The sequence below is a fragment of the Mammaliicoccus sp. P-M59 genome, from assembly GCF_022386135.1.
Lineage (GTDB): Bacteria > Bacillota > Bacilli > Staphylococcales > Staphylococcaceae > Mammaliicoccus > Mammaliicoccus sciuri_A.
In genome coordinates this window covers 230687-288357 of the sequence record NZ_JAJNJJ010000001.1, presented here as the reverse complement: position 1 = coordinate 288357, position 57671 = coordinate 230687, and the positions used below count along the sequence as shown (strand labels likewise).

The following is a 57671-nucleotide window of genomic DNA, read 5'->3' as shown; positions in this document are numbered from 1 at the left end:
TTTCTTGATTCAAAAAGTCAATTTCGTCTTCTTTTAAATTCGCATCTTGTAATTCATCTCGTTGGAATTTTATTAAATCTAATCTTTGTAATAATGCTTGGTCTTGAGATTCTAACTTTTCAAGTTCTTGTTTCTTTAAGCGATAAGATTGAAAGGTCTCGTCGTATTGATCAATTTCAGCTTGATAAGTACCATCAGCATAATCATCTAACAATGATAAATGATATTTAGGTTTAAGTAATATTTGTGTTTCATGTTGCCCATGAATATCAAGTAATTCTTGCATGACAATTTTTAAATCAGATAGCGTTACATTCTGATTGTTTAATTTACATATGCTTTTCCCTGAAGCAAAGATTTCTCTTTTTACAAACAAGAAATCTTCGTCAAAGTCGATATCTAACTCACTTAAGATCTTATTGACGTTAGGTACATTATCAATATCAAATACGCCTTCAATTATCGCCTTCTGTTCGCCATGTCTCACGAAACTTTGTGAGGCTCTTGCACCTACTAACTGACCAATAGCATCTATAATAATAGATTTACCAGCACCAGTTTCACCGCTTAAAACAGTTAGTCCACCTGAAAAATTAATTTCTAAAGATTCAATTATAGCGAATTGTTTAATTGTAAGTGCTTGTAACATTGTATATTAAATCTCCTTTAAAGCATATTAAAAATTCTATCCGTAATCACTTCAGCTGCTTCAGTATCTTTACAAATAATTAAGCATGTGTCATCACCGCATATCGTCCCAATTACTTCTGTCCAATCGATTTGGTCAATAATTGCACCAATTGATTGCGCATTACCTGGTAATGTTTTAAGGACTAATAAATTATCTGCTCCGTCAATTTTTACAAATGAATCCATTAAATATCTACCTAATTTATCAATCGGGTGATATTTACGGTCTCTAGGTAAACTATAGATATACTGACCAGAAGGTGCTGGAACTTTAATTAATTGAAGTTCTTTAATATCACGAGATATAGTAGCTTGTGTGATATTCAAATCATATTCATTTAGTCTTTTGACTAATTCTTCTTGTGTTTCAATTTGTTCGTTAGAAATTATTTCTCTTATCTTAATCTGACGCATTGTTTTGTTCGCCATTACATACACCTCTGTTAATGAATATTTATACACTTATAATAGCATAAAATTGAAAAAAATAGTAATGTAAGCGCTATAAACATTTAAATGACGCTTTAGATATACTAAAGCGTCTTTTTCAACATAAATATTCATATATTTCTCTTAACTACTTAATTAAAGATTTGACGGTAGATATAATATTTGATTTAGAGATACCAATATCTTCTAATAATAAACCTACATCACCGTGCTCAATGTACGTGTCATTTATGCCTATTCTACGCATAGTATTATGATAATCATTGTCATTCATAAAAGTAGCAATTTGACTTCCTAAACCACCAGTCAACATAGCTTCTTCAACTGTCAGGATCGGTTTAGACGCTTTACCGAGATTATGAAGCATGTCATAGTCCATAGGTTTTATAAACCGAGCATTAACAATATTGATATGGATGTCTTCTTTTAATAGTTCGTCTGCTACATCTTTTACAAGTGATACTGTTGGCCCATAACTTATAATTGTTAAATCATCACCATTTCTTTCAACATTCCAAGATCCTATTTTTAGTCGTTCACTATTTTTATAATCATCAAGTAATGGCGCATTCCCTCTTGGATATCTGATCGCCATTGGACCATGGTCAGTTTCAAATGCAGTTTTGATCATATTTTTCGCTTCATTACCGTCTTTAGGCATCATGATTGTAAAATTAGGAAATTGACTTAAAAAGCCAACATCAAATACACCTTGGTGTGTCTCTCCATCAGCTCCAACAAGTCCTGCTCGATCAACGCCAAATAATACGTTTAAGTTTTGACGATCTACATCATGTAACAACTGATCGTAAGCACGTTGCATAAAAGTTGAATAGATTGCGACATATGGTTTCATGCCTTGTGTTGCTAGTCCTGCTGCCATCGTAACAGCATGCTGTTCAGCAATACCTACATCAAAAAATTGTTCGGGTAACATTTGTTGAAATTTAGTTAATTTTGATCCAACAGGCATTGCTGGCGTAATTGCAACAATTCGTTTATCTTGTTGCGCATAAGCTAATACTTCATCACTCATTAAAGCACTCCATGCAGGACCTTCAGCATTTCCTTTTATCACTTCACCAGTTTCAAGCTTATATGGTCCTAAACCATGCCAAGTCCCAATTATATCTTTCTCAGCAGGTTTATAACCTTTCCCTTTCTTAGTCACAACGTGTATGAGAACAGGTTTGTCCATTTGTTTAGAAACGGTGATCGCTTCATCTAATGCTTTAAAATTATGTCCATCTACAGGACCAATATATTTAATGCCGAGTTCTTCAAAGAAAATGCCATCTACGACTAAATATTTTAAACTGTCTTTAATTTTATCCGCAGAGTCTTTTAACAAATCTCCACCAGGCAATCTGTTAATCAAACTTTCAGCATCAAATTTAAAGCGATTATAATTTTGGTTTGATCGTATTCTTGCAAACATATTGTGCATTGCACCGACATTTGGTGCGATACTCATTTCGTTATCATTTAAAATAATCGTTAAATTTGTTTTGTCATGGCCTATGTGGTTTAACGCTTCTAGTGCCATACCACCTGTTAAAGCACCATCACCAATTACAGGTACAACATGATGATCTTGTCCTAATATATCTCTTGCTTTTGCCATCCCCACAGCAGCAGATAAAGAAGTTGAACTATGTCCAGCTTCCCACACATCATGTTCGGATTCTTTCATTTTAGGAAAACCACATAATCCTTTATATTGTCGCAAAGAATTAAATTCGTGGCCTCTTCCGGTTAATATTTTATGAATGTATGTTTGATGTCCAACATCCCATAATATCTTATCTACAGGGCTATTAAAATGTTTATGTAGACTCAATGTTAATTCAACCACACCTAAATTTGCCCCAATATGTCCACCAGTTACTGAACAAGTTTCTATTAAAAATTTTCTAATGTCACTGCTCAGTTGTTCAAGTTCTTGATGAGATAAACCTTTGAGGAAGGATGGGTTTTTTATTTTTGAAACATCCATTTTTTAACCACCTTTAGCCCGATTCTTGTGACCAGTCATCTAAATTATTAGATAGATTAATTTTCTCTATTTGCAAATAATTTTGTGAGAGACTTGAGTTCTTCAGTGTTATATTGATCTTCTAATTGTTCAAGTAAATATAACGCTTGATTCACATGTTGTTCTAATGCAACTTTAGTATTCGTCTTACCTAATAAAGACACATAAGTACTCTTATGATTCGCAACGTCACTACCAACTGACTTACCTATTTTATCGAAATCCCCTTCAATATCTAGCAAGTCATCTTTAATTTGGAATATTAATCCTAATTCTTGGCTAAATGAATCAAGTAATAAGAATGTCTTACTATTAACTTTAGAAATTGTGCAAGCTGCAACAACAGAAAAACGGATCAGTGCACCAGTTTTATATCTATGGATTTTTCGTAATGTATCTAGTGAAATTTCTTTGTTTTCACTTTCCATATCTAACACTTGTCCACCTACCATACCTTGATGGCCGGCTGATTCAGAAAGCAATCTGATCAATTTCACTTTGTCATCAGCTTCTATATATGTATCTTTGGTAATCAGTTCAAAAGCCTTTGTTAATAATGCATCACCAGCTAAGATTGCAGTCGCATCACCATAAATTTTATGATTCGTTTTCATTCCTCGTCTGTAATCATCGTTATCCATAGCTGGTAAATCATCATGTATAAGGGAATATGTATGTATCATTTCAAGTGCTTTTGCAGTTTCCATTCCTTTATTAATATCTGTCTTTAACATCGATAAAGTCATTAATAATAGTACAGGACGAATACGTTTACCACCTGCTAATAAAGAATAGCGCATACTTTCTTCTAATTGTGTATTTACAACTGAATCTAGTTTCGTTTGATTAAGTGATTCAGTGAACTTGTCTACATAACTATTCATGATTTGACTCATCTGAATCACCTTCTTTTTGAACAAGTTTATTTACTTTATCTTCAGCTGCTTTAAGTTTCGTTTCACATTTACTACTTAATTCAATACCTCTTTGATAAAGTTCAATTGATTCCTCAAGAGAAATATTTTCTTCGTCTAATTTACCGACGACTTTTTCTAATTCTTCCATCATTTCTTCAAAAGTTTGTTCTTTAGCCACATTTGTCACCTAATTTCCTTAACATTAGCATTTATTTTACCATCTTTTAAATTGATTGTAATATCATCGTCAATTTTTAAATCATTTTTGCTTGTAATGATTTTATCATCTTTTTCGATGATTGAATAACCTCTTAACATGATTTGAGTCGGACTCAACGCATCTAGTTGCGCTAACTTGCTTGTCAGTGCTTGTCTTTTTTGACTTATAATTCGATTAACGAGCTGTGTTTGAAGCATATTTAAACGATCAAAATCTTGTCTAAATTGAAAAGTCTTATTATAAATTGGTGTGATTCGCAATTTATTTTGTAAGATATCTAGTTTATGATTATTACGCGTAACAGTTTGTTCTAAATTTCGAGATAATTGTTTTTGTAATTCATCTAACTTCTGAGTTTCTTGATCATATAGCAACGAAGGCGTCTTCAATTTATAATATGATGAAAGTTGTTTTAATTTATGTTTATCTTGCTGTATAGATTGCGTGATATGTTTTGTTAAATACTGTCTAGCATTTGAAATCAGTTGATACAGCGCATTAATATCTGGTGTCGCAATAACTGCAGCTTGAGTTGGCGTTGCAGCTCTTACATCACTGACAAAATCACTTAATGTCGTATCCGTTTCATGACCAACTGCTGAAATAACAGGCGTCTTACAATGATAAATGGCTTCTACAACTTCTCTTTCATTGAAGCTCCATAAATCTTCAATAGATCCACCACCACGACCAACGATAATAACATCAACACCCATGGAATCAGCTTCTTTGATGTTGTTAATGATATTATCCTTAGCTCCTTTACCTTGAACTAAAGTGCTCATTAACACTTGTTCCGCAAGTGGATATCGCTTATCTAAAGTAGAACATATATCTCTTATTGCAGCGCCAGTCGATGCTGTCAACACAGCGATTTTCTTAGGATATTTAGGTATACTTAATTTATGCTCTTGGTCAAAGTAACCTTTTTCTGCTAATTCTTTTTTGAGTGCTTCAAATTTCTCATATAGAAGACCAACACCATCTAATTGCATAGATTGAACATAAATTTGGTAAGCACCTCTTGATTCATAAACCCCAATTCTACCTTCAACAAGTACTTGGTCACCTTCTTTAGGATTAAATGACAATTGATTCGCACTCGATTTAAACATCATTGCACTGAGTACACCTTTATCGTCTTTTAAGGCAAAGTAAAGATGACCACTTGAATGTCTTTTAAAGTTTGATATTTCACCTTTAATAAAGACATTAAGTAGATGTGGATCTTGATCAAATTTATATTTGATATATTTAGTTATTGCTGTAACTGATAAATACTTATCCATTTATATCACTCTTTAACTTTTTGATAAACTGCTTAATACACCATTAATAAATTTATAGTGATCATCATCACTGTATACTTTCGCAATTTCTACTGCTTCATTAAATATAACTTTCTCTGGTGTATCTGTATATTTCAATTCATAAGTTGCCATTCTTAAAATAATTCTATCTGTTTTAAGTAAACGGTCTAATGTCCAGTTTTTTAAATGTGGACTTACAATTTCATCTAATTCGTCTTTTTTCTCTATCACTTCTTTAACAAAGTTTTTCACGTATAAATATTGTTCACCTTTAAAATCTTCTACTAAATATTGAATCGCTTCTTCTACTGTTAAATCAGTTTTGTTATTTTCTAATTGATATAGTGATTTAAAGACAATCTCTCTTAGTTCTGTTCTTTTCATATTCTTCTCCTTCAAAGAATAAGAGGATGCACGCATCCTCTTAATTAATCATTTTATTATTGGAAATGTATATTAACGATATGTACATTAACTTCTTTTGGTGTTAATGCCGTCATCGTATTTAATGCTTGTTTAATTTCTGATTGTACTTTACGTGCTGTTTCAGAAATTTTTGTACCGTAGTCAAATGTACAGTAGACATTAATGTAGATGCCGTCTTCTTTAATATCGACTTTAATACCTTTACCAAAATTCTTTTTCCCGAATTTTTCTAAGGAATTCTTATTAAAAACGGATTGCATATGAGATACACCTTTAATGTCAGTAGTCGCAATGCTCGCAATGACCTCAATAACTTCTGGCGCAATCTCTATTTTACCTAAAGAAGGCTTTTTATTTTCAATTGTTTTAGCCATTTGAATCCCTCCCTATTTGTCTTCATTATTTATAATATCATGAATCTCTAGGAAATTGGTATTAAAATCACCTGATTCAAATACATCATTTTCTAACAATCTTAAATGGAATGGGATCGTTGTATCTATGCCAGCAACTAAAAATTCTGATAAAGCTCTTTTACCGATTTGAATCGCATCTGTTCTATCTTTACCGTGAACAATAAGCTTCGCAACCATTGAATCATAATAAGGTGGAATCGTATAACCTGTATAACATGCTGAATCAATACGCACGCCAAATCCACCTGGTGTTAAATATTGATTAATTTTCCCTGGTGATGGCATGAAATTCTTAAATGGACTTTCTGCGTTGATTCTGAATTCAATCGCGTGTCCACTCAAGTCAACTTCTTCTTGTGTAACTGGTAACGTTTCACCACTCGCCACTTTAAGTTGAAGTTTAACTAAATCCATTCCAGTAACCATCTCAGTAACAGGATGTTCTACTTGAATACGCGTATTCATTTCCATGAAATAGAATGTTTCAGCATCTAAATCATAAATAAATTCAATTGTACCAGCATTTTCATAATTAACGGCTTTAGCTGCTCTAATAGCCGCTTCACCCATTTCTTTACGCATTTCTTCAGAAAGGACTGGTGATGGCGATTCTTCTACTAATTTTTGCATACGTCTTTGGATCGTACAATCACGTTCACCAAGATGTATAACATTACCTTCTGAATCACCCATTACTTGAATTTCAATATGTCTAAAGTTTTCGATGAACTTTTCTAAATATAAACCTTTATTACCGAATGCTGTTTCAGCTTCTTGTTGTGTCATTCTAAAGCCTGTTACAAGTTCTTCTTCATTACGTGCAATTCGGATACCTTTACCACCACCACCGGCAGTAGCTTTAATAATAACGGGATATCCAATTTTCTTCGCACATTTCTTTGCAATTCTTACTGTATCTACTAAACCATCACTACCAGGCACAACAGGAACGTTCGCTTTGATCATTTCTTCTTTCGCAACGTCTTTAATACCCATCTTCTGGATAGACTGATAACTAGGTCCAATAAATTTAATTTGGCATGCTTCACACATTTCAGCAAAGTCACTATTTTCGGCTAAGAAACCATATCCAGGATGGATACCGTCACAACCTGTTGATTTTGCGATTGAAATAATATTAGGAACGTTAAGGTATGAATCTTTAGATTGTGTCGGTCCAACACAATAAGCTTCATCTGCTATTTGAGTATGTAATGCATCTTTATCAGCTTCTGAATAAATTGCGACCGTTTGTATGTCTAATTCTCTACAAGCTCTAATGATTCTTACTGCAATTTCCCCTCTATTTGCAATTAATACTTTTTTCATATTACTTCACCTTGAATAACGGTTGGCCATACTCTACCATTTGCCCGTCTTCAACTAATATTTCAGTGATTTCACCAGAAACTTCTGCTTGAATTTCATTAAATAATTTCATTGCTTCTAAAATACATACAGTTGTATCAGCTTCTACACGTGAACCTACTTGAACGTATGGACCTTCATCAGGAGATGGTGATTTATAGAATGTACCAACCATTGGCGCATTAATTGTTAAACCACTTGGTGCTTCTTGTTCAACATTTTGTTGTGGTGCAGCTTGAGTTGCTTGTTGTGGTTGTTCAGCTACAACATTTGTTGCCCCTTGGCTATAAATGACTTCTTGTTTAATATCTTTTTTTAAAGTTAGTTTAAAATCTTTATCATTAATATCAATTTCAGTTAAAGAAGAATTATCTAACACATCAACTAGTTCTTTAATTTGTTTTAAGTTCATTTGAAAAACTCCTTTTAAATTCTAATACGTTACACTTCATACATTTTACTTTAGTGGTCATACCAATTCAAGAGATTTTAATATTTAATTATAAATGTAAAAAAGATACATTCCTAATTTAACTAAAATGATTGAGGCCAGGACACAAGTTACTGTCCCGGCCTCATTTTAATGTTTAATATTAACCTCTTGATACGTAGCTTCCGTCAGTAGTGTTAATGACAAGTAAATCACCTTCATTAACAAATAACGGTACGTTTAAACTATAACCTGTTTCAACTGTAGCTTGTTTAGTTGCACCAGTTGCTGTATCACCTTTAATACCAGGTTCAGTTTCTGTTACTTGAAGTGTAACTGTATTTGGTAATTCAATACCAATTGTTTCACCTTCGTAAGATTGGATTTGAACTTCCATATTTTCTTTAATAAATTTAAGTTCATATTCTAGTTTATCACCAGGTAATTCTAGTTGATCGTAAGTTTCGTTATCCATGAACACATGGCTATCACCATTAGCATATAGATATTGCATACGACGATTATCGATTTGAGCTTTTTCAACTTTTTCACCGGCTCTAAAAGTTTTTTCTTGGATTGCACCAGTTCTTAAGTTTCTTAATTTAGAACGAACGAATGCCGCACCTTTACCTGGTTTTACATGTTGGAAGTCCATAACTTTCCAAATACCATTATCAACTTTAATTGTTAAACCTGTTTTAAAATCATTAACTGAAATCATTCATTTTCCTCCTATTTATACCTTCTTATAAAATAATAAGGTCTTTTGAAGATTTAGTAAAGCGCTGTAAGCCATTTTTTGTAACTAATACGTCATCTTCTATTCTAACGCCACCTAAACCATCTACATAAATACCTGGTTCTAATGTGATACACATATTTTCTTCAAGTACGATATCGGATTTTTGAGATAGTGCTGGACCTTCATGTACTTCTAACCCAATACCATGTCCTAATGAATGACCAAATTGTTCACCGTAGCCATAACTTTTAATAACATCTCTTGCAATTGTATCTGCTTCTTTACCTGTCATACCCGGTTTAATTTGTTCTAAAGCTGCTAATTGTGCTTCTAAAACAATATTATAGATTTTCTTCATTTCTTCTTTAGGTTCACCAATAGCAAATGTTCTCGTAACATCACTAACGTATCCTTCATATAGTGCACCGAAGTCTAATGTAATCATGTCTCCTTCTTCGATAACTTTATTACTTGCTACACCATGCGGTAATGCACCACGGTGGCCAGAAGCAACAATCGTATCAAATGAAGAACATGTTGCACCTTTACTTCTCATGAACATTTCCATTTCATTATTCACTTCATTTTCAGTCATGCCTGGTTTAACCCATTTTAAAATGTGTTCATATGTTTCATCTACAATGTCAGCTGCTTTTTGAATTTGTTTAATTTCAAATTCGTCTTTAATCATTCTGATTGTTTCAATAACACCTTCAATAGAAGAAAGTTCAACTGCATCTGTATTTAATGCTTGATATTCATTAAAAGTAATTAAATGTGTTTCAACGCCAACTTTTTTATATTGACCTTCTTTAATCAGTTCATTAATCTTACCTAACATTGGTCCTTCTTGATTAATAACTTCAAAACCTTGAGCTTGATCATTCGCTTGTTGAATGTATCTAAAGTCTGTAATTAAAAGGGATTTATCTTGTGTAATTAGTAGACTACCACTTGTCCCTGTAAATCCAGAAAGATATCTTCTGTTATACGGTGATAGAATTAAAACTGCTTCAAGACCTTTTTCATTCATGACTTCTCTTAATTTATTAATTTTCATAATTATCCCCTTTCTATTTGTACAATAAATCTATATACATTAAAATAATATCATACATATCGAAATTTTTTCACAGTAAAACATTGGGAGTAAATAAACATGAGAAAAACAATTATAACAATCATGGCAAGTTCAGTTGTCTTATCTGCGTGTGGAAATGATAAAGTTCAACAACTTGAAGAAAAGAAGTCTTCATTAAAAAGTGATAATCGAAAATTAAAACAAGAAGTATTAGACTTAGAAGATAAAAACAAAACATATAAACAAAAAGAAAATAGTGTTAAAAGCAAAATTAAAAAAAATGAACAAGAGTCGTCTAGCCAGTTTACAACTCAATATTTAAAGTCATCTACAAAATTTGTAAATGAAACGAAAACGAATATAGCGAGTTATAACAAAATTAAGAAAAATGTAACTTCAAAATTCGACGATGAACACACTAAAAATGAATTAGAAAATATTTATCATAATCAAGAAAATATTACTGATAGATATAAAGATGAAATGAAAGGTAAATCTATTCCTAAAGATTATAAATCTTTACATAAAAGTATGTTAAAGCTATCAACAAGCTTTGAAAAAGTGTTTAAAGATTTAAATGATGCATACAATAAAAAGGATAAAAAAGATGTTCAAAAAGCAATTGATGAACTTCATGGATTAGACAAAGAGATAGGTCAAATTGAGTGAGATTATACATAAAATGTGCTATATTAAATAGACTAATAATTTAAGGTGAGATTTTATGAAAAATGTTTTATTCTATTTAATTATTGCTATAGCAGTTTTTGGATTAATTATGAATCTTGATTTCTTTATCATGGGATTCATTCGTATGATTGTCTCATTTATCATATTCGGATTAATCATCTATCTAATTTACTATTTCTTCTTTTTAACGCCAGATCAACGAAAATATAAAAAAGCCATGCGCAAACAAAAGCGTAGAAATAGATAAAAAAAGAGACTATTGAAGTCTCTTTTTTTGTTGCCACAGTCTTAGACTTTGGCAGTATTTTTTATGCGCATGCTTTCCGCGGGAGTCAGCGCTAAAAATACTACAGTTAAATATTTACTTTCTATAAGTCCAATCTTCTGATTTATATTTTTCTTCTAATTGTTTAATTTCAGCAAGTTGTTCTTCAGTAAATTCAAGTGGTTTATATTCAATATCTAAACCTTTCTTGAATCCTTCAAAAAATGCTGTTTCCATTTCTTCTAAAGTGATGTATTTATCTGATAAATCATTGATAGCAACTGCTTTATCTGTAAATGCAGCTTTCATTTTATCTTTTAGTCGATCGTTTCTATATATAAACATATCGAACAATTCATCAACATCTATATCTTGTAAAATTGAACCGTGTTGCAAGATAACGCCTTTTTGACGTGTTTGGGCACTGCCTGCTATTTTTCTATCTTCTACAACAAGTTCATACCAACTTGGCGCATCAAAACAAACTGAACTACGTGGTGTCTTAAGTTTATCTCTTTCTTCTTTTGTCTTTGGAATTGAAAAGTATGCATCAAACCCTAACGACTTGAATCCTTCTAACAATCCTTCTGAAATGACTCTATAAGCCTCAGTTACCGTTTTAGGCATATTGGGATGCGATTCTGGAACGATGACGCTATAAGTTAACTCTTTATCGTGTAAGACACCTCTACCTCCTGTAGCACGTCTTACAAGTCCAAAACCTTTTTCTTTTACTTTTTCAATATCAATTTCTTTAGTTAGTTTTTGAAAATATCCAATTGATAACGTAGCTGGATCCCATGTGTAAAATCTAATAACCGGATCGATTTCTCCTCTACTCACAAAATTCATAAGTGCTTCATCAACTGCCATATTATAATATGGATTATTTGATTTCGTGTTTATAAAGTGCCAAGTTTCTTTCACAATTAAAACTCCTATTCAATTAATTCTTATGTACTTTTCTATTTTAGCAAAAAAATTTTGATAAATCTCACAAGAAATCTTATAATAAGGGTATCGACTTGAATTGGGAGGAATCAGACCATGAATTATTGGTATATCGCGCTCATAGTCCTAGTCTTGATTATCATTTATATGGCAATTAACTATTCATTAAATAAGCGCGCAGTAAAAGAATTAGATCAAAATGAATTCCATAAGGGATTAAGAAAGGCACAAGTTATAGACTTGCGTGAAAAGGCTGATTTTGACTATGGTCATATTATCGGGGCAAGAAATATACCGATGAGTGTATTTCGTACAAGATATCAAGGTTTACGTAAAGACCAACCTATATATTTTTGTGACGCAAATGGCGTAGCAAGTTATAGAGCTGCTAGAATGATGAAGAAAAAAGGTTACACTGAATTATTCATGCTTAAAGGCGGCTATAAAAAATGGACTGGTAAAGTTAAATCTAAATAAAATTAAAGCGTCTTGATCGTTTAATGCGACCAAGACGCTTTTTATTATGCTTTTTCTTCTTTTAGTAATTCAAATTTAAGTACTGGTTTTCTTGCTGCTTGTGTTTCATCTAATCGACCAATGACAGTTGTATGTGGTGCTTCTAATACAACTTCTGGTGTTTCTTCTGCTTCTTTAGCAATTTGAATAAGCGTATCACAGAATGCATCTAAAGTTTCTTTAGATTCTGTTTCTGTTGGCTCAATCATCATACATTCTTCCACATTGATTGGGAAGTAAATTGTTGGTGGATGGAAGTTAAAGTCTAAGAGACGTTTAGCAATATCCAATGTTCTTACACCAAGTTTTTTCTGTCTTGAACCACTGATTACGAATTCGTGTTTACAGTGTTGTGTATATGGTGTATCAAAGTGATCTTGTAGTCTTCTCAACATGTAATTAGCGTTTAATACAGCTGTTTCTGAAACTGCTTTTAATCCATCTGGTCCCATCGTTCTAATATAAGTATAAGCTCTTAAATAGATACCGAAGTTACCGAAGAATGGTTTAACTCTTCCGATAGATTGTGGCATATCATGTTCGAATTTAAATGTATCATTTTCTTTAACTACTGTTGGTTTAGGTAAAAATGGTACTAAATCTGCTTTAACACCAACTGGTCCTGAACCTGGTCCACCGCCTCCATGAGGTCCTGTGAATGTTTTGTGTAAGTTTAAGTGAACAGCGTCAAATCCCATATCACCAGGTCTAACTTTACTCATAATTGCATTTAAGTTAGCACCATCGTAATACAGTTTACCACCTGCTTGGTGTACGATTTCTCTGATTTCTAAAATATCTTCTTCGAATAAACCTAATGTGTTAGGGTTTGTTAACATGATAGCAGCTGTGTCATCCCCAACTACACGTTTCAAGTCTTCGATATCAACTAATCCTTTTTCATTAGATTTTACAGTTACTGTATCGAATCCTGCTACTTTTGCAGAAGCTGGGTTCGTACCGTGAGCTGAGTCTGGAACGATAACTTTCGTTCTATTGAAATCGCCATTTGCTTCGTGGAAAGCTTTAATCATTAATAATGCTGTCCATTCACCGTGCGCACCTGCTGCAGGTTGAAGTGTTACTTCATCCATACCCGTAATTTCTTTTAAATGTTCTTGTAAATCATAAATGATTTCTAATGAACCTTGTATAGTTGAAACATCTTGTAATGGATGTGCGTTTGCGAAGCCAGACATTCTAGCGACTTTTTCATTAATTTTAGGATTGTATTTCATCGTACATGAACCTAAAGGATAGAATCCAGTATCTACACCATGGTTTTTATTAGATAATTCAGTGTAGTGGCGCATTAAATCTAATTCACTAACTTCTGGTAATTCTGCTTTTTGTTTTCTTGTAAATTTATCTCCTAAAAGATCTTGAACATCTTGTGTTTCAACATCTTTTTCAGGTAAAGAATATGCAAATCTATCTTTTCTAGATCTTTCAAATATTAATTCGCTTGATGGTTTACGCACTGTATTCACCTACTTTTTTGATAAATGTGTCGATTTCTTCTTTTGTTCTTAATTCTGTTACTGCTATTAACATATGATTGTTGAATGCTTCGTCGATGAAACCTAAGTCAAATCCACCAATAATACCTTCTTCAAGTAATTCAGCGTTGATTTCACTTATCGGTTTGTTAAATTTAACAACAAATTCGTTGAATGAAATACCTTCTAACACATCAAATTCAGCTTCTTGCATTTTTTGCTTCATGTAAGTTGTTTTTTCCATGTTAAGTTTAGCCATTTCAAACACACCATTCTTACCTAATGCACTCATGCAAACTGATGCTGCTAATGCATTTAGAGCTTGGTTAGAACAAATATTTGATGTCGCTTTATCTCTTCTAATATGTTGTTCACGTGCTTGTAGCGTAAGAACAAAGCCTCTATTGCCATCTTCATCTTGCGTTTGACCAACTAAACGTCCTGGTAGTTTTCTCATAAGTTTCTTAGTAGATGCAAAATAACCACAATGAGGTCCACCATATTGTGCTGGAATACCGAACACTTGTGCATCACCAACAACAATATCAGCACCGAACTCTCCAGGAGGTGTAATTAAACCAAGTGATAAAGGATTGCTTGATACGATAAATAAAGCTTTTTTATCTTCAATTAATTGTTTAATTGCCTCTAAGTCTTCTAAAGAACCAAAGAAGTTAGGATATTGAACACATACTGCTGCTGTATCGTCATCGATAACTGATTTCAACTTTTCTAAGTCTGTTACAGTACCGTCTAAATCAACTTCAACTACTTCAATATCTTGTGCTTTAGTATATGTTTTAAGTACTTCTATAGATTGATAATGTACAGATTTAGATACAATTACTTTTGACTTCTTAGTATGACCTGCTGCAAGAACAGCAGCCTCAGCAAAAGCAGTTCCACCATCATACATAGATGAATTGGCTACATCCATACCAGTTAATTCGCAAATTAAAGTTTGAAATTCAAAAATAGCTTGTAATTCACCTTGTGAAATTTCTGGTTGATAAGGTGTATAAGCAGTATAAAATTCTGAACGAGATATAACATGATCGACAACAGTTGGAATATAGTGATCATATACGCCAGCGCCTAAAAATGAAGCATGTGTTTCACTTGTGATATTTTTATTCGCAATATGAGATAGTTCACGTAATAAAGGCGTTTCAGCTTTCTTTTCTTTAATATTTAACGGTTTATTAAACCTTACAGATTCAGGTATATCCATAAATAATTCGTCTACGGATTTAATACCAATGACATCCAACATTTCAGATTTATCTTTTTCAGTTAAAGGTATATAGCGGTGACCCATTTTATTCACTCCTATGATTTAAATGATGATTTTTTAACAATTTTAGCTTTTACTTGTCTTTTTCTAACTTGTATTAAAATTTCTTTATCTAATTCAAATGCACCCTTCTCAATTAATCCCATAGCAATTGATTTGCCAGTTGATGGAGACTGAGTTCCAGAAGTTACATAACCAATTTCATTACCATCAGTATCTAGAATTGCATAATCTGTTCTTGGTATGCCTTTATCAATCATTTCTATACCGATTGATTTTCTTGGCGCACCATTTTCTTTTTGAGCTTTTAATACATCTTTGCCAATAAAGTCATCTTCAATTAATGGTTTAACAGCAAATCCAATGCCAGCTTCATATGGTGTAATTTGTTCAGATAAATCTTGACCATGTAATGGTAAAGCAGCTTCAAGTCTTAAAGTATCACGTGCACCAAGACCACATGGAACAACATTTTCGTTTATAAATCCATCCCAAATAGCTTTTGTATCTGCAGCATCACAATAAACTTCGAATCCATCTTCACCTGTGTAACCAGATTGAGATAATATAACTTCTTTCCCGAATAGTGTTACATTTTGTTTAAACTCAAACATCTTCATTTCTGATACATCATCACTTACTAATTTTTGAATTAGTTCGCGTGCTTCTGGACCTTGGATTGCTAATTGGCCATATTCAGAAGATTTATTTTCAACATTTACATTAAAATCTTTAATTGATTTTAACCATTCGAAGTCTTTATCTGTATTACCTGCATTGACAACTAAGAAATAAACTTTGTCGTCTAATTTATAAACAACTAAATCATCAATTACACCGCCATCTTGGTTACATAGCGTTGTATATTGTGCTTTACTATCCGTTAATAATGTTGAATCATTCGTTAAAGCGTATTGAATAAACTGATCCGCTTCTTCACCTGTAACAAGAATTTCACCCATGTGACTTACATCAAAAATACCAACATGATTTCTTACTGTATTGTGTTCCTCTTTAATACTTGAAAATTGGACTGGTAAAGCCCATCCAGAAAAATCAATTACTTTAGCACCTTGATCTATATAAGTTTGATACAAAGGTGTTTGTTTTAAATCTGTCGTCATCATAACTCTCCCCTTCTGAATATGTATAATAAAAAAACAGGGTAGCTTTCGCTACCCTGTTGAAGTGCTCTTCAGGAATGCGTCACAAAGTTATCCTTTTGCCTGAGAGATTCACTCAAATCTGGCTTGCTCCTTCGGCGATGAATATATCATTCATTCTCTCTAACTTTGATCATTCGCAAATATTTAAGCTTATAGAGATTCAATAATCTCACTTGCAACTACTTCTCTAGGTCTGTTAGCATCAATATGCTTGAATGCGATTTCATTATAACTTAATTCTCGTTTTGAATACAAGGTTTTTAATTCATTTAATGACTTTCCGTTAGCATTCGGTCTGTTGTTATCATGATTAATTCTATTAAATAGAATTTCGACATCACATTTTAACCAAAAAGTATTGTCATTTTGCTTTAATAATTCTTTGCATAATTCTGATTCTACAATACCGCCACCAGTTGAAATAATCACATCTTGGTCAATCCATTTTTTTAAAGATTGATACTCTAAATCTCTAAAATGTTTTTCACCATATTTTTCAAAAATTTGTGGGATTGGTAATTGAGTTGTTTCAACGATATAAGTATCTATATCTACTAAACTTTTATCATAATGTTCGCTCAACAAATTTCCGATAGTTGTTTTGCCAACACCCATAAATCCAATTAATACGATTGACATTAAATCTACTCCTCAGTTGTTTCATTTCAACTTAAACTTTATTCTATCTCATTATTCAGAAAATAAAAAGCTTAAAATTATTTATTTATCATTATTTTTATTTCACGTATATAGTATTGTTCTAAATTGTGATAAGTATTAAGCTTAAAGCTATATTGTACTAAGTAAAATGACAAAAAGGAACTATAAATAAATAATATCCCAAGTAATAACGGTAAAATAAAACCAGCATCGTTAGATATAAATTTCTTCATGTAATTCTTTATCGCCTTTTCTTATTATAATAAATACTTTAAATGTTTCGTTAGATATCTTATCTACTTGAAAAGTCTTCACATTATTAACCAAAGTGATGTTACCTCGGCCATTTATAGTTTTTATTATCTTTCCATTTAATAATGTGAATTCTGTAGAACGTGTTTCATTTATGAATTTAATCCTGTTATAAGCGTTGTCTAATTTTATAGTACTCTCTTTTATTTCATCGGAGATTTCTTTTCTGAACATCATCAATTCAAAATGTGTATGATCCATTGCATTATCTTTAAATAAATAAAGACTCTTAATGAGCAATGGGATTAAAGCTAATATAATTAATAAAAAAGATAATGACAGTAGCATTTCTATCATCGTAAAGCCTTTACTATTTTTCAATACATATTTTTTCATTTTTCAATTCATCTTTCATACAAACTTTTGTATTAAACTCTAAATATTTATATCTCTTTACATCATATTTTGGTTCGATAGATTTTGATTGCACAGTTTGATAAAGCATTTGATAAAGCTTTATTCTATCGTGTTCTCGAGTGATATTTTCATTTAATGTTGTAACTAAAGGCAGTAATGTCCCACTCAATAGCATTATGATAAAAATAGACAACATAAAATCTATAAACACATACCCATCATGTCGTTTCAACAATTCTATATCTCCCTTTCTCGATTCGGAAAATAACATGATACTTTTTATCGTTAAACCCCACTTTTAAAGTACCAAATTGATTAATATTTCCCTCTCCATCAAAAACTAATGTCGTAAACTCATTATTTTTAGAAATACGACCTTTATAGAGTGAAATGGTTTGAATCTGATTCTTCTCAATTTGATAAAATATTTTATCTGAATTAGGTTTAAACCAAACTAATATAGGTTGCTTTTGAGATAGAGATTTCGTTTCTAAGAACTCTAGCTTCGTTTCAAAATCATCTATGCCATTGTTTAATCCACTACTAGCCAATGCGTTTATAGATAAATACATTGTCACCATAAAGATAATACTGATGATGGATAACACAATAATCATTTCCACCAGCGTAAAACCTTTATTATCATTAATGTGCAACAACTTCACCATTATCAAGTGTAATTGTTTCACCTGATTTACATGTCAGTTGCTTTTGATTAATATAACCATCACTTACTAAATCATTTATAGAATTTGGTTTAGCATCGTGCTTCAATGTATAAGCTTCTACTTGCCCAGCAACCATCTTCACTTGAGCTTGGCATCCAGTACTTTTTACCGTCTCTGATTGCTTACTTATGTTTGGTATGATGATCACCAATAATATACTTATGATTAAAAGGACAATTAGCATCTCAACCAATGTAAATCCTTCTTTTTTACTTAAAAATTTAAATCTTTTCATTTTAATACATTCCTTTCACTTTATACCTTCTACCATTTGCAGCATCGGTAGAATAATTATTAAATATAGCGTTACGATTAATAAAGCTAGAACACCAAATACGACTGGTTGTATCCATTTGAGATGTTTTAAGAAAGTCTTTTCTAATGTGTCCAGCATAAAAAGACTGTAATAATAAAGTTCTAAATCTAATTTAGATTTATTTTCTCCGTGATTGATATAGTGTATAAAATTAGATTCAAAGCACCCTAACTTCTTAATTGAATTTGGAAATGTCATACCAGAAACTAATGATTGATTGATGGAATGTCCAATATATTTCAAAAAGTCATCTTTAGTTTGCAACATATATATTTCAATTATTTTAGTAAGGGTAATACCATTTTGAATAAAAAAGGAAAAATCTCTAGATATACGATATGAGTTATACATCGTAATGTAACGATTGATGATTGGAATTTTCTTGTATATAGCTATTTTACGAGCCATTTCTTTATCCATAAAATTCATATAACTGATGAGATAAACTAGGAATAAAATGAGGACTAAAGAAAAAATAGTAGTTGGTAAATATGAAAATATTGTCGTGATAATACGTAACGAAGTAGAAATTTCTACATTCATTGAAGCATAAATTTCTGTAAATTGAGGAATAATGGTTTGATTCACAACAGCGAGTAACATAAAAAAGATGCTGAATAATAAAGCGGGATATTGTGTTGTTTTTATAAATCTTTGTTTAACTTGTTCAACCTTTTTTAAATATAGAATAGAGTGTTCTAACGTTTCATTCAAATTACCATATTGTTCACCAAAGTATATTTGGGTAATAATGACTTGCGGATAATTAAACAGTTTAAGTATTTCATGTAATTGACCAGTCTCTTTAACAATTTCACAAGCAGTCGTATTTAAATTATGCTTTTTAAGTTGAATGAATTGATCAGACAGTAATTGAATAGCTTCTAGTAAAGTGAAACCTTGTTTCAACATATCTAACAGTCGTGTTAAATATAATACTTGGTCTTTTTTTAATACATTTTTCTTACGTTTCATAATCATTCTCCATATATTTAATAATGTCATCTTTAAAAATATAAGACATATTTAAAGTTCTTGTTTCATCACTTTTCTTCACAAGACGTTGATTCGTAATACATGAAATACCTTGTTTAATTTGTTCGACTGTTACACCTAATTCAATTAGTCGGTGGATTGCCCCGATTGTATCACTCGCATGCATAGTTGAAAGCACTAAATGACCACTTAAACTTGCCTGAATAACTTGCTTAGCAGTAACATCATCTCTTATCTCCCCAATCATAATAACGTCAGGATCACATCTTAAAATAGCTTTAAAGGATTGTTGATAAGTTATGTTAGCTTTTTCATTGACTGAAACTTGAACGATACCATTTAATGTTTGTTCTACAGGATCTTCAATTGTAATAATATGTTTATTCTTCTCTCTCTTTAATGCGTACATCAATTCATACATTAATGTCGTCTTACCTGATCCTGTTGGCCCTGTAAATAGAAATAATCCTTCAGATTGATACATTCTGTTTTGTAGTACGTTATATGATTGATCTTCTGATTTTCCATGTGAGTGATTAAAATGTTGAGGTGTTATTCTAATGGAACTAGATTCTATTCCTAAACTGATTGGTATTGTAGAAATTCTTAAGTAGTAATGAATGTCATGTTCATATAAATATTGCCCGCTTTGTGCTTTATTACGTTCACTTACATCAAGATGCGCGATAAATTTCATATAAATGAGTAGCCTACTATACAATTTAAAGTCTAAATCTAAATCATAAGGTGTATTATCGCCATTTATCCTCATTTGAACAAAGACTTTATCATCATTTAAAGGTACAAAATGAATATCACTCGCATTAGAATTAACAGCATCGTTAATAATTGACTTAAATAATTTTTCCATAATCTCCTCCTAATATATATAAACGCTTCCAATTACCTAAATTACTTGTTTAATGCTTATGAATTTGCGTTAAAATGCTATTTACTTTTGTATAGAGTAACTTTATAATTAAATATGAATAAGAAAGTAAACACAGAGGGGGTTCTTAAGAAGATGGATAAAGTTTATAAAACTCTAGGCTTCTGGACTGCTATTTTTGCTACGATGTTTTATGTCGGTGGTATGGACATGATGGCATATTTCTTCTTAGCACAAACTGGATTTTTCGTATTGTTGGGATACTTAAAATTAACAGAAAGAATGTATATGTATATATTCGCAATTTATTTAGTATTATGTTTTGTTGGATTTACATATTATTCTACATTCTTATTAGAGCCAAGTTTTGGAGCACATCATTAAAAGAAGCATTACACAAACGTGTAATGCTTCTTTTTTTAATTAAATCCATTTAAATACGGATTTGTCATTTCTTCATCTGCAATTGTTGTCTCCGGTCCGTGACCTGGGAAAATAGTTGTATTTGGATCTAGTTCTAACAACTTATCTTCAATTGAATTCAATAATGTTTTTGTATCACCTTTATATAAATCCGTTCTGCCAATTCCACCTTTAAATAAAGTATCACCTACAATAGCAAAGTCACCAAATACAAATGATAAACTACCCGGTGAATGACCAGGCGTATGGATCGCTTCAAATTTAAATTCACCAATCTCATATTCTCCAGGTTCCATTATTTGTGGAACAGTATGTTGAACCACTTGTGGTAATTGATACATTGCAAATTTTTTAGAACCATTTTTCTCAGTATCTGTTAGCCACGATTTTTCTTCAGGATGTACATATACTTTCACATCAAATTCATTTGCGACATCATCTACTGCACCTATATGATCAAAATGAGCGTGTGTTAATAATACAGCACTCACCTTTTTATGATATTGTTTAATTTGTTTATTTAAAAACTCGCCATTATCTCCTGGATCTATCACGAGTAATTCGTTTTCACCTTCGAGAATATAACAATTTGTTTCTACAATTCCTAATGAAAAACTATGTACTTGCATTTTATTTCCTCCTCTTTTAAAAAGTATCTCGACAAAACCACATATTAATTATACAATTAATATGATAATAAAAGAAATTTGTATTGGGGGTATTGGAATGCCATTTATCGACACAGGGGAACTATTTGAGTTATTTGGAGTAAAAATCCATATCGGTGTTAATATTTTCTCATTATTAATGCTAGCTGTTTTTATTCTAGCTATATTTGGTTTAATTTCAGCATTCAAAAACAAAAATATTTTGGGCATTCTTTTTGGTGCAATAACTGTAGTATCTTTTGGGTTCTTCTCATTAGCTACAATCTTTACATACGGTTATCCAATTTTACATCATTAAAGAAAAGACGAGTTTACACTCGTCTTTTTTTATTTGTTCAAATGTTTATTAACAGAATCTAATTTATCGTTCATTTTTCTAGATTTATCTCTTCTATCGTCTATTCGGATATTTGTACAAACTCTGTCTAATCCTTTATTGAATGGACTTTCATGAATTTCTTGAATAATTTCAAGTAAATCTTTTAGATCACCTTCAATAAGTGTATTCATTGGTGTTAATTGATAATCAATTGTACCTGCCTCTTTATGCTTTTCTAAGATCAATTGAATATCTGCAATATATTCACTCACACTAGGTCCTTCTGTTCCCACTGGTATTACGACTACGTCAACTATTGCCATTATTCATTCTCCTTTTCTATTACATATGTCTTAATTAAACCAGCTGCGCCGATGATACCTGCGTCATTTCCTAGTTGTGCAACTACGATGTTTGTACCATCTTGTGCAGGTTTAAATGTCATTTTTTCATAATGCTTTTTAATAAATTGGATAAGAATATCGCCGGCTTTACTAACGCCTCCACCAATTATAATATACTTAGGGTTTGTCATGACGCTAACAACACTTGCAGCATAAGCTATGTAACCAGCAACTTTATCAATGATAAATAAACTAAATTCATCACCTGATTTTGCAGCATCAAATACGTCTTTAGCTGTAACATTTTTACCAGTTATTAAGTCATGAATACTTGATTTCATATTGATATTTGGATAATAATGATGTACTAAATTAATGACACCTGTAGCTGAAGCAACCGTTTCAAGACAACCCTTCATACCACAATTACATTGAAATCTTTTCTTTTGATCCACTAAGAAATGACCTATTTCAGCGCCTGAACCATTATGACCATGAATTAATTCGCCATTTGAAACAATGCCGCCGCCTACACCTGTTCCTAGCGTCATACAAACAACATCACTTTCATTTTGGCCAGCGCCTTTAAATTTTTCTCCTAAAGTTGCAACATTCGCATCATTATCTACGTAAATTGGGCCATCAAAATATTGTTGCATATGTTTTCTAACTTCAATGTTACCAGTCCAATTTAAATTCACTGCACCGTTGACGATACCATTTTCAAAATCAATTGGGCCAGGTACACCGATTCCCATACCGATAATGTTCTTGATATCGATATCTTTTCTATTCAGATGTACAACGAATGAATCATATATATTCTCTAATATGCCTTCTCCAGTTTTATTCGTTGAAATTTCCCATTTCTCTTCGATATTTAGTGAACGATCAAAAATACCTAATTTACAAGTCGTACCACCAATATCAGCTGATAAAATATATGTCATTTTTTCTCAATCCTTCTCTGATTTATAATAAGTCTTGCTTGTAAAAATGTTTCTTTATCAATAAGCATAGATTGATACATAGCTTTTATTTCTTGTTCCATCATTTCTAGTTGATCTTCTTCATCTTTAAAATAAATGATATAACCAAACTTTTTAAGTAATTGTTGTACGTCATATAAATTATTCATAAAATTAACTCCTAAACGCATCAATTTCATCTTTTAATGCTGCATAATGTTTATTCTTTTTATCAAGCTTTATGGCCTTATTAATAAACTTATTTGCTTTATCATAGTCATCTTTTGCTCTATAACCTAAAGCTAATTGGTAATTTAATTTAGCTGAATTAGGAAAAACTTTTAAGCCTCTTTCCCATTCTAGTATCGCTTCATTCAAAGATGTATTATTCGCTACGATTAAGCCACTTAAAATATATGTCTCATCCGACTCGAAGTTCTTTTCTTTAATTTGCTTTACCATAGTTTCTGCTCTATCAAAATCACCGTTATTCATAGCATCTTTCGTTAATTCATCATATATATAATGTTGTTGTCTGTTAAAGATGATAACGATCAAAATGATGATGATCACTATAAAGGCAGCAATATAATAAAGTTTGAATTTATCATGTTCCATCCATTTGTACATGATAAACATTAAGATTGCCCCGCCAACAAATCCACCTAAATGGGCAAAGTGGTTCACATTATTAATAAACAATGCTAATAACGAAATAATCACAATACCGATAAATGTTTGTAATACAAATTGTTTATTAATATTTTTACGAGTAAATAAATACACAATAAATGCACCAATCAATCCGAAAATGGCACCACTTGCACCAATTGAAATAGATTGTGTATCTATACTAAGCGATACAATACCTGCAAATAGACCTGATATGAAATAAATGGTGAACATTTTAATGGAGCCTAATGCACCTTCAATCAGTTTACCGAATATAATGAGCGAAAATACATTCATCATTAAGTGTGTAAAATTCGCGTGTATAAACATGGACGTTAATAAACGGTACCATTCACCGTGAACAACATTGAAATGCACAAGTCCACCGTAATCGACTAAATTAATTTGGCCAAAATGATTAAAAATTAAAACTAAAGACAGCCAAACAATTACATTAGCAGCTACTAAAAAGTATGTTACCGGTGAAAACTTAAGCATAAAGCTATCAATAAAGCTCGCATTCAATAATTTATTCTTATATGTCGTAACAGGATTTGTTCTATTACGTTTAATTTGATGCTTCGTTACAAAGTGATGAGATACTTTTTCGAAATCATCAAGCTCATATAAAGCATGATACCTAATTTTAGGTCGTTTAGTATGATTAAACTCAGTGAAATCTATCTCTTTTTCGGTAATATAAAATACATCTAATTGTTCAAAACTAAACCCTATACTATCAATTAAGTCACCTAAATGGTCAGTGATTTTTTCTAAGTCAAAATCAACTTCTTGATGTGTAGGCGTCTTATGTATAAATCTTTTGACAATTTTTTTAGATTCATGGGTCAACCATATTTCTGCTTCTTCTTCATCAATCGATATTATTTTGTAACCTTCTGTATAAACTAAATAATATATCGACTTCCACATTTGTTTTGTTTTATCCATCTATTCTTCTCCATATATATCATTTGGTGTCAACATCTCATCAACTGGTATATCATGTGATTCAGCTTCAAAGTTTCTTATCTGAAAAGGATATAACAAACTTATTGTATGTCCATTATAACGAGATAAATATTTATCATAATACCCTCCACCATAGCCTATTCGATAACCAGCTTGATTAAATACAACACCAGGTACAATAATTAAATCAATATCATCACTAATTTCAGTTTCTTGATTAACATACTTAATGCCTTTTTGATCAATTGCAATGGAATTCAAATCAAGTATTCGCTGAAATTCCATTTGCTTCGTTTCGTAATTGGTTCTCGGTACGAATACTTTCTTACCTATATTTAAAAGATGTTCAATAATAGGTATCGTATTGACTTCATGATCCATACTCATAACGATAGCAATTGAATTGGCTTGCTTAAAATTGTTATGTTCAAATAATTGTTCTTTTAAATTTAAATCATATTGTTCTTTTTGAGATATGTCTTGATTTCTCATTAAATTCAATATTTCTTTTCTTAAATTTTTCTTGTTTGACATGAATTTAACACTTCCAAATATTGATTAAATTTTTATCAGTTACACATAATATGATAACACAAGAATTATTGTGATAGGTAGTCGTACAACCTTTAAAGGTATTAAAAAAACACATTCCCGTATAATGGAATGTGTTTTTATTCGTTTTATTATTTTGTTTCTCTATGAAGAGTGTGTTTACCGTCACGAGCACAATATTTTTTCATTTCAATACGCTCTGGGTTGTTACGTTTATTCTTTTTAGAGATGTAGTTTCTTTCACCACAATCAGTACATGCTAAAGTTACATTTACGCGCATGATGAACCCTCCTATTCTTATTTCAATTAATATACGACCTTATTATAATACCATCTATGCTTATATAATTCCAGTACTATTTTTCAATAGGTTCATAGTGTTCACCAGTTATATAATAATAGCAACTTTCACTTATATTCGTGATATGGTCTCCAATTCTTTCTAAGTATCTTGCAGCAAGATGTGCTTGACCTGAAATGAATGGATCGTTATCGATTAAATATGTCGTGTTATTAATCTCACGATATAAATCGTCAATATCATTGTCGCGATCGATAATTTCTTTTATCAACAAGATATCTTTATCATTTACTGCCGCTTCTAAATCTTTTAACATTAACATTGCTAACTTACCCATTGTTTTTAATCTCGTTAGTATAAAGTAATCTGTTATTTTAACTCTTTTTCTAATTTGAGCAATATTAGTAGAATTATCCGCCATTCGCTCTAATTCAGAAGCTATTTTTAAACCTGAGATCATAACACGAAGGTCTGTCGCTATAGGTTGTTGCTTTGTTATTAGCATAACTACTTTTTCATTAATGTCATATTCCATTTGGTTAATTTTTTTATCGTATTTGATTAAATTACGAGCATTGTTTCTATCTTCATCGCTCAGTACAGATATTGATTGTTCTATCATAAAGTATACTTCTTTACCCAACACAAATAAATCATTAATGAGTGAATTTAATTCATCTTCATATTTTTCTCTAATAACCATATTATCCAAATCTCCCAGAAATATAGTCTTCTGTTTTCTTATCTGTTGGGTTAGAGAAGATTTTATCTGTTTGATCGAACTCATTTACATAACCGTTTAAGAAGAACGCTGTTTTATCAGAAATTCTAGCTGCTTGCTGCATGTTATGTGTCACGATAATGATTGAGTATTTAGTTTTTAATTCTTGCACTAATTCTTCAACTTTTAATGTTGAAATAGGATCAAGTGCTGAAGTTGGCTCATCCATTAAAATAACATCTGGTTCAATCGCTAAACATCTTGCAATACAAATTCTTTGCTGTTGTCCACCAGATAATCCATATGCATTTTTATCTAGTCTGTCTTTACATTCATCCCAGATTGCTGCACCTTTTAATGAACGTTCAACGATTTCATCTAGTACCTTTTTATCTGTAATACCATGAATTCTAGGTCCATAAGTAATATTGTCATAGATTGATTTCGGGAATGGGTTAGGTTTTTGGAACACCATACCGACATTCGTTCTTAATTCTTCAACACTATATTTTTTGTCGAAAATGTTTTTATCTCTATAAATGATCTCTCCAGATGTTTTAACACTTGGAATTAATTCAATCATTCTATTTAATGTTTTAATATAAGTTGATTTACCACAACCAGATGGTCCAATAATTGCAGTCACTTCATTTTCTGCAATATCTAAATTTATATTTTTAAGCGCATGAAAATCTCCATACCATAAATCTAAAGTATTCGTTTTATAAACAATATTTTTATCTTCTACTGCTATTTGTTGATTTGCTGTCATTTCACTTGAAGGTATATTTTGAGATAAATCTCTAATTTTTACGTCTGTCATAGTCATGACCCCTCTTCATTTTGATTATTATAATTTTCTTTGATATTTATTTCTAATATAGATTGCAATTGAGTTCATAAGAATTAAAATTACGAGCAATACGATAATGGCTGCTGATGAAACAAACTGAAATTCTGCTTGTGGCAACTTAGCCCAATTGTATATTTGCATTGGTAATGCTTGGAAAGATTCAAATATACTGTTAGGTGTTTTCATCAATATTGCAGGAATACCGATTACAACAAGTGGAGCTGTTTCTCCAAGTGCTCTTGATAGTGCAAGAATTGTCCCTGTTAAAATACCAGGTATTGAAGCTGGTAATACGATGTTTTTAATCGTTTGCCATTTAGTACCACCTAATCCTAATGATGCTTCTCTAATAGATGATGGAACAGCTTTAATTGCTTCCTGACTTGCTACGATAATAATTGGTAAAATCATTAGGGACATCGTTAATGCTGCTGCTATAACAGTCTTACCTAGAGATAAGTTTTCAATACCTGCACCACGTACAAATATTGTTAATCCTAATAAACCAAATACTACTGATGGCACACCTGCTAAATTTGAAATATTAACTCTTATAAATTTCGTAAACCAGTTTTCTTTTGCATATTCAACCATGTATATCGCTGTACCAACACCAAGAATGATAGATATAGGTGCTATTGTCATCATGAGCCAAAGTGTCCCAATTAAAGCACCTTTAATACCTGCACGTTCAGGTGATGTTGATGAGAAGTTTGTGAAGAAATCTGTACTTAGATAAGGAATACCTTTTCTAAATATGTCAAATAGCAAAATAGCTAATACGATTAAGCCAATTAATGTACAAACGAAAAATATTGATTTTATGACTTTATTTTTCATGAGTCTTGTCGGTAGCTTTTTACGAACGACGGTTTGATCAACTAAATTAACTTCTGACATATTAATACTCCTCTCTAAATCGTTTTGTAATCCATTGTGAAATGATATTCATAATAAATGTGAATATAAACAATGTGAAACCAACAGCATAAATACTGTAATAAATATCAGATCCGTACGTCGCATCTCCAGTTGCAACTTGAACAATGAAGCCAGTCATTGTTTGAATAGACCCTATTAAACTAAAGCTTGAATCTGGTGTACTACCTGCAGCTAAAGATACGATCATTGTTTCACCGATCGCTCTTGAAATCGCTAATACAACAGATGCGATGATACCGGATAAAGCCGCTGGAAATACGATTTTAGTTGCAAGTTCAAACTTTGTTGCACCTAATCCCAGTGCGCCTTCTTTAATTGAATCAGGTACCGAACTCATTGCGTCTTCACTCATACTCGTAATCATCGGTATAATCATGACCCCAACGACTAAACCTGGACTAATAGAGTTAAAGCTTCCTAAATCAGGGAATATACCTCTTAAAATTGGCGTTACAAATGTTAACGCGAAAAATCCGTAAACAATTGTCGGAATACCTGCTAATATTTCAAGAATGGGTTTAATAATTCTTCTTGATCTATCAGAAGCATATTCACTCAAATATAGTGCTGCACCTAATCCAACTGGAACAGCAAAGATTGTCGCTACTGCTGTAACTTTCAACGTTCCTAAAATCAGTGCGAAAATACCGTATTTAGGATCAGATGAAAATGGTGCCCAGTCTTTCGTAAATAAAAATTCAAATGGATTTACTCTCGTGAAAAATGTTGCTGTTTCAGTTACAAGTGTGAATAATATCCCGATTGTTGTAAGTACAGAAACTGAAGCGATTAACAATAAAATAATGGGAACAGCTTTATCCGCAAAGATTTTACCTTTATTATTGCTATTTTGCTTAATCAATTCTTGTACTGAAGTTTGTTGTTTCATAAAAATAACTCCTTCATTTTGAAAAAGGGCGATTACTGACCGCCCTCTGCTTTAATTTATTAATGATTATTTTTTAAATTTTTCTAACGTTTCTTTATCTTCTTTATACTCATCATCTTTCAACGGAACATAACCAGCATCTTTAGCAGCATCAGCTGAGTTATCAATTACGTATTCCATAAATCCGTAAAACGCATCATTATCTTCTAGTGATTTATTTTTCGCATATACGAATAATGGTCTACTTAATGGATAACTACCATCATTAACTGTTTTATCTGTAGGCTCTATTGCTTTTCCATCATCTTTAATCTTCACAGCTTTAAGTGAATCTTTATTTTCTTGATAGAAGTTATATCCAAAGAATCCGATTGAATCTTTATTATCTTGGACAGATTTAACGATGACATTCGTGTCAGCATTTTTCTCAGATTGTAAATCTTTTTCATCTAATACTTCTTCACTAAAGAAGTCATAAGTACCATGTGATTGGTCTGGTGAAAATGCTTTGATCTTTTTATCAGGGAATTTTGAATTAACATCTTTCCACGTTTTTGCTTTACCGCTATAAATTTTTGCTAATTCATCCATACTCAACTCATCAACAAAGTCATTATCTTTGTTAACAGCTACTGTTAATCCGTCTTGAGCAACTTTAAATTCAGTGTATTCTATTTTAGCTTTTTTCAATTTTTCTTTTTCTTCATCTTTAATATCTCTAGAAGCATTTGAAAAGTCTGTTTCTCCCGCTATGAACTTTTCAAAACCGCCACCAGTTCCTGATACACCAATTGAAACTGAAACATCAGGTTGCTCCGCTGAGAAGTCTTCGTTTATTTTTTCCATAACTGGTGCAACAGTTGATGAACCATCACCTTTAACTTCACCACTTAATTTTTTATCATCTGAAGATTTAGTATCCCCGGAACTAGATTTTTCAGCTGCCCCACCACAAGCTCCTAATAAAAGTACAGAACTTAAAGCTGTTGTTGATCCGATTAATTGCCACTTTTTCATGTTAAATCCTCCTAATTAATATCGCCTTAATCTTTATTACATCTTTACTTTACAATTTCTTTATTAAGTACAAATAAATTGAATGTAAATTTTGTGTTAACTTCGTATGAAAACGTTTTAAAATGTAAAAAATAAGTCATATGGGAAATTAAGTGGTGTCATAGTTACAAAACTCGGGAGAATTGTTAATAAGAGCACCCTTAGTTACAAAAGGCGCAAGAACTGTAAATAAGAGCCCCCATAGTTACAAAAGTCGGGAGAACTGTTAATATGGGACGCCTTAGTTACAAAACTCAACAAAACTGTAAATAAGAGCCTCTATAGTTACAAAACTCGGCCGAATTGTTAATATGGGCTGCCTTAGTTACAAAACTCAGCCGAATTGTTAATATAGACCCCCTTAGTTACAAAAGTCCGGAGAACTGTAATTACTCATAACTAGAAACGATTTTGTGAAGTGCTGACGCCTGAGGGAATCGTATGAGCGAGAGACTACAGGCTCGAGCCATACCCTAGGCAAGCATGCACACACAAAATCGTAATCTACTCGAAAAACAAATTCACAAATAAAAAAATAACATCTCATTTCCACTGAATTAATCAGTAAAATGAGATGTCATTTTGAATCAATCTTTATATTGAGTTATTTTCTATCTTTAAAGTAATAGTTAATAATATCTCGACCTAAATCCCCACCTGGTAACCATGGTTCTGGTACGGGTTGGTTTGTATATGTGATAGAGAATGATAATTCAGGATTTTTAGCAGGTGCATATCCAATATATGTTGAGTTTACTTTCGGTTTACCATCTTTGAATACTTCTGCTGTACCTGTTTTACCAGCTGATCTTACGACCGTTTTATTAAAACTAGAATAACCTGTTCCTTCTGGCTTATTAAATGCCATATCGAAACCTTTTTGTACTTGTTTTATTTCTGCATCACTATTATTAACCTTATTCATCACTTCACCTTTAAAAGTCTTTTTAATAGGTCCAAGTGAATCTTCATTTGTAGAATTTCTAATTTCTTTTGCTAAATGTGGTTTCAATCTATAGCCATCGTTCGCAATTGTAGCAACATATTGTGATAACTGTATAGGTGTATAAGTATCAAATTGTCCAATAGCTAAATCAATGTAGTTACCTGGGTTATCTTTAATTGGTTCAATTTGACCTGCTGATTCATTTGGTAAATCAATACCTGTTTTAACACCTAAACCAACTTGATTTAAACCTTTACGTAATTTGATACCTGCTTGTTCTACATCAGATGGTAGTGACATACCACTACTGTATGGAGAGCCAGCTAATAACAATGCTGTCTTATACATAAATACGTTTGATGAATGCATTAAAGCTTCAGCATCTGTAATTGTTTTTCTGCCATTTTGGTTAAAGTATGATCGTTTTGTTAAACCACCACTAAATTTTAATGGTTCATCGACCATTGTATCGCCAACATTTAATACGCCGTTTTGATAGCCAGTAAGTAATGTAGCACCTTTAACAGATGAACCTACTGTATATTGACTTGTGAAGTTACCGATATGGTTATCCGTAATCTTGCCATTTTTGTCAATATCTCGTCCGGCCATTGCTAATACATCACCATTTCTAGGATCTTGGACAACAACCATAACTCTGTCCATATCAGTAGCGCCTTTACTTCTTAATGATTCAATATGTTTATCAATATATTCTTCAACTTTTTTCTGTAAATCTATATCGATTGTTAATACTAAATCGTTACCTCGTGAACCTTGTGAAATAACTTCAGAACTTGTTATTTTCCCAGATTTATCAGTGACATATTTCATTTTCTTCTTAGAACCTTTTAAAATATCTTCATATTGATATTCTAAGTAAGATTTACCGACTCTATCATTTCTAGAATATCCTTTCGCGAGATAGTCATTCACTAACTCTTTAGGTAAACCTTCTTCTTTACTTGAAACATTTCCAAATAAAGTTCTTAAAGTGTCACCATATGGATAACGCCTTTCCCAGTCCATTGTTGTATTAACGCCAGGCAGTTCAGATAAATGTTGAGATACAGCTGCATACTCATCATTTTTAACACCTTCATTTTTTATAACAACAGGACTCAGCTGAGATCCAGAATTCATTTCTCTAAATATCGCAAGGATTTGTAAATCCTTTTTGGATAATTTATCTGTATATTTAGATGTTACTTTGTCGTATAACGCTTTATCATAATCATCTTGACTAATATTGCCGTCAGAGAATAAAGCTTGTTCATCTTTCATTAACTTTTGAACTTCATCTTGATTTCTCAATATCCAAAAATCTTGCTTATCACGCTCTGTAATGTTTGAAGTATCCATCTTCATTAAGTGAGATAGTTTTTCAGCGATTTTTAAAATATCATCTTGGCTTGTTCTTCTATCTCTTGTGTATGTAATTGCCTTTTTAGACTCATTGTCTACTAATACTTTACCGTTTCTATCATATATACGGCCTCTAGGCACCGATTCATTAACTGTAATAGATTCTGTACTATCTATCGTTCTTTTGTATTCTCCGCCTTTTACAATTTGTAAATAACCTAACCGCATAATGAGCACAGAGAATAAAATGACGACAACTGCCAATATTAGGCTTACACGTTTATTCATTAATAGGCGAAATGCTTCTTCTTTTGATTTCTTTTTTACTCGTTTCAACAACTAAACCTACCTTTTTAACTCTATTATAATAATTTCATCATATATTATTATGACTTACATTGCTATTGATATAGGTAAATTTTTATAAAAAAAGAGTGGAGCTGAAATCTCGTTTAAATAAGAAGATTTCATTGCTCCACCCCATCAGGATGATTGTTTTATTAATCAGTCATCCAAATTTAAAGTCGAATTATTTTGCAGCTTGGTATAATTCGTTTACTTTATCCCAATTTACAACGTTCCAGAATGCATTAATGTAATCTGGGCGTCTGTTTTGGTAGTTTAAGTAGTAAGCATGTTCCCAAACATCTAAACCTAAAATTGGAAGTTTACCTTCTGAAATTGGGTTATCTTGGTTTGGAGTTGAAACAATCGCTAATTCGCCATTATCTACAACTAACCATGCCCATCCTGAACCAAAACGGCCAGCTGCTGCAGCTGCAAATTCTTCTTTGAATTTGTCTAATGAACCAAATGTAGAACTAATTGCATCTACAACTTCTCCTGAAGGCTCAGAAGCATTTGGAGTTAATAGTTCCCAGAATAATGAATGATTATAATGTCCGCCACCATTGTTTTGAACTGCAGTACGGATATCATCAGGAACAGAGTTTAAGTTTTTAACAATATCTTCAATAGATTTGCTTTCTAAATCTGTACCTTTCACTGCATCATTTAATTTTGTTACATAAGTGTTATGGTGTTTCGTATGATGAATATCCATAGTTTCTTTATCGATGTGTGGTTCTAATGCATCATACGCATATGGTAATTTTGGTAATTCAAAAGCCATAAAAAATCATCCTCCTCATTTGTTTTACATACCTATCTTATCAAGATTAAAGTTTTATAACAAATAATTTGTTTAATAAATAATCAAAAAATTTTTAATTCTTATGTATCGCCTTGCAACAGGTGTTTTTAAACATTATTATTAAGTGAAGAAGAGGTGAATTTATGCAGTATATAAAAGAGCTTAAAAGGTTATTTAAGCATCCTAGTAAGTATCCAATGTTTAGAATTACGAAGTTAAGATACATATTCCTTCATATATTATTATTAAGTTTGATATTAATCATACCTAATTCTATTCAATACATACAAATCACTCAAAATTTATCAACGTTAGTTAATGATGAAGTGACAGAGATTCCAGATTTTGAAATCGATCATAACAAAATGATTTTATCACAAGATAAATCGATTAAATTAAATCATCATCAAACGGTAGAATTTACTCAATCTAATGATTTCGAAATGAAAGATCATCATTTAATCGTGTTTAAACCAAATCATATTGAGATATCAAATTATAGTGACTACACAGAAATCAGCTATGGTTCCCTATCTTCTCTTGTTACCGATCAAGAGGATTTAATTAAGTTTATTGAAACGATAAATGATTCTAAATATTTTTACTTAAGTTTGATTGTTGTCTTTCTATTATTTATTCAATTTTTAAGCTTATCTATCAAAATTGGTATTCTAGCTTTTGCTGGACATTTATTGGGAATGATTTTACGAAGAAAGTCTCGCTTTATGACTTGGTTCAAAATGATGACATTTGTGATAACGCTTCCGACTTTAGTCCTATTATTAGGAATGATTACAGTGATTCCTTTATTAATAATTGCTTCATGGTGTATAATCATTTTAAGCATTGTTATGATTGCTATGTATTTACCTAAAGGAAAAAGACCTGCTAAAGTGTAAAGATTAGCAAATTTAAACAAAGGAGTCTTATCATGTCAGAAATCATTCATCGCACGAAAACGAGACCTGTTAAAGTTGGGGATTTAACGATTGGCGGTTCAGATGAAGTTATCATTCAAAGTATGACGACTACAAAAACATATGATGTTGATGCAACTGTAGCTGAAATTAAACGATTAGAAGAAGCTGGTTGCCAAATTGTTAGAGTAGCTTGTCCAAATGAAGAAGACGCATATGCAATTAAAGATATTAAAGCGCAAATCAATATACCTTTAGTTGTAGATATACATTTCAATTACAAATTAGCTTTAATTGCAATTGAAAATGGCGCAGATAAGATTCGAATCAATCCAGGGAACATTGGTAGACGTGAAAAAGTTGAATCAGTTGTCAAAGCATGTAAAGAAAAAGGTATTCCTATTCGAATTGGTGTTAATGCAGGATCATTAGAGAAACATATTATTAAAAAATATGGCTACCCTACTGCTGATGGTATGGTTGAAAGTGCATTACATCATATTAAAATACTCGAAGATTTAGATTTTCATGACATTATCGTATCAATGAAAGCAAGTGACGTAAATTTAGCTATTGAAGCATACACGAAAGCAGCTCAAGCTTTTGACTATCCACTACATTTAGGTATAACTGAAAGTGGTACATTATTTAATGGAACGGTTAAATCGTCTGCAGGATTAGGAGCAATACTAAGCTTAGGGATTGGAAATACGTGTAGAATTTCTTTATCAGCTGATCCAGTCGAAGAAGTTAAAGTAGCGAAATCTTTGCTTAAAGCATTTGGTTTAGCGAGTAATGCTGCTACATTAATCGCTTGCCCTACATGTGGACGAATAGAAATTGATTTAATCTCGATAGCAAATGAAGTAGAAGAATATATTTCAAACTTACAAGTCCCATTAAAAGTAGCTGTACTTGGTTGTGCAGTTAACGGTCCTGGTGAAGCAAGAGAAGCTGATATCGGCATTGCTGGTGCACGTGGTGAAGGATTACTGTTTATGAAAGGTAAAACCGTTCGTAAAGTACCTGAAAAAACAATGGTTGAAGAATTAAAAAAAGAGATAGATAAATTAGCAATTGAAATGGAACAAAATAAAGAAGCTCAAAAAGCATAAAGTAAAAGGTGAATTTTTATGAATCAAAAGCAAAGATTAGGTATAGATATAGACGGCACAGTTACGTGTCCAAAAACATTTGTACCTTATTTACAAAGAGATTTTAATCAACAACTTAAATATGAAGATATTACAGAATACAATTTAGCAAATGTCTTAAACTGTAAAGAAGAAGAAATGTTGAGTTGGTTTAAAAATAATGAATCACATATATACCAACACTCCCCTGTTGCAGAAGGTGCAAGAGACATTTTGAATCAACTAAAAGATGACTACGAACTTTATTATATAAGTGCAAGACATCATTATTTAGAAGATATTACGAAAGAATGGTTTCAATCACATCATATACCGTTTGATCAAATTACATTAACAGGTAGTCATAATAAATTAGAAGTGACAAAAGAACAGAATATCGATATTTTCTTTGAAGATAAATTAGATAACGCAGAAGATATCAATCATTATTTAAATATCCCTGTTTTCTTGTTTGACACACCATATAACCAGAAAGATTTACAAAATGGTATATATAGAATTAAAAATTGGCATGAAGTATCAACGTTACTTAATAGAATATAGTTAAAACCTGGCCCATATGTGAGATGGACCAGGTTTTTTCGTGTATTGTGTAATTAAATGGTCGGCTAACGATCTTGTTTCTTTTTCTTGAACGTTAGAATTTCTAACGATCTTGTTTTTGAGTCTTGATCGTTAGCACATATTCAATTCTACCTGTTTCCCTCCAAATAAAAAAATGGTAGCTCCTCAAGCTACCATTTTTCTCTTCTTATACTGTTTTGCATTGCTCACATTTACCGTATACTTCTAATTTATGTGATGCTATTTCTACATTTGGTAATTGTTGTTTAATTGAATCCATTGGGCAAAAGTCTATTACTTTTGTTGTACCACATGATTCACAAATAAAATGATGATGATGGTGACTTTGACATGCAATTCTAAATTTCATTTCGCCGTCTATTTCAGTACTTTCGATAATATTCAAGTCTTTAAATAAGTATAAATTACGATAAATTGTATCGAAAGATAATCCATTATAATCATCTTTCAATGCTTCTTGAATATATTTCGCTGTGATGTATTTATCTTCATTTACAAATAATGAGATGATATCACGGCGTTTATTAGTGTACTTATGTCCATCATTTTTCAATATTTGAATGGCTTCCTCTACTTTCAAGATGATAGCCTCCTTTTTTAATCAATACTTTACTATACGCAATACTAGCAAGTAATTCTATAATCAATAATCCTACTATAATACCTCCTGGTGAAATATTCAAATAGAAGGACAATATCAATCCTAGTACTACTGAGATTTCACCGAATAAAATACTTAATGCGATTAACTGTTTAAACCCTTTTGCTAATCTCATACTTGTAGCGACTGGCAATGTCATTAAACTACTCACTAACAAGATACCAACGACTCTCATTGAAGCTGAGATAACAAGTGCAACAATGACAATAAATAATAATTGTATCCATTTTGGCATGCCAATAACTTTTGAGTACTCTTCATCGAATGATAATACAAATAATGACTTGTACAATAACATAACAAAGATTAAAACAATTACTGTAATAACGATAATTGTAAATAAATCACTTAAATTTACGGCACTAATTGAACCAAATAAATATCCAAATAAATCTTGATTAAATCCATTTGCTAAAGAAATGAATATAACACTAATTCCAATACCACCGCTCATAATAATGGGTATCGCGATTTCTTGGTAATGTTTATATTCAGTTCTTAATTGTTCTATTAATAGCGCACCTGCTATTGAAAAAATAATACCAAACCATATCGGATTTATAGTAGCAAACAATGGACTAACACTCATTAAGAACAGTCCCATTGATATACCACCTAGCGTCACATGGCTTAAAGCATCAGCAATTAGGGATAATCTTCTAACTACAATAAATGCCCCTATTAAAGGTGCAATCAATCCTACTAAGATACCACTTATAAATGAATATCTTATAAAATCAAAATTTAAAAACGCATCAATCACGATATAACACTCCTTCATTCAGGAGCATAAATCTATCTCTAGTTTCAACTGACATATCCAATCTCCTTATTTAAAATCTATATATTTATTATGCTCGACGTTAACTTTGTACTAATTCTTCAACTTCTTCATGTGCACAACAGTCACGATCATGTTGATGATCGACAAATTGTACGGGATGTCCATAGATTTTAGATATTGAGACTTCATCTAATGATTTAAATGACTCACTTGTACCATGGAAATGTATATGTTGATTTAAGCAAGCTACTTTACTTGCTGTATCAGCTACAACACCAATATCATGCGTTACAAGAATGATTGTAATCCCTTCTTGCTTTAATTGCGTCAGTAATTGATAAAATTCTGAAACGTGTCTCGCATCAATACCTACAGTAGGTTCATCTAATATTAAAATACTTGGTTTAGAAATTAAGGCTCTAGCAATAAACGTTCTTTGCTGCTGACCACCTGATAACTGAGCAATATTTTCATTCTTAAGATCACTTATGTTTAATCGTTCTAATATGGCATCTACTTGTGCAGCATCTTCTTTATTAAACCATTTAAAAAGACTTTTATTTTTAGTTAAGCCACTCATAACAACTTCTTTCACTGTCGCTGGAAAGCCAGAACTAAAAGCATTAGATTTTTGTGATACGTAACTAATTTTTTCCCAAGATTTATATTGATTAATTTTTTTACCACTTATTAAGATATCACCTTTTTGTAAAGGTAATAACCCTAATATCAGTTTCAGTAAAGTCGATTTCCCAGAGCCATTTGGGCCAACTATTGCCAAGAAATCTCCTTTATAAATTTGTATATTAATATGGCTAAGTGCCAATTTATTTGGATAGCTATAACTGATATCTTTTAACTCGAAAATCGGTGTTTCTTTTTCCATCTTCATCACCTCGTCAATAGAATACTATACAATGAATATGAAAGAATGTAAATAGTAATGTTTACGAACAAAAAAGAATGCTAATTGGATTAGCATTCTTAAAAAATGTTATTGATTAAAGATTTTTTCTTTTAAATCTGGATCGAATGTACCATTTTTAATCATTTCGATTTCGTATTTATATGGTGGTTTTTTATTCTTTTTGTCATCACCAACATATGGTGTTTCTAAAATTTTAGGTACTTCTTTAAATGCATCATGATTAACGATATAGTGCAATGCATCATAACCTATTGATCCAAAGCCAATATTTTCATGTCTATCTTTTCTTGCACCTTGTGGATTCTTACTGTCGTTGACGTGAAGTACTTTAATACGATCGATACCAACGATTTTATCAAACTCATTTAATACGCCGTCAAAGTCTTCTTTAACGTTGTAACCAGCATCATTTGTATGACAAGTATCGAAACATACAGATAATCTTTCATTATGGTTAACACCATCAATAATTTGTGCAAGTTCTTCGAATGTTTTACCACACTCAGAACCTTTACCTGCCATTGTTTCCAATGCGATACGTACATCATTATTATTTGTTAATACTTCATTTAAACCTTCAATAATTTTTTGAATACCTTTTTCTTCACCAGCACCAACATGAGCACCTGGATGAAGCACGATGTCTTTAGCACCTAGTGCTTCAGTACGTTCTATTTCTGATTGTAAGAATTCAACACCTAGGTTAAATACTTCTGGTTTAGTTGTATTTGCAATATTGATGATATATGGTGCATGCACAACAATGTTAGATAAACCATATTCTTTCATTGCTGCTTTACCATTTTCAATATTTAAATCTTCAATCTTTTTACGTCTTGTGTTTTGTGGAGCACCTGTATAAATCATAAATGTAGAAGCATTATAACTTGCCGCTTCTTCTGCTGCTTGTAATAGCATCTTCTTACCACTCATTGAAACGTGTGATCCAATTAACATATTTGACACCTATCCTTTTCTACTTTGTCTTTTTGTTCTCTTAGAATGAGCTTTCTTTTCTTTAAATTTCAACTCATCTAATTCTCGTTTAAATTTCTTTTTATAGCCAGGTTTTACTTTATTTTTATTGTTTCTTTTAATTTTTTGTTTTAGTGATTTTTCAATATTATCTTCTTTTTTAACACGTTTCGTACGCTTTTGACGATCTTTAATTTCTACAAATTCATCGTTTTTAATATCGACATGTTTAAACTTGTAATTATGTTTCTCAATTTGTGTAATTAAATCATCTTCATCAGGTGTATATAAAGTAATTGCAATCCCTTTATAATCACCACGACCTGTACGACCAACTCTATGTGTAAAGAAGTCTATTTCTTTAGGTAAATCATAGTTGATAACGTGACTTACGCCTTCAATATCAATACCACGTGATGCTAAATCACTTGCGACAACAAATTCAAAGTCTAATTGTTTAATACGTTTCATTTGTTGTGTTCTTTCTCTAGGTGACAAACCACCATGGATAACCCCAACTTTATAGCCTTCTTCTGATAAATACGCAACTAATTCATCTGCTCTATCACGGCTATTAGCAAATATGATTGCTAAATAAGGGTTAATCACATTCATAACTTTTAAGACTTTTTCTTTTTTCTCAACACCTTTAGTTGGTATTAAGTAAAAGTCGATATTGTCTTTGTTAGATGATGCTGTTTCAATTTCAACAAATTCAGGATTACTTAAATATTTATTTAAGAATGGATGTAATGCTTTAGGAATCGTTGCACTAAATACTGAAATTTGTGCGTTTTCATCTAATCTACTCGCAATACTATCTACTTTAGGCATAAATCCTAAATCAATCATTAAATCTGCTTCATCTACAACTACTGACTTCGCTAGATGTAAATCTAAAGCACGCTCTACAGCCATATCATCAATTCTATTCGGTGTTCCTACTACAACATGTGGTGTATTTTTAGATTTATCAATATCTCTTGATTTATCTGTTCCACCAATGTATAAGCTAACTTTTACACCTTTTTTAAATTGAGTTAAATGTGAAGCTGCATCATATAATTGCTTTGCTAATTCTCTTGTTGGTGCCAAAATAATCACTTGTGGTTCTTTTATATCGACGTCAATTTTATCAAATAATGGTAATAGAAATGCATGTGATTTCCCTGTACCAGTTTGAGATTGTCCTATTATATTAGATCCTTTTTTAATTTTGGGTATAACTCTTCGCTGTATTTCTGTTGGCTGGTTAAAATGTAAATCTTTAACGGCCTCTACTAATTCATTTTCAAGTTGAAAATGTTCAAACGGATGCTTAGACATAAGCGACCCTCCTCGTTTCTTTTTCACTTCATACATTATATAGTAAATGCGCACTTTATGATAGGCTAAAAGATTTATTTTGAATTTTTATTTCGTTTCTTTAAGACTTGTGTGTTTGTTATAATAGACATTAATAAGGAGGGCAATTTATGGAAATTATAAAGATTACCCCTAGAGGCTATTGTTACGGTGTTGTAGACGCTATGGTTATTGCTAGAAATGCATCTTTAGATAAGTCACTTCCGAGACCCATTTATATACTTGGCATGATTGTTCATAATAAACATGTGACTGATGCGTTTGAATCTGATGGCATTATTACTTTAGATGGTCCGAACAGATTAAAGATTTTAGAACAAATTGATAAAGGTACCGTTATATTTACTGCGCATGGTGTGTCACCTGAAGTCAAAAGACGTGCTAAAGAAAAAGGACTCGTTTGTATAGATGCGACATGCCCAGATGTAGATAATACGCATCAGTTAATACGTGACGTTAAATCAAATGGTTATCACGTTATTTATATTGGTAAAAAAGGACACCCCGAACCTGAAGGCGCAGTTGGTGTGGCACCTGATATCGTTCATCTCGTTCAAACTTTAGATGATATCGATGCCTTGCCGGAAGCATTAATGAACCAAAAACTCATCGTAACGAATCAAACAACTATGTCACAATGGGATGTTAAACACCTTATTGATGAATTAAAAGTTAAATATCCTCATATTGAAGTACATGAAGAAATTTGTTTAGCAACACAAGTTAGACAAGAAGCTGTTGCCACACAAGCAGATCAAGCAGATTTACTCATTGTCGTTGGTGATCCTAAAAGTAATAATTCAAATAGATTAGCCCAAGTATCTAAAGAAATCGCACATACAAACGCATATCGAATCGCTGATTTGAGTGAATTAAAATTAGAATGGCTACAAGACATCGAAAGTGTTGCTGTAACGGCAGGTGCTTCAACACCAACACCTATCGTTAAAGAAGTCATAGATTATATTAAAAATTATGACCCGACAGAAGCGCGTGACGTAAACTTAACAAGTAATGTACCTGTTGAAAAAATATTACCTAAAATTAAAAAGCCTAAACCTGTAAAAATAATGGACTAAAAAAACTGCCGAATTGACTCGGCAGTTTTTTACATATATTGATAAGGATCTGTATTAATAGAAGATGTTAACAGCTTAATAGTACCATTTGTCCATTCTTCTATTAATGACTTTAACCCTTCTTTCATAACATACTCACTATAATGATTAACATCTAAAACGTTTATACCGTCCATTAGTGCATCTATTGCTTCGTGATGTTTAACGTCTCCAGTAATAAATAAATCAGCTTGTTGTGCTTTAGCTAAATTTGCATATTCAATACCCGCACCACCAACAATTGCGACGCGTTTAATTTGCGCTGATTGGTCTCCTATAAATCTAACTGCTGGTATAGCGAGCTTTTCTTTATAGTTTTGCACAAATTCATTTACTGATTGCGTTACATTTAATTCTCCGATAATTCCTAAGCCTACAGAAGATGTTCTCGACATTTTGATGAAATCATAAACGGGTTCTTCATATGGATGCGTTTGAATAATGAGTTCTTTAGCAAGTGCTAAATCTTTCTCATCAACCATTAATTCTAGTTTCGTTTCATAAACCGTTTCAGTCTTATCTGCTTGTCCAAGATGCGGATTAGCTGTTGCACTCGGTTTAAATTGTCCTTTACCTTGTGACTGGAAAAATACTTCGCTGTATTCTTCTGTTTGAGCTAAATGATGGTCATTAAATGCAGCTTTCATAGCTTCAACATCTTGATCAGGTAGGAATATTTGTACTTTATAATAGGACTCTTGTTGTTCTTCTAATACTTTCATTTTACTTAATCCTATTTGTTGTCCAATCATGTAACTAACGCCTTTAGGATGCACATCAAGATTTGTATGAAGTGCTATCAAATTGATATCATTTTGAATCAGTTTACGAATAATAGGACCATAGCTTTTATCCGTAATATTTTTAACACCTTTAAAAATAAGTGGATGATGTGCAATGATCGTATTGATATTGTTTTGAATGGCTTCTTCTACAACTTCTAACGTACAATCTAATGTTGTTAATACACCGTTCACTTCACTTTTTTCTGTACCAATTAATAAACCAACATTATCCCAAGATTCACTCGTAGAAAATGGAACTTGTTTATCAATTTCGTGTAATAGCTCTTGAATAATCATTAAAGCACCTCTTTTATTTGAAGTATTTGTTGATTAATTTCATTATACCTATTTTTATCCTCATGATGTTCTAATTGTTTACTAATTTTATTAAGTGATTCTAATTCTCTTTGCCATTTTTCATAGAATAAATCATTTTTATTGGCTAATAATTTAGGACCAAATTTTAATTCTAATTCATTTAGGTCCATCTCACCTTTTTTAGCCACTATGATTTCATATATATGTTTTTTATCTTTAATAAGTTGTTCATCAACGATTTGATAACCAATGCTTTGTAATACTTTTCTAATTGGTAACGCATGTATATTAGCTTGTAAAATTAGATCAGGATGCCCAGTTAACTTATGCTTTCCTTCTTCAATAATTTGAGCAATTAATGGACCACCCATGCCACAAATCGTGATGGCATCGATCGTATCGTCTACTACTTCTAAACCGTCGCCCAGTTTAACTTCAATAAGTTCATTCATACCATATAATTTAGTATTCTTTTGAGCAGCAAGAAAAGGTCCTTTAACAACTTCTCCAGCAATCGCTTCTTTAATTAATCCATTTTGAATTGCGTATATAGGTAAATATGCATGATCGGAACCGATATCTGCTAATTTATGATGATTTAAATATTCACTTACCTTCATTAAACGTTTATTTATTTGGATCATTATTTTTCCCTTTCATTAAAAAAATCTTTTGCAATAGCAAAAGATTTTTTTGTGTTATTTAGCGCCATCTTTTAAGTACTTGACAAGTGTGTCTAAATCTTTATTTGAAATAGTAGCTTCGTCATGTGCAGGCATTGAACCTTTACCTTCACGAATGATTTTTTTCATTTCATCGGCACCTTTTTTGCTTCCAGCTAATTTAGGTCCCATTCCACCTTCAAGATTTTGTCCATGACAACTTGTACAATTGTCCTTAGCGAATGTAGCTGCATCAAACTTTTCAGTTTTTGCACCGCCACCGCCTTCTTTTTCTTCCTCTTTGTTAGCACCATGTGCTGACATGAAGAATATTAATCCTACACCGAGTAGTAAAATCAGAATAAACGGGATAACAGGATTACGATTCATTCATACAACCTCCCTTTTGTTAAACCTTCATACAATTATATTTTATATTAAAACAAGGCATTGTCAAAGGCTTTTTGGGATTAATATAAACTTTTCATGTTTAATCCATAAAATCTTTCAAACGCTTACTTCTAGATGGGTGTCTTAACTTGCGTAATGCCTTCGCTTCTATTTGACGAATACGTTCTCTTGTAACACCAAATACTTTACCAACTTCTTCAAGAGTTCTTGTTCTACCATCATCAAGACCAAATCTTAATCTTAATACATTTTCTTCTCTGTCAGTTAATGTATCTAATACATCTTCTAATTGTTCTTTAAGCAATTCATATGCAGCATGATCTGATGGACTTTGTGCATCTTGGTCTTCAATAAAGTCGCCTAAGTGACTGTCATCTTCTTCACCAATTGGCGTTTCTAATGATACTGGTTCTTGAGCAATTTTCAGAATTTCACGAACTTTTTCTGGTGGTAAGTCCATTTCTTCACCAATTTCTTCAGGAGATGGATCTCTGCCTAAATCTTGTAGTAATTGACGTTGAACACGAATCAATTTATTGATTGTTTCAACCATATGAACTGGGATACGGATTGTACGTGCTTGGTCAGCAATCGCTCTTGTAATTGCTTGACGAATCCACCATGTTGCATATGTTGAGAATTTGAAACCTTTGTTAAAGTCGAATTTTTCTACGGCTTTGATTAGACCCATATTACCTTCTTGAATAAGGTCTAGGAATAACATACCTCTACCTACATAACGTTTCGCGATACTTACAACAAGTCTTAAGTTCGCTTCAGCAAGACGTGATTTCGCAACTTCGTCACCTTGCTCGATACGTTTAGCTAATTCGATTTCTTCTTGTGCAGTTAATAAATTGACGCGTCCGATTTCTTTTAAGTACATTCTTACTGGGTCGTTTATTTTAACACCTGGAGGAGCACTTAAGTCATTTAAATTTAGTTTGTCATTTGTATCACTTGAATCTTTTTCATTAATAAGATTGATTTCATTCTCATTAATTAAATCAAAGAAATCATCCATTTGATCTGGATCCATTTCGAAGTTTTGCAATTTATCTGCAATTTCTTCGTGACTCAAATGTCCTGCTTTTTTACCTTGTTCAATTAATTGGTGCTTAACTTGTTCAATTGTAAGCACTTCTTCATTATTAGCGCTATTAATTTTGTTTAATTCTTTATCAGACATGAATAGGCCTCCCGGGTTATTAACTCTTACATTCTATTCCGATTATATTGTACAATTTGTTCTAAATATTGCCTTTGCAGTGCGATATCGCCTGCTTGCATTGCTTTATTCAATTGTTGATTCAAATATTCTATGGAATTTTCTTTGTGTTCGTTAGGACTGATAATCCTAATGTAGTCTTCGATTTCTTCTGTCTCTGGTTCATCATTGATTAGCAATGAATCTAGATACATAACCGTTTCAATGATTTGATGTTCTTCAATGTAACTTGAAAAATCACTTATGTTAAAAACATCGTTATTCTTATAATACCCATTTAAACGTGAAAAAATCACTCTATTATTCAATGAAGTGAAGTCTTCTTGATTAATCCTAGAATGATATTCTAAAAATAGCTGTTTATGATTCATAAAATGTTTTAACAACGCTTGCTCTGCTCTACCGACTTTATCAAGTTTTTTTTCCTTCATTTCAGGAACGAAATTATTATAATCGGTATAATTTTGAACAATATTAGGCGAAAGTCGATTTTTTAGACTGTTAACATCTACTTTATACAAATCTGCTACTTGTTGCAATACTTTTTTTCTTAAAAATTCCGATTGAATCAGATTGATGTCATGAATCAACTCTTCAATATGTTGTTCATGTTTTAAATCATTATTTTCGTTGGCATAATATAATTGTTGCGCTTTAAATGCAACATATGATTGTTTTTGCCCTTCAACAAATGATTTGAAAGCATCACTTCCGTATTCTGTAATATAATCATCAGGGTCCATCGTTTTTGGTAAATTGACAACAAAGACATTTAAGCCTTCATTTAATAAGTCTTTACCAACATTTATGGCAGCTTCTTTTCCTGCGAAATCTCCATCATACAGTAAAGTTACATTAGATGCCAGTTTTTTGACCATCGTAACGTGTTCTCTAGATAATGCCGTACCCATTGTTGCTACAACTTGCTTAATATCCGCTTCAAACGATTTAATAACATCCATAAATCCTTCTAATAGAATGACTTCATCATTTTGTCTTATATATTTCCTTGCGCGATCAATGTTGTATAACATTTTTCTTTTTTGGAATATAGGTGTTTCTGGACTGTTTAAATATTTAGGCGATTGGTCTGTATACGTTCGGCCTGAGAAACCAACTGTCTTACCTTGGAAATTCAACAATGGAAAGATGATTCTATCTCTGAATCGGTCAAAGTAATCAAACGTTTCATCATTTCTACTTAACAATCCTGCTTCATATGCAAGTACAGCATCATAACCATTTTTCTCTAAAAAGTCATGTGTAAATTTTGAATGATTTGGTGCATATCCAATCTTCCTATCATTAATCAATTCTTCCGTGAAACCTCTTGATTTTAAATAGTTTAAAGCTGCCTCACCTTCTTCAGTATGCTTCAATATATAATGGTAGTTATTTGCCATCAACTCATGCATTTCAATCATTTTGATATGATCATCCACAATACCTTCAGTTGGTGCTGTTTCTTGCTTTTCAATATGAATATCTACTTTATCACCCAATTCTCTGACTGCATCGACAAATGATATTCCTTTAATTTCTTGAATAAATTGAAAAACATTGCCGCCTTTCTTACAACCAAAGCAATGACAAATTTGTTTATCTTCAGATACTGAAAACGACGGTGTCTTTTCATCATGGAAAGGACATAATCCTATATAATTACGTCCTCTTTTTTCTAGTTTCACATATTCACTTACGACATCTAATATGTCATTCTTCTCACGTATTTCATTTATTAAATCTTGTTCTATACGCATCCTGTCACCCTTTAACGGTTTTGTTGTGTAATGATTTTAATAATGTCATTTGCTGTTTCTTCTATTGCCTTGTCAGAAACATCTAGTACAGGACAACCAATTTTCTCAACAATTTCCTCGAAGTATCTTAATTCTTCTTCGATTCTGTCATCTTTCGCATAATTAGCATCATCACTTAAACCTAATTGAATTAATCTTGCTCTTCTAATCGCATTAAGGTTTTTTTGATTAATTTTTAAAGCGATACATTTCTTAGGATCTATTTCAAATAATCCTTCTGGTGGTGCAACTTCAGGCACTAATGGTACATTCATTACTTTATAACGTTTATGTGCCAAGTATTGTGACAATGGTGTTTTTGAAGTTCTAGATACACCTATAAGAATAATATCAGCTTTTGGTAAGCCGCGTGGATCTCTACCATCATCATATTTAACGGCAAATTCGATTGCTTCAATTTTCTTGAAATAATCTTCATCTAATTTATGAATATTGCCTGGCTCATTAAGTGGGGCTTCATTAAGTTCATTGCTTAATATGCTCATCAATGGACCCATAATGTCTACATTTTCTATATTATTTTCTTCTAATTTTTCTTTTAAGTATAATCGCATTTCTGGTTTAACCAATGTATAAACGACTATTGATTTTTGTTCTAATGCTAATGATACGACTTCATTAATATTACTTTCATTCTCTATATACGGTAATCTGACAATATCTAAAGCATTTCCTTCTGTCTTATATTGAGACGTACATGCTTTCGTAACAAGCTCTGCCGTTTCTCCTACTGAATCGGATGCTATAATTATTCTTATCTCTTCCATTTAACTAATTCCTCCTACTCATCTTCAATAAGTGAAACAAATGCTCTTGTGATCGTTGTTTTGGTAATTCTGCCTTTAACTTTCATTTTGTCGCCTTTAAGTTTTTTGACAACTGGTATTGCATCTATTTGTTTATCAATTAATAATTTAGCTGCATAAATCAATAAATCATCTTCTAAACATACTGTTATGTTTGGCATTCTGCTCATATTAATACTAACCGGTGTATCTTTTAAACTTTGACCACCTATTGCTGCCCTCAGTAAATCTTTTCTTGAACATACGCCAATTAAATTGCCTTCTTTATTTATAACAAATAATGTGCCGACATCTTCTAAAAACATCTTACATATTGCTTCATATACAGAAATACTTTCTTCTATTACAACTGGTATCGCCATCGATTCTTTTACGGTCATTTTTTTAATTGAATCACTTAATAATTGTGTACTTGATTTCCCTGTATAAAAATATCCTACTCTAGGTCTTGCATCAAGATAACCTGCCATTGTTAAAATTGCTAAATCTGGTCTTAAAGTTGCTCTTGTTAAATTTAGTCGTTCAGCTATTTTTTCTCCTGTAATGGGTCCATTGTTCTTAACAATTTGTACAATTTGTTCTTGTCTTTGATTTAATTCGATTGCTCTCACCCCTTCGAACACAATTCAGATAGATTAATTATAACATGTAACGCAAATATTGCTCAATTTGAATATCTGTTTTCACTTGATAACTCTCCCATACCATGCTATATTTTAATTAACTTTGAAATAAAAGCGAGTTAAGGATGGTGAAAGCTTAACATTAAAGTTTTGGCTTACAAAATTTTATAAAAAGTGAGTGGCTACACTAATTTGGGTGGAACCGCGGGTAATATACTCGTCCCAAGGCATTATTTGATGATGTCTTGGGGCTTTTTTAATTTAATTGAGGAGTGAATTTTTATGGCAAAAGATATGGATAAGGTAGTAACATTAGCAAAACATAGAGGGTTTGTATTCCCTGGTAGTGAAATTTATGGTGGTTTAGCAAACACTTGGGACTATGGTCCGCTTGGTGTTGAACTAAAAAATAACATTAAAAAAGCATGGTGGCAAAAGTTTGTTCAACAATCTCCATACAACGTTGGACTAGATGCAGCTATTTTAATGAACCCAAGAACTTGGGAAGCTTCAGGTCACTTATCAAACTTTAACGATCCAATGATAGACAACAAAGATTCTAAAATTCGTTACAGAGCAGATAAATTAATTGAAGATTACATGCATAATGTTGAAGGTGATGAGAACTTTATCGCTGACGGTATGAGCTTTGATGAAATGAAACAATTAATTGATGATAAAGGCATCACTTGTCCTGAAAGTGGTACAGCTAACTGGACAGACATTCGTCAATTCAACTTAATGTTCAAAACATTCCAAGGTGTTACTGAATCTTCAACAAACGAAATTTTCTTACGTCCTGAAACTGCACAAGGTATTTTCGTAAACTATAAAAACGTTCAACGTTCTATGCGTAAAAAATTACCATTCGGTATTGCGCAAGTTGGTAAATCATTCAGAAACGAAATTACACCTGGTAACTTCATCTTCAGAACGAGAGAATTCGAACAAATGGAACTTGAATTCTTCTGTAAACCTGGTACTGAAATTGAATGGCAAAATTACTGGAAAGACTTCGCTGCAAAATGGTTGAAAGATTTAGGTATTAAAGAAGAAAATACAAAATTACGTGACCATGACGAAGATGAATTAAGTCACTACTCAAATGCAACAACAGATATCGAATATAAATTCCCGTTTGGTTGGGGAGAACTTTGGGGTATCGCTTCAAGAACAGATTATGACTTAAAACAACATAGTGAATTCAGTGGTGAAGACTTCAAATATCACGATCAAGAAACAAATGAAAAATTCATCCCTTACTGTATCGAACCATCATTAGGTGCTGACCGTGTAACATTAGCATTCTTATGTGATGCATACGAAGAAGAAAATGAAGGTGAGAAAGATCAACGTACAGTATTGCATTTCCACCCTGCTTTAGCACCTTATAAAGCAGCAATCTTACCATTAAGCAAAAAACTTTCACCAGATGCTATTAAAGTATATGAAAAATTAAGTGAAAGATTTGCAATCGACTTTGATGAGTCACAATCAATCGGTAAACGTTACCGTAGACAAGATGAAATTGGTACACCATACTGTATCACATTTGACTTCGATTCATTAGAAGACAACCAAGTTACAGTACGTGACAGAGACACAATGGAACAAGTACGTATGCCAATTGATGAAGTTGAAAACTTCTTAGCTGAAAAAATTAGATTCTAATACTAAACAAAAAACAGAGCAAAAACTTATAAATTAAGTTTAGCTCTGTTTTTTTATAATTAAGTTGTTAAGAAACCATTACGAAACACTTCACATAAGACTTTTACATTTTTAAGTTTTCGAGTTGGTTGAGTAATTTTTTGGTTCTAAATACAACTCCAACGTATTCGTCATACATATTATCGATTAAAGTTTGTATTTCTTTTTTGACTTGTTCGTTTATTTTAAAACTGTTTAAATGTTTGATCGGTAATTGATACATAAGATTCATAAAATATAATGCTCTATTAGATATTCGATATGCATGTTCATCGTGTATTAATGCTTGATTGCTAAGTGGTCCGTTATATTTGAAACTATAGGCATTTAGTTGCTGTTGATCCATATCTCCTGTTACGACGCACGCATTAAAAGTTGGTTCATAACCATATTTAGGCATACATTTCAACGCAACAATCATACTCATCGTATCTGCATCAACACCTCTTTCTACGGCTTGGAATACTCCTAACAATAATTCATAAAAGAATACATCATGTTCTTCCGCTTCTAACGCTTTATCTACGACTTCTATACAATATGCACCATATGCACTTTTAAAAATATCGGATTGCATCGTTCTATGACTGTTAATTATATCAGCTGATGATAATGTGCCCATTCCTTTAAACTTCGAAAAAATAAACAAGCCATGTACAAAGGGCTGAGTAGCACCTTGTAGTGGATGACTTGTTTTTTTAGCACCACGCGCCATTAATGGAACTTTATGACCGTGTTCATTTAATATTGTGATGATTTTATTGTTTTCACCATAATCTACAGAGCGAATGACAAATCCTTCTTGTTTATAAAGCATTATATCATCGCCTCCATTCTACTTAATACTCGTCTTCTCTATAACCAATTTGTTTAATGAAATTAGGTTTATTACGCCAATCTTTTTGTACTTTAACCCACAAATCCAAGTATACTTTTGAGCCAAGTAGCATTTCAATATCTCTTCTTGCACGTTTACCTATTTCTTTAAGCATTTTACCGCCCTTACCAATGACAATACCTTTTTGAGAGTCTCTTTCAACATAAATTGTTGCTTCTACTTGGACTTTCTCACCTTCTGCTTTTGTCATTTTATCGACGTTCACACCGATAGCATGCGGAATTTCTTGATTCGTAAGATGTAATGCTTTTTCTCTTATCAACTCAGCTACAACAAATTGTTCTGGGTGATCAGAAATTTGGTCTTTAGGATAGTACATTGGACCTTCTTCAAGGTACTTTTTAAATTGTTCTAGTAGTGTCTCAATGTTTAATCCTTCTAATGCTGAAATTGGAATAATTTCTGCAAAATCCATTGTTTTTTGATACTTTTCAATTTCAACTAAAAGTTGATCAGGGTGAATTAAATCTATTTTATTTAACACTAAAAATACTGGTGTTTTCGTTTGTTTCAACAATTCGATAATGTATTCATCGCCTTTACCGATACTTTCATCAACATTAACCATAAACATGATTAAGTCTACTTCTTTTAAAGTATTTTTAGCGATTTTCATCATGTAATCACCTAAAGCATGTTTAGGTTTATGAATACCTGGTGTATCAATAAAAATCATTTGAGCATCATCAGTTGTTAATACACCTTGCACTTTGTTTCGAGTCGTTTGTGCTTTATCAGACATTATCGCTACTTTATGACCAATAACTTTATTCATAAAAGTAGATTTACCAACATTAGGTCTACCTATTATAGATATAAACCCTGATTTAAATTCATTCATTTATTCTAGATCCTTTCCTGAGAAACCTAAAGGTAATAATTCATTAACTGTAGTTTCAATTCTTTCACTTGTTTGATGTGTTAAAAATACTGGCATGTCATCATCACATAATTCTTTTAACACTTGTCTGCATGTGCCACATGGAGATGATGGTTTATCAGCATCTACTGTAACTGTAATACATTTGAAGTCTCCCGGTCTATACCCATCTGACATTGCTGCAACGAGTGCAGATCTCTCAGCACAAATTGTTGATGGGTAAGCTGCATTTTCAATGTTAGCACCATAATAAGCTTTACCATCTTTCGTTACTAAATATGCACCTACATTAAATTTAGAATATGGTGTATATGCTCTCTTTTGTGCTTCTCTTGCGCCTTCATACCACTCTTGTTTGAATTCCATACCATTTCCCCCCTATATGTTTATATTATTTTTGGTAAAAATATCATTATCCCGATTATTGCAGCCATTATTGATGTTAATAAAACGGCTAAAGCGGCTGTATCTTTAGCATGTTTAGCAAGTAAGTTATATTCATCCGTAAACATATCTACTACATACTCTATAGAAGTATTAATAACCTCTACAATGAGTACACTAAATATTGCAAATAAAATCCATAACCATTCAAATGTATTGAGATTTAATATTAAACTAACAATCAATACAAGTACAGCGAATATAAGATGTAATAAAAAGTTTTTATCTTTTTTGAGAATGGTTACTAAACCTGCTAAAGGAAATTTAAAGCGATTTACAAATTTATTCACGTGTTAATCCAAATTCATTTAATATTTCATCTTGTCGAGAAAACATTTCTTTTTCATCTTCTTCAGTCATATGATCATAACCTAGTAAATGTAAAAATCCATGTAATGCTAAAAATCCTAATTCTCTACTCAAACTATGATTATAAGACTCAGCTTGCTCTTTAGCAACTTCAAGACAGATGATAATATCACCTAACACTCTAGGTATATCTAAGCCTTCTATTTCAGGCTCATCTTCTTCTAACGAAAATGAAATAACATCTGTTACTTTATCTTTATCGCGATAATCACGATTGATAGCTTGAATCTCTTCTTCATCGACAAATGAAATTGAAAGTTCTGCTTCTTCAGTAATATTTTCCTTTTTAGCAGCAAAAGTGAGCAATGATTCAATTTGATTTTTTGTATCTTCATCAATTACTTGTTGCTCATCTATAAAATCCATTGTTAGCATATTATTTCTCCTCTTCGTATGCGTTTATTATTTTACCTACTAATGGGTGTCTCACAACGTCTGTTTGTTCTAAGTATGTCATTGCTATACCTTTTACACCACTTAATCGTTGATCGGCTTCAATCAGTCCACTTTTCACACCTTTAGGTAAATCGATTTGTGTACGGTCACCTGTTACGACCATTTTTGAACCGAAACCTAATCTTGTTAAGAACATCTTCATCTGAGGATGTGTTGTATTTTGTGCTTCATCTAGGATTACAAACGCATCATCTAATGTACGACCTCTCATATAAGCAAGTGGTGCAATTTCGATCGTACCTCTTTCAATTAAGCGTGATGTTTGCTCAGTTCCTAACACTGTATGAAGCCCATCATATAAAGGTCTTAAATAAGGATCTACTTTTTCTTTTAAATCACCTGGTAAGAACCCTAATGATTCACCCGCTTCGACTGCAGGACGCGTTAATACGATACGTTTCACTTGTCCTAGACGCAATGCCCTTGCAGCCATTACAACAGCTAAGAACGTCTTCCCTGTACCTGCTGGACCTATACCGAACACTAAGTCATTGTTCTTTATATTATTGATATATACTCTTTGACCCATTGTTTTAGCTCTTATTATTTTACCATTACTATCTTTAGTGATTTCTTCATCATATAAATTAATGAGTTGATCAATTGTTCCTTTATCAGCCATTTTAACTGCTGCTTGGACATCATTAATTGTTATACTCGCACCACTCTCAATTACTTTTAGTAAGTTTAATAATACTTTTTCAGCTTTTTCAACATTTTCTATACGTTTACCACGGACAGCAATTTCTTGTCCACGTGTTAATATATCCACCTCGAGTTCATTTTCAATATACTTTATATGCTCATCTCCATTACCCAACAGAGCTTGAGCTTGATCCATATTCTCGATTTGAATTAATGTAGGCATTAAATATCTCCTTTATAAGTTGAATTGTTGACACTTTAAATGTACCAAACCTTATTGTAACGTGCAATCTTATGCACTTTATTTTGTATATTATTTAGTTTTTCACGTGCAATAATGAGATTTCTAACTTTTTCATATTCATGTAGTCTATTGCTATTATTTAATTTAATTTTAGGATTAATGCGAATTAATGTAATAATAAACTCACGTTCTTCAATTGGACTCACTTTTTCGACCAATTCACCTTTTGAAACAATTTCTAACATACTGTTGCCTTCTATGGATTTAGTCATATTAATTTGATCGATATCAAAAATATTATAACGATTTTTAAATAATCCTCTTCTTATGGATAAAAAATGCTCTTTTATTGTGTATCTTTCAAAAAGAATGTTTAAAATTATAAGAAAAACGAGAATAAAAGTAATGACTATTAAATACTTATTACTAATAAAAAGCGGTATTAAAGCAATAAAAAATAATAAAATCGAAATGATAATAGATAATATACTCTGCTTTTTCTTAAATACCATTTTCATCACACCCTCTTGAATCCTACCTTTATTGTAAGTCTAAATGGTATTTTTGTGAATAAAAAACAAGCCGAGACATTACATTATGTCCCAGCTTGTTTATATTCGTTATTTTAATTCATTTGGTCTTTTTAAAATTTCTGACCAAATGATACCATTTACGACTTGGTTTTCATCAACATTGATTGCTTCATCATTAAACTTATGTTTACTGTTTAAATAGAGTTGTTTAACCATCGCTCTTCTCGTTCTTTCTGAAAGTTGCGTGTTGTTGATAATTTGCTCTGCTTCTTTTTCAACATCATCTATACTTTCACGCTGTACATTCATTAAAGACTTTTTCTCTTCTTGGCTGTATGCCAATAGCTGTTTGATTGCTTCTTGTTGTTTTTTAGGTCTATTTTTATGAATTTGCTCTTTCTTCTGATTGATATAAGCATTCTCATGCTCATTAGAAGTTTGCTCTGGTTGTTGTTCTACTTTATGTGTTTGAACAACAGGTTTTTCAACATCTATATTATATTGTTTAAGATGATTGGCAAGTTGATCTGCTAAGTTTTTATAATGGCCAGACATTCGTTCAGTTGAACTTGTTTCTGCTTTTTGTTTATAAGTTTCATACTTATTAACTAAATCTTTTAATTCTTGCTCAGCAGATTTTTTCTTATCTTCAGCTTGTCTATTTACTGGATTTTGTCTTTGTCTTGTTTGAGGTTGCTTATTTTTCTTTTTATTTTTAGAAGCGCCTTCGATTATACCGCTCACGACACTAAAAATAACCCAAATAACAAAGATGATAATGCCTATTTCCATTTTAAATCACCTCTCTTATTGGTTCGGTGAATTAGAATCTTGTGGCTTTGTACTCTTATTGATTGCTTCTCTCATGCCAGTGTCAGCTTCTATATTTTTTAAATTATAGTAGTCTTTAACACCTAAATTGCCTGATTTAAGTGCTTCTGCCATTGCAAGTGGTACTTCTGCTTCTGATTCAACAACTTTAGAACGCATTTCTTGTACTCTTGCTTTCATTTCTTGCTCAGTAGCAACGGCCATTGCACGACGTTCTTCGGCTTTAGCTTGTGCAATATTTTTATCAGCAAGTGCTTGTTCAGTTTGCAAGTCTGCACCAATGTTTTTACCGATATCTACATCAGCAATATCAATTGATAGAATTTCAAATGCTGTACCTGAATCTAAACCTTTACTTAATACTGTTTGTGAAATACTATCTGGATTCTCAAGTACTTTAGTGTGATGTTGACTTGAACCAATAGTTGATACAATACCTTCACCAACACGTGCGATGATTGTATCTTCACCAGCACCACCGACTAATCGGTCAATGTTTGCTCTAACTGTAATTCTAGCTTTTGCTTTTACTTCGATACCATTCATCGCAACACCTGAGATAAATGGTGTTTCAATTACTTTAGGGTTAACGGACATTTGAACAGCTTCTAAAACGTCACGACCAGCTAAATCAATCGCTGCCCCTCTTTCAAATACTAAGTTGATTTCTGCTCTTTGAGCCGCAATAATTGCATCAACTACTCTATCAACATTACCTCCTGCAAGATAATGAGATTCTAACTGGTTCGTTGTTAATGCTAAACCAGCTTTGTGCGCTTTGATTAATGGGTTAATAACACGTCTAGGTGATACACGTCTCAAACGCATACCAACTAAAGTACCAATACCTACTTTTACACCTGCTGCAATAGCTGAAATCCATAATCCTACTGGTACAAATGAGAATAAAATCATAAGTAGTACGATTAATATGACAGCAATAATTACAAAAGCAATTAAACCTGATAACATATGCATTTCTCTCCTTGTCTAAATTAAATTTCTCTTACGACAACTCTTGTACCTTCAACCTGTACAATTTTAACTTGCTTATCCTTCTGAATAAAACTACCATCTGAAACAGCATCTATTCTTTCGTCATCAACAAGTATAATTCCTGAGGGCCTCAATGCAGTGTATGTTGTACATAGTTTGCCAATCAAATGACTTCTATCATCATGAGATGTATAGCCAGATTCTTTATTTGTAGAGTCTCTAAGAATGACTTTATCAAAGAATGGTATTTTACGATTGAATCCTTTCACTAATATCACCCACTCTATCGTTGTTAGAATTAATGCTACAGCAATAATCATACCCATAGTTAAGATATTTTCTCCAACTAATACGAAACTACCAATAATGGCAATAAAACCAAGGATACCTAGTACTGCTCCTATAACAAATAATTCAATTATTACTAACAATGCACCGATCCCAAAAAGTAAAACAGAAAGCAAACTAATTTCATCAATTAAAACGTAGCCGATGAAAAAGATAAGTGTACAAATAAAGCTTAAAATTCCCGCAAAATTAATACGTTCTGAATATAATTGATATAGTGCACCTAGAAAAATAATACAAGTCAGTATCAATGTGACTAATGGCGTTGTAATAAACTCACCAATAGACGACATACTTTGACTTGAAAC

The 57671-nt window shown here is 32.0% G+C and carries 69 protein-coding genes and 1 riboswitch (2 of these 70 running past the window's edge); of the genes, 10 read left to right on the top strand and 59 right to left on the bottom strand.

All coding sequences use genetic code 11. The features are described from left to right. The 12 genes from recN to LQ617_RS01395 form a co-directional block, all read right to left on the bottom strand. Positions 1-649 carry the beginning of a DNA repair protein RecN gene (gene recN / locus LQ617_RS01450; RefSeq protein WP_206179805.1) on the bottom strand. Its footprint begins 1028 nt before the window's first position, so only the first 649 of its 1677 coding nucleotides appear in the window; the start codon lies at positions 647-649; its stop codon lies off the left edge, out of view. A gap of 17 nt (positions 650-666) precedes the next feature. Further along, positions 667-1119, bottom strand: coding sequence for a transcriptional regulator AhrC/ArgR (gene ahrC, locus LQ617_RS01445; RefSeq protein WP_025904936.1), 453 nt, complete (start codon positions 1117-1119; stop codon positions 667-669). Positions 1120-1267: 148 nt separating this feature from the next. Further along, positions 1268-3136: a 1-deoxy-D-xylulose-5-phosphate synthase gene (gene dxs / locus LQ617_RS01440; RefSeq protein WP_239739301.1), complete on the bottom strand. Its 1869-nt coding sequence runs from the start codon at positions 3134-3136 to the stop codon at positions 1268-1270. Positions 3137-3192: 56 nt separating this feature from the next. After that, the gene (locus tag LQ617_RS01435) at positions 3193-4071 is read right to left on the bottom strand and encodes a polyprenyl synthetase family protein (protein ID WP_239739300.1); all 879 of its coding nucleotides are present in this window, start codon (positions 4069-4071) and stop codon (positions 3193-3195) included. Continuing rightward, positions 4052-4243, bottom strand: a complete 192-nt coding sequence (gene xseB, locus LQ617_RS01430) for an exodeoxyribonuclease VII small subunit (RefSeq protein ID WP_153653573.1) — start codon at positions 4241-4243, stop codon at positions 4052-4054. Before xseB ends, LQ617_RS01435 begins: the two co-directional genes overlap by 20 nt. A 32-nt stretch (positions 4244-4275) precedes the next feature. After that, positions 4276-5601 (bottom strand): exodeoxyribonuclease VII large subunit, encoded by a 1326-nt coding sequence (gene xseA, locus LQ617_RS01425; RefSeq protein WP_025904940.1) that lies wholly within the window; start codon positions 5599-5601, stop codon positions 4276-4278. A 12-nt stretch (positions 5602-5613) separates the two neighbouring features. Next, the gene (gene nusB / locus LQ617_RS01420; RefSeq protein ID WP_025904941.1) at positions 5614-6006 is read right to left on the bottom strand and encodes a transcription antitermination factor NusB; all 393 of its coding nucleotides are present in this window, start codon (positions 6004-6006) and stop codon (positions 5614-5616) included. 56 nt (positions 6007-6062) lie between these two features. Next, a complete protein-coding gene (locus tag LQ617_RS01415) occupies positions 6063-6422 on the bottom strand; it encodes an Asp23/Gls24 family envelope stress response protein (RefSeq protein WP_025904942.1) in 360 nt (119 codons plus the stop codon). A gap of 12 nt (positions 6423-6434) precedes the next feature. Beyond that, entirely contained in the window at positions 6435-7793 is a 1359-nt protein-coding gene (gene accC, locus LQ617_RS01410; protein ID WP_107577749.1) for an acetyl-CoA carboxylase biotin carboxylase subunit, read from the bottom strand. A gap of 1 nt (position 7794) precedes the next feature. After that, positions 7795-8244: an acetyl-CoA carboxylase biotin carboxyl carrier protein gene (gene accB / locus LQ617_RS01405; RefSeq protein WP_239739299.1), complete on the bottom strand. Its 450-nt coding sequence runs from the start codon at positions 8242-8244 to the stop codon at positions 7795-7797. A gap of 181 nt (positions 8245-8425) precedes the next feature. Beyond that, on the bottom strand, positions 8426-8983 hold the full coding sequence (efp, locus tag LQ617_RS01400) for an elongation factor P (RefSeq protein ID WP_025904945.1): 558 nt from the start codon (positions 8981-8983) through the stop codon (positions 8426-8428). 25 nt (positions 8984-9008) lie between these two features. Next, positions 9009-10064, bottom strand: a complete 1056-nt coding sequence (locus tag LQ617_RS01395; RefSeq protein ID WP_239739295.1) for a M24 family metallopeptidase — start codon at positions 10062-10064, stop codon at positions 9009-9011. Positions 10065-10163: 99 nt separating this feature from the next. On the opposite strand from LQ617_RS01395, the gene LQ617_RS01390 reads away from it, so the two are divergent. Further along, positions 10164-10754, top strand: coding sequence for a hypothetical protein (locus LQ617_RS01390; protein WP_037588244.1), 591 nt, complete (start codon positions 10164-10166; stop codon positions 10752-10754). 55 nt (positions 10755-10809) lie between these two features. Then, complete coding sequence (locus tag LQ617_RS01385) at positions 10810-11022, top strand: SA1362 family protein (protein ID WP_025904948.1); 213 nt, start codon at positions 10810-10812, stop codon at positions 11020-11022. Positions 11023-11136: 114 nt separating this feature from the next. Here LQ617_RS01385 and LQ617_RS01380 read toward each other — a convergent pair whose 3' ends face one another. After that, on the bottom strand, positions 11137-11967 hold the full coding sequence (locus LQ617_RS01380) for a lipoate--protein ligase family protein (protein WP_126477504.1): 831 nt from the start codon (positions 11965-11967) through the stop codon (positions 11137-11139). Positions 11968-12087: 120 nt separating this feature from the next. Between LQ617_RS01380 and LQ617_RS01375 the strand changes: the two genes are divergently transcribed. Continuing rightward, a complete protein-coding gene (locus LQ617_RS01375) occupies positions 12088-12468 on the top strand; it encodes a rhodanese-like domain-containing protein (protein WP_025904950.1) in 381 nt (126 codons plus the stop codon). Positions 12469-12512: 44 nt separating this feature from the next. Here LQ617_RS01375 and gcvPB read toward each other — a convergent pair whose 3' ends face one another. The 10 genes from gcvPB to comGA all read right to left on the bottom strand — a co-directional run bounded on the left by gcvPB (position 12513) and on the right by comGA (position 20706). Then, a complete protein-coding gene (gene gcvPB / locus LQ617_RS01370) occupies positions 12513-13988 on the bottom strand; it encodes an aminomethyl-transferring glycine dehydrogenase subunit GcvPB (RefSeq protein ID WP_239739293.1) in 1476 nt (491 codons plus the stop codon). Further along, positions 13981-15324: an aminomethyl-transferring glycine dehydrogenase subunit GcvPA gene (gcvPA, locus tag LQ617_RS01365; protein WP_239739289.1), complete on the bottom strand. Its 1344-nt coding sequence runs from the start codon at positions 15322-15324 to the stop codon at positions 13981-13983. Before gcvPA ends, gcvPB begins: the two co-directional genes overlap by 8 nt. Positions 15325-15335: 11 nt before the next feature. After that, complete coding sequence (gcvT, locus tag LQ617_RS01360; protein ID WP_239739756.1) at positions 15336-16424, bottom strand: glycine cleavage system aminomethyltransferase GcvT; 1089 nt, start codon at positions 16422-16424, stop codon at positions 15336-15338. An 80-nt stretch (positions 16425-16504) separates the two neighbouring features. Further along, a riboswitch (glycine riboswitch) is annotated at positions 16505-16600 on the bottom strand. A gap of 16 nt (positions 16601-16616) precedes the next feature. Continuing rightward, positions 16617-17105, bottom strand: a complete 489-nt coding sequence (locus LQ617_RS01355; protein ID WP_204252617.1) for a shikimate kinase — start codon at positions 17103-17105, stop codon at positions 16617-16619. Positions 17106-17339: 234 nt separating this feature from the next. After that, positions 17340-17774 (bottom strand): competence type IV pilus minor pilin ComGF, encoded by a 435-nt coding sequence (gene comGF, locus LQ617_RS01350; protein ID WP_239739286.1) that lies wholly within the window; start codon positions 17772-17774, stop codon positions 17340-17342. Next, positions 17749-18030 (bottom strand): competence type IV pilus minor pilin ComGE, encoded by a 282-nt coding sequence (gene comGE, locus LQ617_RS01345; RefSeq protein WP_107566175.1) that lies wholly within the window; start codon positions 18028-18030, stop codon positions 17749-17751. The genes comGF and comGE overlap by 26 nt, the downstream gene beginning before the upstream one ends. After that, a complete protein-coding gene (gene comGD / locus LQ617_RS01340; RefSeq protein WP_275590234.1) occupies positions 18014-18463 on the bottom strand; it encodes a competence type IV pilus minor pilin ComGD in 450 nt (149 codons plus the stop codon). Before comGD ends, comGE begins: the two co-directional genes overlap by 17 nt. Continuing rightward, positions 18441-18758 (bottom strand): competence type IV pilus major pilin ComGC, encoded by a 318-nt coding sequence (gene comGC, locus LQ617_RS01335; RefSeq protein ID WP_159315617.1) that lies wholly within the window; start codon positions 18756-18758, stop codon positions 18441-18443. Before comGC ends, comGD begins: the two co-directional genes overlap by 23 nt. Positions 18759-18773: 15 nt before the next feature. Next, entirely contained in the window at positions 18774-19814 is a 1041-nt protein-coding gene (gene comGB, locus LQ617_RS01330) for a competence type IV pilus assembly protein ComGB (RefSeq protein ID WP_239739285.1), read from the bottom strand. Beyond that, positions 19804-20706, bottom strand: coding sequence for a competence type IV pilus ATPase ComGA (gene comGA / locus LQ617_RS01325; protein WP_204258530.1), 903 nt, complete (start codon positions 20704-20706; stop codon positions 19804-19806). The genes comGB and comGA overlap by 11 nt, the downstream gene beginning before the upstream one ends. A gap of 153 nt (positions 20707-20859) precedes the next feature. Here comGA and LQ617_RS01320 point away from each other — a divergent pair, with 153 nt between their 5' ends. Continuing rightward, entirely contained in the window at positions 20860-21108 is a 249-nt protein-coding gene (locus LQ617_RS01320; protein ID WP_025904960.1) for a DUF2626 family protein, read from the top strand. Between the two features lie 35 nt (positions 21109-21143). On the opposite strand, the gene LQ617_RS01315 is transcribed toward LQ617_RS01320, so the two are convergent. Then, complete coding sequence (locus tag LQ617_RS01315) at positions 21144-21776, bottom strand: MBL fold metallo-hydrolase (protein ID WP_037588281.1); 633 nt, start codon at positions 21774-21776, stop codon at positions 21144-21146. Positions 21777-21873: 97 nt separating this feature from the next. On the opposite strand from LQ617_RS01315, the gene LQ617_RS01310 reads away from it, so the two are divergent. After that, positions 21874-22113, top strand: coding sequence for a DUF2759 domain-containing protein (locus LQ617_RS01310; protein ID WP_016911885.1), 240 nt, complete (start codon positions 21874-21876; stop codon positions 22111-22113). A gap of 29 nt (positions 22114-22142) precedes the next feature. Here LQ617_RS01310 and LQ617_RS01305 read toward each other — a convergent pair whose 3' ends face one another. The 13 genes from LQ617_RS01305 to LQ617_RS01245 form a co-directional block, all read right to left on the bottom strand. After that, positions 22143-22457: an MTH1187 family thiamine-binding protein gene (locus LQ617_RS01305; RefSeq protein ID WP_048539720.1), complete on the bottom strand. Its 315-nt coding sequence runs from the start codon at positions 22455-22457 to the stop codon at positions 22143-22145. After that, the gene (locus tag LQ617_RS01300; protein ID WP_239739284.1) at positions 22457-23428 is read right to left on the bottom strand and encodes an ROK family glucokinase; all 972 of its coding nucleotides are present in this window, start codon (positions 23426-23428) and stop codon (positions 22457-22459) included. The genes LQ617_RS01305 and LQ617_RS01300 overlap by 1 nt, the downstream gene beginning before the upstream one ends. Further along, on the bottom strand, positions 23425-23616 hold the full coding sequence (locus tag LQ617_RS01295; RefSeq protein WP_078099923.1) for a YqgQ family protein: 192 nt from the start codon (positions 23614-23616) through the stop codon (positions 23425-23427). Before LQ617_RS01295 ends, LQ617_RS01300 begins: the two co-directional genes overlap by 4 nt. Positions 23617-23620: 4 nt before the next feature. Next, entirely contained in the window at positions 23621-25069 is a 1449-nt protein-coding gene (locus LQ617_RS01290) for a rhomboid family protein (RefSeq protein WP_239739282.1), read from the bottom strand. Then, complete coding sequence (locus LQ617_RS01285; RefSeq protein WP_239739279.1) at positions 25070-25624, bottom strand: 5-formyltetrahydrofolate cyclo-ligase; 555 nt, start codon at positions 25622-25624, stop codon at positions 25070-25072. Positions 25625-25773: 149 nt separating this feature from the next. Further along, positions 25774-25923, bottom strand: a complete 150-nt coding sequence (gene rpmG / locus LQ617_RS01280; RefSeq protein ID WP_016911879.1) for a 50S ribosomal protein L33 — start codon at positions 25921-25923, stop codon at positions 25774-25776. A 76-nt stretch (positions 25924-25999) separates the two neighbouring features. Then, positions 26000-26647 carry a phosphate signaling complex protein PhoU gene (gene phoU, locus LQ617_RS01275; RefSeq protein ID WP_049318772.1) on the bottom strand — a complete coding sequence of 216 codons (648 nt, stop codon included), beginning with the start codon at positions 26645-26647 and terminating at the stop codon, positions 26000-26002. A gap of 1 nt (position 26648) precedes the next feature. Then, the gene (gene pstB, locus LQ617_RS01270) at positions 26649-27437 is read right to left on the bottom strand and encodes a phosphate ABC transporter ATP-binding protein PstB (protein WP_481816966.1); all 789 of its coding nucleotides are present in this window, start codon (positions 27435-27437) and stop codon (positions 26649-26651) included. Positions 27438-27515: 78 nt separating this feature from the next. Further along, positions 27516-28418: a phosphate ABC transporter permease PstA gene (gene pstA / locus LQ617_RS01265; protein ID WP_025904173.1), complete on the bottom strand. Its 903-nt coding sequence runs from the start codon at positions 28416-28418 to the stop codon at positions 27516-27518. 1 nt (position 28419) lies between these two features. Next, a complete protein-coding gene (pstC, locus tag LQ617_RS01260; protein WP_204252612.1) occupies positions 28420-29349 on the bottom strand; it encodes a phosphate ABC transporter permease subunit PstC in 930 nt (309 codons plus the stop codon). A 66-nt stretch (positions 29350-29415) separates the two neighbouring features. Further along, on the bottom strand, positions 29416-30366 hold the full coding sequence (locus tag LQ617_RS01255; RefSeq protein ID WP_037588292.1) for a PstS family phosphate ABC transporter substrate-binding protein: 951 nt from the start codon (positions 30364-30366) through the stop codon (positions 29416-29418). A 643-nt stretch (positions 30367-31009) separates the two neighbouring features. Beyond that, on the bottom strand, positions 31010-33055 hold the full coding sequence (locus LQ617_RS01250) for a peptidoglycan D,D-transpeptidase FtsI family protein (RefSeq protein WP_206179775.1): 2046 nt from the start codon (positions 33053-33055) through the stop codon (positions 31010-31012). A gap of 190 nt (positions 33056-33245) precedes the next feature. Further along, positions 33246-33848 carry a superoxide dismutase gene (locus LQ617_RS01245; RefSeq protein ID WP_239739270.1) on the bottom strand — a complete coding sequence of 201 codons (603 nt, stop codon included), beginning with the start codon at positions 33846-33848 and terminating at the stop codon, positions 33246-33248. A gap of 164 nt (positions 33849-34012) precedes the next feature. Between LQ617_RS01245 and LQ617_RS01240 the strand changes: the two genes are divergently transcribed. Genes LQ617_RS01240 through LQ617_RS01230 form a run of 3 tightly spaced genes read left to right on the top strand, consistent with a single transcriptional unit; the run spans position 34013 to position 36483 of the window. Further along, positions 34013-34768, top strand: coding sequence for a DUF1189 family protein (locus LQ617_RS01240; protein WP_239739268.1), 756 nt, complete (start codon positions 34013-34015; stop codon positions 34766-34768). Between the two features lie 32 nt (positions 34769-34800). Continuing rightward, positions 34801-35901 (top strand): flavodoxin-dependent (E)-4-hydroxy-3-methylbut-2-enyl-diphosphate synthase, encoded by a 1101-nt coding sequence (gene ispG / locus LQ617_RS01235; RefSeq protein ID WP_275590233.1) that lies wholly within the window; start codon positions 34801-34803, stop codon positions 35899-35901. 18 nt (positions 35902-35919) lie between these two features. After that, positions 35920-36483 carry a 5' nucleotidase, NT5C type gene (locus LQ617_RS01230; protein WP_239739267.1) on the top strand — a complete coding sequence of 188 codons (564 nt, stop codon included), beginning with the start codon at positions 35920-35922 and terminating at the stop codon, positions 36481-36483. Positions 36484-36691: 208 nt separating this feature from the next. Here LQ617_RS01230 and LQ617_RS01225 read toward each other — a convergent pair whose 3' ends face one another. The 5 genes from LQ617_RS01225 to LQ617_RS01205 form a co-directional block, all read right to left on the bottom strand. Further along, positions 36692-37105 carry a Fur family transcriptional regulator gene (locus LQ617_RS01225; protein WP_037588307.1) on the bottom strand — a complete coding sequence of 138 codons (414 nt, stop codon included), beginning with the start codon at positions 37103-37105 and terminating at the stop codon, positions 36692-36694. Continuing rightward, a complete protein-coding gene (locus LQ617_RS01220) occupies positions 37068-37949 on the bottom strand; it encodes a metal ABC transporter permease (protein ID WP_037588309.1) in 882 nt (293 codons plus the stop codon). The genes LQ617_RS01225 and LQ617_RS01220 overlap by 38 nt, the downstream gene beginning before the upstream one ends. 100 nt (positions 37950-38049) lie before the next feature. After that, positions 38050-38856, bottom strand: coding sequence for a metal ABC transporter ATP-binding protein (locus tag LQ617_RS01215; RefSeq protein ID WP_025904183.1), 807 nt, complete (start codon positions 38854-38856; stop codon positions 38050-38052). A gap of 108 nt (positions 38857-38964) precedes the next feature. After that, positions 38965-39855, bottom strand: a complete 891-nt coding sequence (locus tag LQ617_RS01210) for a deoxyribonuclease IV (RefSeq protein ID WP_025904184.1) — start codon at positions 39853-39855, stop codon at positions 38965-38967. A gap of 9 nt (positions 39856-39864) precedes the next feature. Further along, complete coding sequence (locus LQ617_RS01205) at positions 39865-41199, bottom strand: DEAD/DEAH box helicase (RefSeq protein WP_025904185.1); 1335 nt, start codon at positions 41197-41199, stop codon at positions 39865-39867. Positions 41200-41348: 149 nt separating this feature from the next. Here LQ617_RS01205 and LQ617_RS01200 point away from each other — a divergent pair, with 149 nt between their 5' ends. Beyond that, complete coding sequence (locus tag LQ617_RS01200) at positions 41349-42317, top strand: 4-hydroxy-3-methylbut-2-enyl diphosphate reductase (RefSeq protein WP_239739265.1); 969 nt, start codon at positions 41349-41351, stop codon at positions 42315-42317. 29 nt (positions 42318-42346) lie between these two features. On the opposite strand, the gene LQ617_RS01195 is transcribed toward LQ617_RS01200, so the two are convergent. From LQ617_RS01195 to ccpN, 7 genes are all read right to left on the bottom strand, one after another. Next, positions 42347-43438 (bottom strand): Nif3-like dinuclear metal center hexameric protein, encoded by a 1092-nt coding sequence (locus tag LQ617_RS01195; RefSeq protein WP_239739264.1) that lies wholly within the window; start codon positions 43436-43438, stop codon positions 42347-42349. After that, complete coding sequence (locus LQ617_RS01190) at positions 43438-44103, bottom strand: tRNA (adenine(22)-N(1))-methyltransferase (protein ID WP_107577564.1); 666 nt, start codon at positions 44101-44103, stop codon at positions 43438-43440. Before LQ617_RS01190 ends, LQ617_RS01195 begins: the two co-directional genes overlap by 1 nt. 54 nt (positions 44104-44157) lie before the next feature. After that, positions 44158-44511: a c-type cytochrome gene (locus LQ617_RS01185; protein ID WP_025904189.1), complete on the bottom strand. Its 354-nt coding sequence runs from the start codon at positions 44509-44511 to the stop codon at positions 44158-44160. A 100-nt stretch (positions 44512-44611) separates the two neighbouring features. After that, entirely contained in the window at positions 44612-45721 is a 1110-nt protein-coding gene (gene rpoD / locus LQ617_RS01180) for an RNA polymerase sigma factor RpoD (RefSeq protein ID WP_025904190.1), read from the bottom strand. 26 nt (positions 45722-45747) lie between these two features. Further along, positions 45748-47520: a DNA primase gene (gene dnaG / locus LQ617_RS01175; RefSeq protein WP_239739262.1), complete on the bottom strand. Its 1773-nt coding sequence runs from the start codon at positions 47518-47520 to the stop codon at positions 45748-45750. Between the two features lie 11 nt (positions 47521-47531). After that, a complete protein-coding gene (locus LQ617_RS01170; RefSeq protein ID WP_037588325.1) occupies positions 47532-48347 on the bottom strand; it encodes a pyruvate, water dikinase regulatory protein in 816 nt (271 codons plus the stop codon). 14 nt (positions 48348-48361) lie between these two features. Continuing rightward, positions 48362-48997, bottom strand: a complete 636-nt coding sequence (ccpN, locus tag LQ617_RS01165) for a transcriptional regulator CcpN (protein ID WP_037588327.1) — start codon at positions 48995-48997, stop codon at positions 48362-48364. A gap of 294 nt (positions 48998-49291) precedes the next feature. Between ccpN and LQ617_RS01160 the strand changes: the two genes are divergently transcribed. Further along, positions 49292-50680 (top strand): glycine--tRNA ligase, encoded by a 1389-nt coding sequence (locus tag LQ617_RS01160; RefSeq protein ID WP_025904194.1) that lies wholly within the window; start codon positions 49292-49294, stop codon positions 50678-50680. Positions 50681-50783: 103 nt separating this feature from the next. On the opposite strand, the gene recO is transcribed toward LQ617_RS01160, so the two are convergent. From recO to LQ617_RS01110, 10 genes are all read right to left on the bottom strand, one after another. Then, positions 50784-51536, bottom strand: coding sequence for a DNA repair protein RecO (gene recO, locus LQ617_RS01155; RefSeq protein ID WP_037588328.1), 753 nt, complete (start codon positions 51534-51536; stop codon positions 50784-50786). Between the two features lie 22 nt (positions 51537-51558). After that, entirely contained in the window at positions 51559-52458 is a 900-nt protein-coding gene (gene era, locus LQ617_RS01150) for a GTPase Era (protein WP_037588330.1), read from the bottom strand. Then, positions 52459-52863 carry a cytidine deaminase gene (gene cdd, locus LQ617_RS01145; RefSeq protein ID WP_239739261.1) on the bottom strand — a complete coding sequence of 135 codons (405 nt, stop codon included), beginning with the start codon at positions 52861-52863 and terminating at the stop codon, positions 52459-52461. A gap of 20 nt (positions 52864-52883) precedes the next feature. Further along, positions 52884-53231, bottom strand: coding sequence for a diacylglycerol kinase family protein (locus LQ617_RS01140; protein WP_037588332.1), 348 nt, complete (start codon positions 53229-53231; stop codon positions 52884-52886). After that, positions 53224-53685, bottom strand: a complete 462-nt coding sequence (ybeY, locus tag LQ617_RS01135; RefSeq protein WP_239739260.1) for an rRNA maturation RNase YbeY — start codon at positions 53683-53685, stop codon at positions 53224-53226. The genes LQ617_RS01140 and ybeY overlap by 8 nt, the downstream gene beginning before the upstream one ends. Position 53686: 1 nt before the next feature. After that, positions 53687-54634: a PhoH family protein gene (locus LQ617_RS01130; RefSeq protein ID WP_037588335.1), complete on the bottom strand. Its 948-nt coding sequence runs from the start codon at positions 54632-54634 to the stop codon at positions 53687-53689. Positions 54635-54669: 35 nt separating this feature from the next. Beyond that, positions 54670-55173, bottom strand: a complete 504-nt coding sequence (locus LQ617_RS01125; RefSeq protein ID WP_232174156.1) for a PH domain-containing protein — start codon at positions 55171-55173, stop codon at positions 54670-54672. A gap of 102 nt (positions 55174-55275) precedes the next feature. Next, positions 55276-55980 carry a hypothetical protein gene (locus tag LQ617_RS01120; protein WP_239739254.1) on the bottom strand — a complete coding sequence of 235 codons (705 nt, stop codon included), beginning with the start codon at positions 55978-55980 and terminating at the stop codon, positions 55276-55278. A gap of 15 nt (positions 55981-55995) precedes the next feature. Beyond that, positions 55996-56991 (bottom strand): flotillin-like protein FloA, encoded by a 996-nt coding sequence (gene floA / locus LQ617_RS01115; protein WP_025904203.1) that lies wholly within the window; start codon positions 56989-56991, stop codon positions 55996-55998. A 23-nt stretch (positions 56992-57014) separates the two neighbouring features. Further along, positions 57015-57671, bottom strand: partial view of an NfeD family protein gene (locus LQ617_RS01110; protein WP_239739253.1) — the 3' portion only. It continues 60 nt past the right edge of the window; only the last 657 of its 717 coding nucleotides appear in the window; its start codon lies off the right edge, out of view; the stop codon is at positions 57015-57017.

Bases quoted from the DNA above. Each gene is read 5' to 3' on its own strand.
- ahrC (WP_025904936.1), bottom strand. From the start codon at position 1,119: ATGGCGAACAAAACAATGCGTCAGATTAAGATAAGAGAAATAATTTCT.
- dxs (WP_239739301.1), bottom strand. From the start codon at position 3,136: ATGGATGTTTCAAAAATAAAAAACCCATCCTTCCTCAAAGGTTTATCT.
- LQ617_RS01435 (WP_239739300.1), bottom strand. From the start codon at position 4,071: ATGAGTCAAATCATGAATAGTTATGTAGACAAGTTCACTGAATCACTT.
- xseB (WP_153653573.1), bottom strand. From the start codon at position 4,243: ATGATGGAAGAATTAGAAAAAGTCGTCGGTAAATTAGACGAAGAAAAT.
- xseA (WP_025904940.1), bottom strand. From the start codon at position 5,601: ATGGATAAGTATTTATCAGTTACAGCAATAACTAAATATATCAAATAT.
- nusB (WP_025904941.1), bottom strand. From the start codon at position 6,006: ATGAAAAGAACAGAACTAAGAGAGATTGTCTTTAAATCACTATATCAA.
- LQ617_RS01415 (WP_025904942.1), bottom strand. From the start codon at position 6,422: ATGGCTAAAACAATTGAAAATAAAAAGCCTTCTTTAGGTAAAATAGAG.
- accC (WP_107577749.1), bottom strand. From the start codon at position 7,793: ATGAAAAAAGTATTAATTGCAAATAGAGGGGAAATTGCAGTAAGAATC.
- accB (WP_239739299.1), bottom strand. From the start codon at position 8,244: ATGAACTTAAAACAAATTAAAGAACTAGTTGATGTGTTAGATAATTCT.
- efp (WP_025904945.1), bottom strand. From the start codon at position 8,983: ATGATTTCAGTTAATGATTTTAAAACAGGTTTAACAATTAAAGTTGAT.
- LQ617_RS01395 (WP_239739295.1), bottom strand. From the start codon at position 10,064: ATGAAAATTAATAAATTAAGAGAAGTCATGAATGAAAAAGGTCTTGAA.
- LQ617_RS01390 (WP_037588244.1), top strand. From the start codon at position 10,164: ATGAGAAAAACAATTATAACAATCATGGCAAGTTCAGTTGTCTTATCT.
- LQ617_RS01385 (WP_025904948.1), top strand. From the start codon at position 10,810: ATGAAAAATGTTTTATTCTATTTAATTATTGCTATAGCAGTTTTTGGA.
- LQ617_RS01375 (WP_025904950.1), top strand. From the start codon at position 12,088: ATGAATTATTGGTATATCGCGCTCATAGTCCTAGTCTTGATTATCATT.
- gcvPA (WP_239739289.1), bottom strand. From the start codon at position 15,324: ATGGGTCACCGCTATATACCTTTAACTGAAAAAGATAAATCTGAAATG.
- gcvT (WP_239739756.1), bottom strand. From the start codon at position 16,424: ATGACGACAGATTTAAAACAAACACCTTTGTATCAAACTTATATAGAT.
- LQ617_RS01355 (WP_204252617.1), bottom strand. From the start codon at position 17,105: ATGTCAATCGTATTAATTGGATTTATGGGTGTTGGCAAAACAACTATC.
- comGF (WP_239739286.1), bottom strand. From the start codon at position 17,774: ATGAAAAAATATGTATTGAAAAATAGTAAAGGCTTTACGATGATAGAA.
- comGD (WP_275590234.1), bottom strand. From the start codon at position 18,463: ATGGTGAAGTTGTTGCACATTAATGATAATAAAGGTTTTACGCTGGTG.
- comGC (WP_159315617.1), bottom strand. From the start codon at position 18,758: ATGAAAAGATTTAAATTTTTAAGTAAAAAAGAAGGATTTACATTGGTT.
- comGB (WP_239739285.1), bottom strand. From the start codon at position 19,814: ATGAAACGTAAGAAAAATGTATTAAAAAAAGACCAAGTATTATATTTA.
- comGA (WP_204258530.1), bottom strand. From the start codon at position 20,706: ATGGAAAAATTATTTAAGTCAATTATTAACGATGCTGTTAATTCTAAT.
- LQ617_RS01320 (WP_025904960.1), top strand. From the start codon at position 20,860: ATGGATAAAGTTTATAAAACTCTAGGCTTCTGGACTGCTATTTTTGCT.
- LQ617_RS01315 (WP_037588281.1), bottom strand. From the start codon at position 21,776: ATGCAAGTACATAGTTTTTCATTAGGAATTGTAGAAACAAATTGTTAT.
- LQ617_RS01310 (WP_016911885.1), top strand. From the start codon at position 21,874: ATGCCATTTATCGACACAGGGGAACTATTTGAGTTATTTGGAGTAAAA.
- LQ617_RS01305 (WP_048539720.1), bottom strand. From the start codon at position 22,457: ATGGCAATAGTTGACGTAGTCGTAATACCAGTGGGAACAGAAGGACCT.
- LQ617_RS01300 (WP_239739284.1), bottom strand. From the start codon at position 23,428: ATGACATATATTTTATCAGCTGATATTGGTGGTACGACTTGTAAATTA.
- LQ617_RS01295 (WP_078099923.1), bottom strand. From the start codon at position 23,616: ATGAATAATTTATATGACGTACAACAATTACTTAAAAAGTTTGGTTAT.
- LQ617_RS01290 (WP_239739282.1), bottom strand. From the start codon at position 25,069: ATGGATAAAACAAAACAAATGTGGAAGTCGATATATTATTTAGTTTAT.
- LQ617_RS01285 (WP_239739279.1), bottom strand. From the start codon at position 25,624: ATGTCAAACAAGAAAAATTTAAGAAAAGAAATATTGAATTTAATGAGA.
- rpmG (WP_016911879.1), bottom strand. From the start codon at position 25,923: ATGCGCGTAAATGTAACTTTAGCATGTACTGATTGTGGTGAAAGAAAC.
- phoU (WP_049318772.1), bottom strand. From the start codon at position 26,647: ATGGTTATTAGAGAAAAATATGAAGATGAATTAAATTCACTCATTAAT.
- pstB (WP_481816966.1), bottom strand. From the start codon at position 27,437: ATGACAGCAAATCAACAAATAGCAGTAGAAGATAAAAATATTGTTTAT.
- pstA (WP_025904173.1), bottom strand. From the start codon at position 28,418: ATGTCAGAAGTTAATTTAGTTGATCAAACCGTCGTTCGTAAAAAGCTA.
- pstC (WP_204252612.1), bottom strand. From the start codon at position 29,349: ATGAAACAACAAACTTCAGTACAAGAATTGATTAAGCAAAATAGCAAT.
- LQ617_RS01255 (WP_037588292.1), bottom strand. From the start codon at position 30,366: ATGAAAAAGTGGCAATTAATCGGATCAACAACAGCTTTAAGTTCTGTA.
- LQ617_RS01245 (WP_239739270.1), bottom strand. From the start codon at position 33,848: ATGGCTTTTGAATTACCAAAATTACCATATGCGTATGATGCATTAGAA.
- LQ617_RS01240 (WP_239739268.1), top strand. From the start codon at position 34,013: ATGCAGTATATAAAAGAGCTTAAAAGGTTATTTAAGCATCCTAGTAAG.
- ispG (WP_275590233.1), top strand. From the start codon at position 34,801: ATGTCAGAAATCATTCATCGCACGAAAACGAGACCTGTTAAAGTTGGG.
- LQ617_RS01230 (WP_239739267.1), top strand. From the start codon at position 35,920: ATGAATCAAAAGCAAAGATTAGGTATAGATATAGACGGCACAGTTACG.
- LQ617_RS01215 (WP_025904183.1), bottom strand. From the start codon at position 38,856: ATGGAAAAAGAAACACCGATTTTCGAGTTAAAAGATATCAGTTATAGC.
- LQ617_RS01210 (WP_025904184.1), bottom strand. From the start codon at position 39,855: ATGTTAATTGGATCACACGTTTCAATGAGTGGTAAGAAGATGCTATTA.
- LQ617_RS01205 (WP_025904185.1), bottom strand. From the start codon at position 41,199: ATGTCTAAGCATCCGTTTGAACATTTTCAACTTGAAAATGAATTAGTA.
- LQ617_RS01200 (WP_239739265.1), top strand. From the start codon at position 41,349: ATGGAAATTATAAAGATTACCCCTAGAGGCTATTGTTACGGTGTTGTA.
- LQ617_RS01195 (WP_239739264.1), bottom strand. From the start codon at position 43,438: ATGATTATTCAAGAGCTATTACACGAAATTGATAAACAAGTTCCATTT.
- LQ617_RS01190 (WP_107577564.1), bottom strand. From the start codon at position 44,103: ATGATCCAAATAAATAAACGTTTAATGAAGGTAAGTGAATATTTAAAT.
- LQ617_RS01185 (WP_025904189.1), bottom strand. From the start codon at position 44,511: ATGAATCGTAATCCTGTTATCCCGTTTATTCTGATTTTACTACTCGGT.
- rpoD (WP_025904190.1), bottom strand. From the start codon at position 45,721: ATGTCTGATAAAGAATTAAACAAAATTAATAGCGCTAATAATGAAGAA.
- dnaG (WP_239739262.1), bottom strand. From the start codon at position 47,520: ATGCGTATAGAACAAGATTTAATAAATGAAATACGTGAGAAGAATGAC.
- LQ617_RS01170 (WP_037588325.1), bottom strand. From the start codon at position 48,347: ATGGAAGAGATAAGAATAATTATAGCATCCGATTCAGTAGGAGAAACG.
- LQ617_RS01160 (WP_025904194.1), top strand. From the start codon at position 49,292: ATGGCAAAAGATATGGATAAGGTAGTAACATTAGCAAAACATAGAGGG.
- recO (WP_037588328.1), bottom strand. From the start codon at position 51,536: ATGCTTTATAAACAAGAAGGATTTGTCATTCGCTCTGTAGATTATGGT.
- era (WP_037588330.1), bottom strand. From the start codon at position 52,458: ATGAATGAATTTAAATCAGGGTTTATATCTATAATAGGTAGACCTAAT.
- cdd (WP_239739261.1), bottom strand. From the start codon at position 52,863: ATGGAATTCAAACAAGAGTGGTATGAAGGCGCAAGAGAAGCACAAAAG.
- ybeY (WP_239739260.1), bottom strand. From the start codon at position 53,685: ATGCTAACAATGGATTTTATAGATGAGCAACAAGTAATTGATGAAGAT.
- LQ617_RS01130 (WP_037588335.1), bottom strand. From the start codon at position 54,634: ATGCCTACATTAATTCAAATCGAGAATATGGATCAAGCTCAAGCTCTG.
- LQ617_RS01125 (WP_232174156.1), bottom strand. From the start codon at position 55,173: ATGAAAATGGTATTTAAGAAAAAGCAGAGTATATTATCTATTATCATT.
- LQ617_RS01120 (WP_239739254.1), bottom strand. From the start codon at position 55,980: ATGGAAATAGGCATTATCATCTTTGTTATTTGGGTTATTTTTAGTGTC.
- floA (WP_025904203.1), bottom strand. From the start codon at position 56,991: ATGTTATCAGGTTTAATTGCTTTTGTAATTATTGCTGTCATATTAATC.